Genomic DNA, 57,671 nt, shown 5'->3' on the forward strand with positions numbered 1-57,671 from the left:
GCGCGTCGTCGCCGTCAGCGTGGCTGCGCACGAGCGCCTTGATGTGATCAGCAGACGCGCTCATCTGGGCCTCCGGGGGCGATTCTACGCAGCCGCCGGAAGGCGAGCTCGGCGATCGTCCCGAGCGCCGCCGGTGGAAATGCCCGGCTGCGAGCGCGCCGCTGCGGATCTGCCTTGCGATGTTGGCTGCCACGATGGCTGCCACCCACCCCGCTGCTGTAGCCGATCCACGCGCAGTGCAGGCCCGTGACCTGCATCTATCCAGCGCGCTCGGAGGGACTCGAACCCCCAACCTTCTGATCCGTAGCAGGAGGCACAGGGTCCACAGCGGTCCATCGAGGTCGCTCTGAGTAGGTGCCCTAAGAGTTTGGTGTCCGCCGAGGTCCACCGTTGTGTGCCACAGACCGGATGGTCAGGCTGCACCAATGGCTGCACCTCTTTGGTGGGCTCGGCGCTGGCAGCAGTCTGTGCTTCGTCGAAATATAGGGGACGCTCGTGATGGGATCAGCGGGCCTCAGGGGAGCTCGTAGCGAGCGCCTCGACGCTCGCCGAGCTGCTTCAGTGCGCCTCGCTCGACAAGGCGACGGAAGACCTTGAGCGCCTCTTGTCGATCGAGTCCGGTCCGTTCTCGTAGCGACGCGTTGGTGACTGGACCAGCGGCCGCGAGTTCTAGGGCAAGTTGGTCGAGCTCGTCATCAGTGTGTCGGATTCGAGCGGGAACGCCGAGGTCTGGGGCGATCCGGTACTCGGACCCACCGCGCTCGCCGTGTCTCACGACGAGGCCGTGCGTGACGAGTGATTGGAGAAGGTTGCGCGCCTCGACGCTGTCGACATCGAGGAGTTGGCGTACACTGCTGTTGGTGATTGAGCCGTCGCGGGCGACCGCAATGACGACCATCGCGGCGCGGCCGTCGAGGCGGCCTTCCTTGATGAGGTTGCGAATCCAGGCTCGTTCGCGGGTTGTGATCGTGCCGGTCAGGTGAAGCGTGACGGTGAAGAATGCGCCATCGTCAGAGAACTCCGGCCGGCGGAGCAGTTCGTCCGCCATGTCGTCTTCCATCCGATCGATGCCTTTGCCGAGATCCTCGGCGAGCCCGAGGCGTCTGAGCGCTCCCAGCAGCCGGTCATTTCGCGCTGATTGCTGGAATCGGAGGTTGTCGAGTGTGACCGGCTCGGGAAGGCCGCCGGGTGAGGTGATGGTCAGGTAGTTGGGGTGAAGCTCCACCCGTGTCGCGGTGCCGGCGCTTTCGTAGGAGCGGTGGGCGACCGCGTTCGCGATCGCTTCGCGAATGACGCGCGGTGGAATCCGGGGCATCTCGACGCGTTGGACCCCGACGATCGCGTTGACCGATCCCAGCTGGTCGAGGATCGTTCGAGTCGCCTGTTCCACCTGGGAGTCGGCGGGCCCGTCGATCTTCCAGGTCTTGTCCGGGTCGGGGTCATCGGCGGAGAACCGGCGGATGTCGATGTACGGGCGGCCTCCCATGATCCGTGGTTCGGGCAACAGGAGCAGTCCGCCGGCAATGGTCAGAACCAGTTTCCCGCCGTCGGTTGCCAAGAAGCCTTCGTCCTCGAGGCGCGACGGCAGGGCCGAGTCGACGGTCCAACCGAACGCTTCCGCCAGTCGCTCGATGAGGCCGGTGTCAGCGTCGGCGAACTCGACGGTCGCTGGGGTCAGCTCGAAGCGTTGGAACGTTCTTCGAGACAAGAAGCGCGAGAGGTCGTCACCGAGCAACGGCATGTTGCTCGCTCCACGGCGCATGAGGACTGCGCCGCTCGAAGTCTGAGCGAACCCCTCGTGGCGTCGGTCCACCGCAAGCACCAGTACGGTGCGGTCTCCGACAAGAAGCTGATGAACGTCGTATCGCCCCGGGTTGCGGGTATCACGCAGTGCCTGGTGGATGTCTTTCGTCTTCTCCCCAGGCTGGCTGACCCCGACGACCTGCCCGCTCGGTGACACGCCGATGAGGTAGACCCCGCCGTCGTTGTTCGAGAAGGCGACCGCGGCCTCTTGGACGCGATGGGCGGACACCCCTTGCTTCAACTCGAGATGCTCATCCTCCCCTGGGAACTCGCGCGTGAACTCCGCCTCGGTGAGCAAGGCGGGCAGATCCCCATGGCGGGCCGGATGAAACAGCGGATATGACAAACTTGAGTCCCTGTGCTGACAGTTCAGACAAGTATGTCATAACCACTGGTGGGAAGCGGGGAGTCGCCGCCGCCCGGCCTGCCGCCATCCGAACTGCACCAGGGGTGCACCTGACCGAAGTCGAACAGCCTTCTCGGGGCCTGTTGCTGTCGATGAAACGATATTTCTGCCGCGTCCCCTACCGGCACTTTTGGGATACGGGTTGGTGCCGAGAGGGGAGGCACCTGCCGAAGCCTTCCTCGTGGTGGCGCGCGGTAGGAACATCGGCCGCTTCGGCCGAGGCGAGCCCGGCGCCTCCGTCGTACGTTCCAGACGTTCTGCGATGCCCATCGTGGGCACCGAGTGGGAGAAGGACGCGTCGAGTGGACGAAGCACTGGTGCCCGAGCCACGCGACCCCGCCAGGGCTGCTGCGGCGTTCGTCGAGCGCAGCGGCCGGGTGGCATGGGGACTCGTCGGCCTGTGCCTCGCCGCCGCCATCGTGCTCACCGTGCTGGCGGTGGCCAGCGCAGTCGTGCTGCCGCTCTTCCTCGCAGTGGTGCTCGCGATGCTGTTCCGTCCGGCCACCCGTTGGCTGCAGGGCCACCGCGTCCCGAGACCGCTGGCGGCCGGCGTCGTCGTGGTCGTGCTGGTGGTGCTCTCGCTGGCGTTCGTGTGGATGGTGACGGTGGGCATCATCCGCGAGGTCGACGAGCTGAAGGCCCAGGTGGAGCGCGCCGTGGCCGAGCTCGACCTCGACGCGTCGGTGGGAGACACGGTCACGAGCTCGGCCGAGAGCGTCGAGCCCACTGTCACGACCGGTGTGGTCGGCGCGGTGGTCTCCGGCATCGACATGCTGGCCGAGCTCATCGCCGGGATCGTCCTCGGTCTCCTCATCCTCTACTACCTGCTGAAGGACGGGCGGTCGTTCCTCCGCTCGGTGGAGCGACGGATGCTGCCCGAACGGGCGGTCCAGCTCGATCTCCTCGTCGCCGACTCGACGGCGCTCATGCGGCGCTACTGGCTGGGCCGAACTGTCGTGTCCGCCGTCGTGGCCGGTGTCGTCGGCCTCGCTGCCGTCGCCATGGGGCTGCCGATGGTGCCGACCCTCATGGCAGTGACGTTCGTCGGCGGCTACATCCCGTACATCGGGGCGTTCATCGGCGGCCTGCTCGCCGTCATCGTGGCTGTCGCGGAGAACGGTCTCGGTGCAGGCGTGGTCATGCTCCTCGTCGTCCTGGTCGCCAACCTCCTCATCGAGAACATGGTCGACCCGCACGTGACCGGCCGGACGCTGCGGATCCACCCGCTCGTGGTGCTCCTGGTCACCACGGCCGGCGGCATCCTGGGTGGCCTGATCGGGCTGATGATGGCCGTCCCGATGACCCTCATCGCGGTGCGGGCGGCCCGGTCATTCCGGGTGGCGCTCGGGCCCGGAGCGGTCGTCGGCGTCCGACCTGCGGAGGGGGAGGATCGGCCGGGCGAACCATCACCGGCGACCGGCGCGTCCTGACCACCCGGACCCGGTGGCGGGGCCGGCGGACGGGCTATGTTCCGACCACGATGACGCAGGCCGATGGGAGCAGGGGGCCCGGTCCCGGTGCGTGGGCGCCGCCGCGCCCGGCCGGCGACCTGGTCGTGCGCGGAACGGTGCTCGATCGGCTCTCTGCCCCAGGAGTTCGGGTCGCCGTCATCACGGCGCCGGCCGGCTACGGGAAGACGTCTCACGCGGCCGCCTGGCTGGCGTCCGACGATCGGCCCGTCGCGTGGATCGACGTCGGGATCGGTCACGACGACGCGCCGGTGCTGGCCCGCGAGCTCGTCGATGCCCTGGCCACGGTCACCGACATCGACTTCTCGTCGCTCTCCGCCGGCCCTCTGACGCCCGACCAGTACTCCACGCAGTTCGCGGCCGCGCTGGGTCGCGCGGTCCGCAGTAGCACCGTGCCGTTCGTGCTCGTCGTCGACGACGTGCACCGTCTGAGCGACCTGACGGCGCTCGACCTGCTCTCGGCGGTCGTGGCCGACGTGCCCGCCGGGTCGGTCGTGGTGCTGGTCGGTCGCGCCTGCCCGCTCGAGCACCTCGGGCGGCTCAGGGTCGGTCGGGCGGTGGTGGAGATCGGGGCGAGCGAGCTCGGTCTCGATCCCGACGAGGTGGGGGCGGTCCTCGCCGGCATGGGCGTCCCGGTCAGCGCCACGCTGCTCGACGACGTGGTCTCCCGGACCGAGGGCTGGCCGGTCGGGGTGCGTCTGGCCGGCCTTGCCTCGATCGCCCCGCCGGGGGAGGAGGCGGACGGAGGCCCGATCAGCGGCCGGGAGATCTCGGTGGCCGAGTACCTGGAGTCGGAGTGGCTGTGGGGGTTGACCGCCGACGAGCGTGAGGTGCTGACCTACGTGAGTCCGCTCGAGTGGCTGTCGGGGCCGCTGTGCAACCAGGTGCTCGACCGCAACGACGCGGGGGAGGTGCTCCATGGCGTCTTCCGTGACCGGCTGCTCCTGATCCCGCTCGACCGTCGCGGCGAGGCCTACCGGATGCACGGTTTGCTCCGCGACGCTCTGCAGGCGCAGTTCGAGCGCACCGACGCGGCGGGGAGCCGCCGGGTGCACCTGCGGGCGAGCGCGTGGTTCGAGGCGGCCGGCGACGTCGACCGGGCCGTGCACCACGCGGTGGCGGCTGGGGACGTCGATCTCGCCGAGCGGCTGGTCGTGGCGTGGTCGCCGGCCGCGTACGCGAACGGGCACTACACGACGGTCCGGCGGTGGATCGACTCGATCCCCCGTGAGAGGGTCGTGGAGAGCGCGGCGCTGTGCCTCTGCGCGGCGCTGACCGCGATGGGTCGCACGGACGCCGCCGAGCTCGGCGTGTGGCTCCGCCTCGGGGAGCATGCCGACCATTCCGACGAGATGTCCCGGCTCGGCCTCCGCTATCTGCGCTCGACGACGAACATCGGTCCTGTCCGGCCTGCGCTCGAAGACGCCGCGGTGGCCTATGCCGGTCTACCGCCGGGGATCTGGCACGCCGGCTCCTGCCTCGCCTACGGCGTCTGGTCGTGGACGCTCGACACCGGCGACCCTGTCGCCATCCTCGCCGAGGGCGCCGAGGAGGCCTCGGTGCTGGGGGCGCCGGTGGCGGAGGCGTACTGCACGGCGATGTCCGCGCTGATCGCCCACGCCGAGGGCGACCCCGAACGCGCCTGGGCCCTCGGCGCCCGGGCCCACAGCATCGCCGCCGATCACGGGCTCCTCGACGCCCCGGGGATGGCGATCGTCAGCTCCGTCCAGGCGCTGCACTGCGCCAGCACGGGCGACCAGGCGGCGGCCCGCGAGGCCTGGCAACGCTCCCGCACCCAGCTGGCGCAGCTCAAGGACCTCTCCGGATGGGCCAACGTGCAGGCCCGGGTGGCGCTGGCCCGTGCCAGCCTGCTTCTCGGCGACCGCGCGGGTGCCGAGACGGTGCTGGTGGAGGCGCGGGGCTTCCTGGTGCGCCAGCCCGACGCGGTGCGGGCGATCAGCCAGGTCGACGAGGTCAGCGAGCTCGTGGCTCAGATGAAGCACCAGGTGCCGGGAGGCTCGTCGTCGCTGACGACGGCCGAGCTGCGGGTGCTGCACTACCTGCCGACCAACCTCACCCTCGCCGCCATCGGATCCCGTCTCTTCATCTCCCGCTACACCGTCAAGACCCACTGCGAGGCGATCTACCGGAAGCTCGATGCCTCGTCGAGGGCCGAGGCGGTCGACACGGCGCGCCGCCTCGGGCTCCTCACCGGTCAGCCAGCAGACGACTGACCGGGCTCACCGGCGACCGCGTCGACGCGCCCGCCGTTGGAGCGCCAGGGTGGCCGAGCCAGCGACGAGGAGCACCGCGACGTTGGAGAGAAGCACCATCAGAGCCCCCCACATCGGGTCGTCCCGACCCATCCCGAGCGCCGCCCCGACGTAGGCCGCGGCGGGGATGGTCGTGACCGAGATCGCCACGCCGACCGCAGCACCGCCGGGGCGCTCGAAGGCCAGCATCCCGGCCACACCGGCGGCGGCAGCCACCATCAGGCTCCCTGGGCCGATGTGGGTGAGCGCCTCGCCCATCGTGGTCTCGGCCAGGATCAGGTCGTCGGAGACCTGCCCGAACAGCCTCAGGAGGACCGTCGCCACGTAGGCCGCCAGCGCCGCGGTGCCGAGCCCGACCATCAGCACGCGCAGGGAGCGGAGGGCGAGGCCGGGGCGCCGCTCGACCATGCCGATGGCCGTGGCCGAGATCGGCAGCAGGTCGGGGCTGATCGCCATGGCCCCCACGAGGAGCACGGCCGACGCGGTGAGCACGCCGATCCCGGCGATGACCCCGGCGGCGGACATGAAGACGAGGTAGCTCATGGCGAGCTGGGCGTGCTCGTCGGCCCGCCCCACGATCTCGGCCCACACCTGGGCCCCCGAGTCGGTCGACCGGACACGCCGCACCCAGCCGAGCGGCTGGATGCCCGGCACCCGCCACAGCGTGAGGTCCTCCGACGCGATGCCGAGCTCGGCCAGGTGCTCGATGGCGGCGTCGGCCGCCGACACCTCGATCTCGGCCGACAGCAGGACCAGCCCGCCGGTCGTGGAGGAGCCGACCCACACGTGGCGGACGCCCTCGATCGTCCCGAGTCGGGACTGGCTGGCTCCGACGAGCTCGGGAGGCACGAAGCAGTCGAGACGCAGCACCTGAGGCTCCTACGCCTGCTCGGGGTTCGACAGGGATCGACGTCTGACGAGGATGAGCACCGCTGAGCCCGCGACCCACGCCGGGAAGAGGAGCGACACCATCGGCACTGAGTCGTACACGAAGAGCAGCGCCGCGGTCACGAGGAAGCTCACGACCCCGAACGCCCGGGGGAACAGCCCGCTGCGGACCGCCCGCGAGGCGCTCACCCCCACGAACACCGCCGCCGAGCGGAGGGCCATGATGTCGGACGAGGCCTGGCCCAGGGCGAGCAGCGACCGGGCGCCGTCGACGTCGAACGGGTTGCCCCTCTCCGCCAGCCAGGCCACGGCGAGCTCGACGGCGGCGAGGGTGAAGAGCGACACCACGACCAGCGCGCCTGACACCACGTGGGCGGTGGAGAGGATCACGTGCTCGCGGCGGGCGGTGCGGACGTACCGGTCACGCAGGGCGGCCATGAACCAGATGAACGCGATCCCCGCCAACGGGATGACGTAGAGACCCGCGATCGTCACCGACCGTCGCCGGTCGGGGTCGCTGTAGTAGTCGATCAGCTGCGCGTCGGTCGCGTCGAACGACGGAGAGTCCCGCACGAGCAACCAGCCGACGAGGAACAGCGCCGAGAAGAGGAGCCCCGCGTACGCGACCCTCGATCCCCGCACGACGAGGTCGTCGGGTGGCGGGCTCGGGGTGGCGCCTTGCTGGGGGCCGGTCATGGTCTCTGCTCCGTCGGGATCACCCCTTCAGCGTCCGCCCGGATCCGCCGGCGCACCTCCGCCACTTCAGCCGATTCGGTCCATCCACGGCGCCTCGCGCCATCTCCGCCCATGTGGCCGATGCTCGGGCCGGCGGTGGCGTCGTACGTTCGACCCCGGACGGGCCCGCCGGGGCCGGAGCGTCGAAGGAACGGAGCGAGCGATGGCGAGCGAGATCAACGAGCTCACGCAGCTGGCCCACGAGGGGAGTGCGCTCCCGCTCACCACCACCCCGGTGGTCGGGAAGCCGTCGCGCGCCTATCCGGACCTCCTGGTGCCCGGGGCCGAGCCGGTGGGGTCCGAGGAGATCAGGGTGACCGTGCTGGGCAGCGGTGATCCGTTCGTGAAGAAGAGCCAGGCATCGGCCTCGCTGCTGATCGAGGTGGGCAACCCCGAGCAGGACTTCTTCTTCTTCGACCTCGGGTCGGGGGCACTCGCCAACTTCGACGGCCTGGGCCTGCCGGTCACCGCGACCACCAAGGTCTTCCTGTCCCACCTCCACGCCGACCACGTCGGCGACATGCCCACGTTGCTGTGGAGCCTGTCCAAGGGCGGGCGGCGCGACCCCGTGGAGGTGTGGGGACCGGCCGGCGAGGAGGAGCACCTCGGCACCCACGCCTACGCCCACCACCTCGAGGCCGCGCACGCCTGGGACATGAAGTCGCTGTCCGGCCACCCCGGCCAGTCGGGGGCCCGTGCCATCACCACCGAAGTGCCCTACGACCGACCCGAGGTCGTCTACCAGCGCAACGGCGTGACCGTGACCTCGTTCCCGGTGATCCACATCCACAATGGCGCGGTCGGCTACCGGCTCGACTACGCCGGGCGCAGCGTCGTGTTCTCCGGCGACACCCGGCCGTGCCGGTACCTGGTCGAGGCCTGCGACGGCGTTGACCTCCTGATCCACGAGACCTTTCCGACCGCGGAGGTCTTCTCCCAGAAGTCGGGAGCGCCGCTCGCGCTGGCCGAGCTGATCGTCAACGGCGCCCACACCAGCCCGGCCATGGCCGGCATGGTCTTCGAGAAGGCAGGCGCCCGGATGTCGGCGATGTGGCACCTCGCAGTCGACCACCAGACCGTCGGGCCGGTGTTCTCCGAGGTGCGCGCCGGCTACGACGGGCCGGTGGTGATCAGCCAGGACCTCACCGTGTTCGACATCAGCGCCGACGCGGTCGTCGCCCGCCAGCGCACCACCGACCCCTTCGCCTGGCCGATCGTGGGGCCGACCGTCGTGCAGGGCCCGCCGATGTCGGCACCCCTCGACCCGCCCGCGTGGTGGACGAACGCCCTGCTCACCGACTGACGAGGGGAGCCGACGGTCATGGACCCAGGTCGAGTGCTGCGGTCGATGGCGAGCTCAATGCCCCGACCGGGCGCGGTGGTCCTCCCCGGTCCCCGCGCCCGCATCGTCACGCAGGTCTTCGCCGGGGTGACCCTCGCCGCCCTCGCCCTCCCGCTCAACATCGGGTACGCCGAGGCGGCCGGCCTGCCGGCGATCGTCGGCATCAACGCCGCGCTGCTCCCGATCCTCGCGTTCGCCCTCTTCTCCGGATCCCGCCAGCTGGTGCTCGGGCCGGATGCCACCGTCGCCGCCCTCCTCGCCGGCCTGCTCCCTGCTGTCGCGGCCGAGAGCGGGGCGATGCCGGTCGAGCTCGCACTCGGCGTAGCGATGCTGACCGGCATCATCCTCATCGTGCTGTGGCTGGTGAAGGCCGGCACCCTGGTGCGGTTCATCTCGAAGTCGGTGCTGGTCGGGTTCCTCGCCGGCCTGGGCATCGAGATCCTCACGTCGCAGGTCGAGAAGATCCTCAACGTCAGCGTCGACACCGGCGGGTGGTTCACCGACGTCGTCGAGATCGTGAAGAGCATTCCGGAGGCCTCCGTCACCAGCGTCGTGGTGGGCGTGACGACGATCGCCGTCATCCGCCTCTGCCAGCGGTTCATCCCGAAGCTCCCGGGGCCGCTGATCGCGCTGGTCCTCGTCGGGGGCGCGGTCTACCTGCTCGACCCGGGTGGGGTGAAGCTCCTGGGTGAGATCCCGTCGGGCCTGCCGTCGCTCTCGTTCCCGTCGCTCGACCCCTCGACATGGGCCCAACTGTTCGGCACCGCGCTCGCCATCGCCGTGCTCACCGTCGCCGAGGGACTGCTCGTCGCCAGCACCGCGGCCCGGCGTCACCACGACGAGCTCGAGGTCAACGGTGAGCTGGTGGCCATGGGCGTCGCCAACATCGCCGCGGCGGTGAGCTCGGGCATGCCGATCGGCGCCAGCTCCTCTCGAACCGCATCGACCGAGGCGGCCGGGGGTCGCTCGCAGCTGCCTGCCATCGTCAGCGTGCTCATCGTCGGCGCCATCGCCTTGTGGTTCACCGACGTGGTCGCCGAGATCCCGACCGCGGCCCTGGCCGGGCTCGTCGCCAACGCCGTCCTCTCGGTCATCGACGTCCGTGCGTTCCGCACCTTCGCCCACGTCCGCCGCAGCGAGCTGCTCATCGCGGTGGGGTGCACCCTCGCGGTGCTCGTCCTCGGCCCGATCGGCGGACTCGTGCTGGCGACGGTTGCCACCATGGTCGACATGGTGCGCCGCACGGCCGGCTCCCCGTGGGTGACGCTCGAGCCGCCCGAGGGGGACTGGGAGATGGAGCGGTTCGCCGCCGTGGCGGACCCTGACTCCGTCCCCGACGACCTGGTCGGAGTCACCTTCGTGCGGCTCACCGGTCCGCTCTTCTTCGCCAACGCCGACACGTTCAGGGACCGCGTGGCCGAGGGGGCCACCGGTGACGTGCGATGGGTGCTGCTCGACTTCGAGTCCGTGACCGACGTCGACCCCACGGCCTCGGAAGCGCTCGCCGACTCGGTCGAGGCGGTCCGCGACCGCGGCAAGGTCATCGGCATCGCCCGCGCGTCTGCACCCGTCCGCCGCCTGCTCGATCTCTACGGGATCACCGAGACGATCGGCACCGATCACCTCTACACCACCAACCGGGAAGCGTTGGCCGCCTATCTCGCCGACGATCGGGCGCAGCCGTAGCCGTCCGATCGTGATCCGGCGAGTTCGAGTCACGGAAGGCCATCTCGTTCTTGTCGCGCTTTCCGGTCACCGGCGACAGGAAAGCGCGACAAGAACGGGTGGCAGGGGCGTACCGTCACCTCGCGAGATCGGGCCGCCCGAGGGCAGCCCGATCTTCGCTACGTGATGTGCCGCACGTTCGCTACGCACCCTTGGTCGGTTGGTGGAGCTGGGGGGAATCGCGTACTCCGGCGTCTCATAGCGCCGGGACCGGGGTGCCAACGCCAAGCTCAAGCACTTCGGTAGCTTGAGCGGATGTGGGAGTGGCGGGTGAACGACCCCGCGGCGGCGGGTCCAAGCCCGGTGGGGCGTGGCCTTGCTGCGTGGCGACGGGCCGGCCGGCCGATGAAGATGATTGGCGCCGCTGTGCCGATCATCATCGGTCTCCTGATCGGCTCCTGCGCTATCTGGTTGGCCGCAGCCGCCGTGGCTCTCGAATCCCCTGGGGGCGTTGCGGATGCCAGCGGCCCGGTGGTGAGTCAGTCCACCAGTTGGTTCCCGCCGGGAGGGCGGTACACGGTCGTCTCGAATGGAGTGGAGCTTTCGGTGCTGCAGCCGTGGCACGAGGCTCCCTTGGGTACCGTCGTCATCGGCCTTGGCACAGGCCTCGTCGCAGCAGGACTCATCGCTCTGCCAACGCTGATCATCTACGGGGCCGTGGCGAGATCGTCCTCGACCGTGTCCGAGCAGGACGAGTCCGGAGCGCGGACCACCGTCCCAGAACGCCGGCTGTATGGGTGACGCGGCATGTCGAGGGCCTCGGACGCCACGATCAGCAAGACTTACCCGATGATCATCGCGGCGGTGTTGATTCTCATCCCGGTCCTCCTGCTGGTGTGGCTCGTCCTGACCATCGACAAGGGCGTCCTGCAGCTACGTCGGATCGCCGACGAGCTCCAACGGCAGCGGGAGTCCAAGCCCTCCGTGTGACACCGTCACCTAACGCCGGGACTGGGTGCCCCCCCACCGGCGGACGTGAACCTTGGACACGCCGCCTGGCTGAGTGGGAACTACGGGGTGGTGGTGCTGGCAGAGAGGTTGAAGGCCTGCCAGTCGCTCTGGTTCGCGAGTCGTAGCTCGCTCATCTGTCGGCTGAGGTCGGCGATGCGCGCAGAGCACGGTCGATCCGTGCCTCGTGTTTCCAACAACACAGCGATCCGGGCGTCTCCGGCCCAGATCGCTGCGGCCGACGAGTCCACACCCTCGACGCACCTGAAAAGCACCGTGCCGAACGGCGGGATCGTCTCTGTTGTCGTGGCTGGGGTCGTGAAGGACTCGACGAGGGTGCGGTACTGCTCATCGGTCTGGCCCATCAGGTCTCGGTCGTAGGTGAACAGCTCGAACCGAGTGCCTTGCGGATCGTCGTAGTAGACGGCGGACCCACCGGCAGCGGGGTCCCCGCCGTACTCGAGGGCGCTGGACCCAGCCGGGGGTATGGCGTAGGCGGCGTCGCTGGATGCCGCGCCTGTGGCGGTGCCGTCCCCGGCGGTGGAACGAATCGCGACTCCCGCGAGCCCGGCGACGAACAAGACGAGGGCTGCCACGAGCGCCAGGCGACCCCAAGGGCGCCCGCCCGGCGACTCACTGCTCTGAGGCCCAGGGAGCGAGCCCAGTCCAGTTCCGTCGGTTCAGACGCCAGACGCACTCGGCCCCAACTTCGGCCGGAGCTGATGGCGCGTCGTCTCTCTCCTCGATGAACGTGAAGCCAAGGTGCTGTGGGACCCGCCCACTCGCCACGTTCGCTCGATCGTGATGAACCTCGACGAACTCGACCTGGGGCATCGAGAACGCCGCTTGGACGAGGCAGCCGGCCGCCTCGGTGGCGACCCCTCGACCGGTTCCGCCAGACCGGGTCCAGTAGCCGATCTCGAGTCCGTCCGGACCGACGCGTCGGTGGAGGCCGCATCCGCCAATGAGTGCGTTTGCCTCGAACACCCCGAAGTGGAACTCCTCACCAGCATCCCAGCGGTCGAGCCAGTCCGCGATGAGGTGCTCGCGGTCCGCCAGCTCGAGCGGCTCGGGCGCTACCCACGGCATCCACGGTCGAAGGTGATCGAGGCTGTCGATGATCGCCTCGTGCAAGCCGAGCGCATCGCTCAGGGAGTACCGACGCAGAACCCGCCGCGGTCCAGCAACCTCGACGGGAGGACGATCGGCGGGCATCTCGACATCATGTCGAGCGGCTGCGCCGTCTGCCACGGAGTTCACCGCAGCGCCCCAGAACGCCGGGTTGTGGCGCTATCCGCCGGTGACGAAGGCGGCGACGATGTAGGCGGCGTGGCGGTCGAGGTTCTGTCGGCGGTGGTCGTAGATCGTGGTGGTGCGTGGGTCGGCGTGGCGGGCGGCGATCTGCATGTCGCGCAGCGGGACTCCGGCGTCGAGGCCGGCCATGATGAACGCTGCTCGGAGCATGTGGGGGTGGACGTGTCCGAGCCCACCCTTGCGGCCGATGGAGTTGACCCAGCGGTGCGCGGTCCGCCGGTCGAGTCGCTGACCGTCGGCCCGGCGAAGGATCGGGCCCTCGGTTCGTTCGCCGATGGCGAGGTCGACTGTCCTACCCGTGCGGGGCACGAGCGGGATGAGCGCGGGTTTGGCGCCCTTGCCGAGGATCTTGAGCGTCCGGTGTCCGCGTTCGAAGCCGAGGTCTTCGATGTTGGTGCCGCAGGCTTCGCTGACCCGCAGACCGTTGAGGCCGAGCAGCACGGCGAGCGCGGCGTGGTCGTGGTCGATGCGTTCAGCGGTGAACAAGAACGTGCCGAGCGCGGCTCGGTCCATCCCCGGGGACTCGGTGGGGTGCACGGTCGGGCGGCGCACGTACTGGGCGGGGTTCGACGCGATGCGCCCGTCGATGTGCGCGAACCGGTAGAAGCCGCACACGGTCGAGAGACGACGGTCAACGGTGGACGGGGCGAGGCCTCGGTCTTCGAGGTGGACCCGGAACAGCTCGATGTGGGGCCGGGTGGCTCCCAGCACGTCGAGTCCGACGTCGCTGGCCCACTGGAAGAACGAGCGAAGGTCGTGACGGTAGGCCTCACGGGTGCGGCCGCTGTAGCGGGCTAGGAACGCGGCGACAGCGACATCGGCTTCATCGGGGGCGTCCCAACCGATGGCGGTGAGCAGCGTCGAGTGGTGGCTGGTGGGTTGCATGAGAGGCCTCCTGGGCGTGTGGCCCCCAACCCACACCCGTCCCGCCATCCGCCGCCACCCAGAGACCGGTGGGTGGTCTGACGGCGGCTGCTGGCTACATGCCCGGGATCGAGATCTGGTGGCGGGCCGCGAGTTCGGCGACCACGGCCGCGACCGGGACCCCTCGGCGCTCAGCGGCAGCGCGGGTCAGCGCCACGGCGGCGAGGAGCGCGTAGCGCCAGAAGTCATCGGTGCGCCACCACGAGACCTCATCCAAGAGGTCAGGCTCGAGGCCACCAGCGACCGCGGCGCTGCACAGCACCGCGTACTGGAACTTGCGGTTCTCCTTGCCGACGAGCTCGTACTCGGCGAGATGCCGCTCACGAAGCCCCGAGTAGCTGATCGGGCCGGCGCCAGCGGCCGTGGTGTCAGCCACGACCTCGGCAGCGAGGCGCATGAAGACCTCCCCCGGGAACGGGTCGTTCCTGGGGTGCAGCCCGGCCACCGCATCGACCAGGTCGCTCACGTCCTGGCCGGCAGCGAGACCCACGAGCAGAAGCCGGATCGCCTCAAGCCGGTCCCCCTCTGTTGCCTTCGGCGTCACCACGAGACGAACCTACGCCACCGGCCTCACCGACTCCACTGCCTCGCGCCCCATGCCCGTCAAGCTGCCCCACCGCGTCCGAGAGCCGGCGATAGGTGACGTTGCTGGGTCTGTTCGGCAGACTTGGCCGATGGCGGAGGAGCGGTTCAGCACGCACGATGATCCGGTCTGGCGTGACCGCTCGAACTTCATCATCAACGCAGAGCTTCCCGAGGCCGGCCGATTCGAGCAGCTCTGGGCCCGGAAGCGGTCTGACGACACCTTCGAGATCTGCTGCATCCCCTTCTTCCTCTACGACCTTGCACTCGGAGACGTCGTGCGGACGACGGCCAAAGGGGATCACAAGTACATCCTCAGCGAGGTCGTGTCGCCTAGCCAGCGGTACGTCTTCCGGGTCTGGTTCGGTGCAAGCGACATTCCGACCTCGGTAGTTGTGGACCGCCTCGAGTCGCTGGGCGCCCTCATGGAGTGGTCCTCCGCCAACCTCCTCGCAGTGGACGCCCGCGGCCAGCAGCACGCCCAGGAGATCGCCGACTATCTGGCAGGTGAAGAGTCTCGGGGCGAACTCGTCTTCGAGACAGGTCGAACCGGCTGACGCTGGCCCTCGCGAAGGTCACCGTCCCGGCGGTAGGGGGCAGTGAAGCCCTCGCTCGCGGTCGGTCGACGGCGGCCCGGGTCGGGCGGCGTCAGTCCCGTTCGACCCAGCGGTCGATCGCCCAGACGACGGCCAGCGCGAGGCCGGGGTCGATGCCGTCGATCACGTCCAGGGTGTAGGCGTCCCTGATGGTCACCCACTTCTGGCTGATCGCGATGATGGGCGCGCCGTCGGAACTGACCGAGTAGTCCTTCTCGATCAGGGATCCCTCGACGTGCCAGTGCCCGCCGTCGGCCAGCTCCATGTTCACCTTGGACTTGATGGGCGAGAACATCTTCGCCTTCATGGATGCGACCTGTGCGCCCGAGGCGTCCGAGATGGTCATCTGCTTGGGCACGCCCAGGAGGCGTCCGAGCACGGTGAAGGTGACGGATCCGTCGGGACCGAGGACGTCGGCCTTGGGGGTCGGCCCCATCTTGCCGTCGACGAAGTAGCGGCGTTCGCCGTCGTCGTCCAGCACCTCGAAGTCACGGCCCGCGCCGAACTTGCTCTTCATGATGAGGCGTTGCCATCCGTCGGGGGCCGGGTCCACGTCGGGCTCCTTCGTCGATCTGTCGGGGTGGTGAGAGGCTCAGGCCGATCGATCGGCGGGGGCCCCATCGAACGCTGCGAGCTGATCGCCACCCGGTTCGACGACGTCACCGGTCTTGAGGATCTTCACGAGGGCGAAGATGCCGATGATGACAGCGAGGTACATCGCGAAGCTGCCGAGCGACGCTGTCGGGTTGTCGAGCTTGTCGACGGAGTGCGCCTGGATGAACGTCGAGAAGTCCCATAGGGCGTGCAGGACCATGGTGACGATCAGAGTGCCGGCGATCCGGCGGGTCACGTAGTAGGTCAGGCCGACGGCGAACGCGAACACGACCTGCTGGAGCGTCGGGCCGACGTCCTGGCCGAAAAAGATGTTCGGGACGTGGATGAGCGCGAAGATGGCGCCGGAGAACGCCCACACCCACTTCTCGTGCATGGAGCCGCGTCCACCGACGATGGCGAGGCCACGGGTGAGGAGCTCTTCGGAGAACCCGACGAACAGCGTCCCGATGGCCAGCCAGAGCACGTAGGTGCCGACACCGTCGATCTCGCCCCACTTCGTGGCGGCGAAGTTCAGCGCGGCGCCGACCACCAGCATCGCCGGGACGATCCACATCCAGCCGCCGCCGACCTTGCGCGGCTCGTGGATGGCGGGCTTCCACCATCCGAGCACGGTCGTCATGACCGCCAGGTACACGGAGCCGAGGCCGACCGCCAGGACCACGCCCTTCTGGACGTTCTCGACCGTGTCAGCGACGTTGTCGTAGTCCAACCCGGTTGCGGCCCACACGGCGAACACCACCACGAGGTAGCCGAGGATCACGCCGATGGCGACGAGCGGAGAGGGTTTGATGCGCATGTGGGACACCTGCGGACTGAGATGGAGGGGTGGGTGTGGTGATAGGGGTGCGGAAGCACCGAGCGAGGGTCAGGCGTTGCGGACCCGGAGCACTTCGGACCGGGCGTACTGCACCCGCTCGGTGTCGGCGCCGCCGTCGCGGGCGATCTGCTTCGCCAGGTCGCCTGCGGCGTGCAGCACGTGCTTCGCGTGCACGTGGCTCTTGTGTCCCTTGTGGGCCTTCACGTACGCCTTGCGCTCCTTGCGGCTGCCGGCGAGTGCGTCGACGTCGGACTGCGTGAGCACTCCCTGCGCCACCTCGGGCTCCATGAGCTTGCGCATCCACCGGCGCTCGGTGACCACCGAGGTCTTGTAGATCCAGACGAACAGCGCGATGAGCGACACTGGCACGACGACGTAGACCACCGGGAAGAGGATCGGGCTGATGCCCGCCAGGCCACCGGTGGCGTCCCACAGTCCGTGCAGCGCCATCGCGGACAGCATGAGGAACAGGCCCCGTCCGATGCGTCGTGGTTCGTCGGGTCGCCCGATCAGGTAGATCAGCCCCGCGCAGAAGATGGCGCTGTAGGTCCAGTGCGAGGTGAGCCCGACCACGACCCGCATGACGCTGGTGGTGTAAGTGGAGGCGACGGCGTCGACGCCGAAGTCGCCGAACGCGGAGTTGACGCCGTAGATGATGTCCTCGAACACCTGGAAGCCGAGGCCGAGGAACGCGCCGACGATCAGGCCGTCGAACGCGGTGCGGATCAGCCGTGGGGCGAGCAGCACCAACAGCACCATGCCCGAGGCCTTCGCCAGTTCCTCGGTGATGGGGGCGGTGAGCGCAGCGGCCCAGTCCGCGGCGAACTGCTGGCCGTTCGCCTTGCCCCACAGCGAGATAACGGCGTTGTTGGCATAGGTCGCCATCGCGAACGTCGCTACGACGCCGCCATACAGGAACGCTGCGCCGGCGAGCTTCTCCGGGACGCTGTCGAACCGGTCGATGTGGCGCAGGAAGAGCCAGAACGGCACGGTGTACCCAGCGAACAGCAGCACGCTGAACACGAGCGAGCCCTGGAAGGCGACGAACGAGCTCTGGAGCTGTTGGAACATGGCCATCAGGCCGACCACGACCAGGAGCAGGTACACCCAGAACGCCATGTTGTGGGTCTGGACGAGTCGGAACTTCCGGCCGAACCCGGACGCCTCGAGCGCAGCGGTCCGGTCGGCGGTGGCCTGCTGGGGGACGGTCATGATCCGACCTCCTGGGAGTCGTCCTGCAGCGCCATTGAATCGAGCATCGTCGTGATCTCCTCGAAGCGATCGCTCATCGACTCGACCGAGCCCTTCACCACCACCTGGACACCCACCGAGGTGCCATCGACGTCGACGACGAATGCTCCGGTGACCCCGCGCTGGTCGAGGCCGGTGAAGGTCTCGGCCACCCCGGTGAGCCCGCCCGGGGTGGTGACCTCCTGGCGGGGGCCGGCCGAGCCGAGGCCGCGTGGGTCCTGCAGGGTGTCGTTCAGCTCGTTGATCTGGTCGAGCAGCTCGTCGGGGGTGCCGTCGAACTCGCCGGTGGTGACGGACAGGACGACATCCTCGATCACCACCGTGGACACCGAGCCGACCGACTCCGCAGGGCCCTCGCCCACGAGGGACCCGTCGACGCGGTTCCATCCCTCGGCAGGTACGAACGTGAGCGTGCCGCCCACCAGGTCCATCACGTCGCCGGCGACGATCGGGTCGTCGTACTCGACGGACTCGTCGATGTTCGGCAGGACGACCGCCATCAGCACCATGAACACCAGCACGGCGAGCGCCGGCGCGATCGTGCGCTTGTCGATGCCGAGGATCCGGTGCTCGACCGGCACCCAGTCCTCGGGGCGAGGAGATTCCTCGGGCCGCTGCTGCAGGTCCGTCACTTGCTTCATCCCCTCACCGGTCCTGCCGCTCTGAGACGAGCTGCCCTACAGGACCGTGGTCAGGGAAGAATGTACCGCATGGAAGCTACGTCGCCACTGCTCAGACGCGATGGTCGACGTGGGCGGGTCAGGCGATTGGTGCTCCGAGTCCCTGACGTTGCCCCGAGAGCGCGAGCGACAGCGAGATCATCGAGGGACGCAGCTCGCCGAGGTGCGCCGTGATCGCGGCGACGACCCCACGCAGGAGTGCTCGACCGACGTCGGTGATCTCGAGGACGACTCCACGCAGGTCACCGGGGACCGCGCCAGGGACCCGGGTGACGAATCCGGCGTCCTGCAGGTTCACGCAGAACCGGTGTGCGGAGTTGCGGGATCGGTCGATCAGGCCGGGAACCGCGCCGATCCGCAGCGGACCTCGTAGATCGAGCTCGGACAGGATCAACAGTCCTCGCGGGTCGGCAGGATGCAGCGGGCCCAGCGCACCGACGGTGGACAGGATCGGCTTGTCGATCTCGACCACGAAGCGGAGGAACTCGGCGAGACCCGCGCCCGTGCTCGGCGGCCGCTCGCCCGGCACCTCCCCGTCCCACTGTGCCCGTTGTTCAGCCGACGTCGCCCTGAACTCGATGGATGCGATCGCGGCCATCAGATCGATGCTCAGCTCGGCGAGGACCTCGTCACAGGTGTCGATCGCCCGGCGGCCGCGGTCGGAGATCTCCACGGAGACCGCACGTCGGTCCTCCGGGCTGCTCCCCAGATGCCGCTCCAGGAACCCCGCGCGTTCCATGCGGCCCAGCACCTTCGTGGCCATCGAGGTGGTGCCGCCCAGCAACTCCGCGATGGTCGTCGGTCGCATCTCGCCGAAGAGGTCCAGCGACACCAGGACCGCAAGCTCGGGCATGTCCAGGCTCAGCACCCCGCCGGAGCCATCCGGCGCCTCTCCGATCGAGCGCTCGAAGGCCACCATCAGGTGACACAGACGGTTCAGGAGGGTGTCGACATCGTTCATCGTGGTCCAGCGGGTTGAAGAAGGGTCACCCGAGCGTAGCGATCACCACACTTGCTCTCAGGTCCGCCTCCTCCGGAGCTCTCATCAGCAGATGCAGCGATCCGCGACCCCTATGTGCCGGTAGGGGACGCGGCCCGGATATCGGATCCGGCTATGAGTTGCGCTACTAGGAGTCGGGTTCAGGGCCAATCGACTGGCCGGCGCTGTGCATCCCTTGTGGCCTTTCTCGGAATGTGTCACTCGAGCGCTGCACCGATCCGTTCCGCGGCCTCCCGCTTCGCCTTGAGTCCGATGTCGGTGTAGATGTCGGCAGTGATGGCAAGGCTCGAGTGCCCGAGGAGTGCGGAGATCACCTCGAGCGGAACACCTTGCTCGTGGAGGAGTGTCGCGGTGGTGTGGCGCGAGGCGTGGAAACGGCGTGGGCCGATGCCGGCCTTCTCGGTCAGGCGGCGCCACCACCGATAGGCGTTCCATTCGTTGATGGGAGTTCCGTTTCGCGTCGTGAAGACGAAGCCGTGCTCCTGCCAATCCGCCCCTGCTCGCTCGCGCTCGGCGACTTGGATGTGCGCGCGCTCTGTGAGCGCGCGTCGGACGCGATCGACCAAGGGCAGGACTCGCTCGGATTTCTTGGTCTTCGGGAGGTCGACGTACCAGCCGCCGCCCTTGCGGCTCTTCATCGTCCCGCTGACCGTGATGGTGCTGTGCTCGAAGTCCACGTCCTGCCAGCGCAGCGCTAGGACCTCGCCCTTTCGGAGCCCGAGTGCGAGAACGATCTCGGCTAACGCGGCGAACCGGTCATCTTGAACCGTGTCGAGCACGGCCTTGGCCTGCTCGAGGGTGAGCGAGTCATCGAGTTTCGTTGATCCGACCTTGGGCGGCTCGGTGAGCGATGCCACGTTCCGGGTCACGTGACCGAATCGCTCGGCCGTGGTGAGCGCGCGACGGAGAATCGTGCGGGTCAGGCGGCGCGTACGCGGCGAGAGCCCCCGCTGCTCCATGTCTCGCAGCATGGCGTGGACATGGTCCGGAGTTAGCTTGACCAGCCGGTGCCCTCCGATCGCAGGGATGACGTACTTCTCGAGCACCCACACATAGTCCTGGGCGGTGCTGTCTTTGACTGAGCCTGGCAAGACCTCGCGGTACCACCACCGCAGGTAGTCAGTGGTGGTGCGACGCTCGTCCCGGAGCGGCTGGCCCTTCGCCAGATCGGTCTTGATCGCAGTGACTTTGGCGACGACGTCCTGCTTCCGCTTCGCACGCACGTACTTGCGGCGCCGTCGTCCGGTTCCATCGGGTGGAAGGTCGACGACTCCGACCCAAAGTTCCTTCGTGTTGTCGAAGTAGAAGCTGCCCTCCCCACGGCCTCGGCGGCGGCTCATGACAGCGACCCGAGGTGGGGACGGCCCCCGATGTCGTCATGCTGCGTCTGGTCGTTCCCGGCACTTCTCGACGAACTCGTCGAGCGCGCGTGTCGAGATTCGTCGGCTTGTGCCGATCCGCACCGACTCGATCTCCCCGCGGGCGATGAGCTCATAGAGCTTTGAGCGACTGATCGACAGCGCTTTCGCTGCTTCCTCCGGAGTGAGCAGCAGCTTGTGCATGGTTGCCTCCCGTGTCGGGTGGAGCGCAGCTCGGCGAACCGATTGCGGACGTATTGCCGGGACTGATGTGCGGTCATCGCTCCACCTCGACGATTGCGCTGTCGCGGATCTGCCAGTGCTTTGGTACGAGCGGCGCGAGGTGGGCTTGAAGGGCGTGGACAACCTGTTGGGCATCTGGACCGCCGACGGTGACCGTCACATAGCGGTTGGGTACACCGGTGAGGCGATGCCAGTGATCGTCGAGCGCGTCGAGGATCGTGCAGACGACGTCGTCGAGGGCTTGTGCCTCGGCTTCCTCGGTGACCTCGCCGTACACGATGCTGAGGTGACGGCGACCCCAGGCGAGCTCCTGGGCTTCCTCGGTCAGAAGCTCGTCGAGTCGCCGATCGCGTTCGCCGACTGGCCAGCGGCGCCGGCCTGCGTCGTGCGCCCGTATTTCGTTCAGGCGGAAGGTGAAGGGGTCGTGGTCCTGCACAGCGGTGCTCCGATCGCACCGTCGCTCCACGAGACGGCGCTTCGGAGATATGCAGGTGGAGCCCTGCGCTGAACAATACCGGTCGTTGTGCTGCCTCGATAGGGGTCTTGTGGACTCGAGGATCATTGGAGCCCCAGATCGATAGGCGCCACGCCGAGGGGGTCCGAGGGCAGGCCGACCGCCGCCGAAGGGGCGTCGAGGCTGCTCCACCATGCGGGCTCGGCGAGTGCCCACGCGTTGAGGTCGAGTCCGTTCGGCGGTTCCACGACGGCGAGTGTCGTGTCGCGTTCGGCGAGTAGATCCTGGAGTCGTGCGCCCCAGGCTCGACCGGCATCGTCGTTGTCTATGACCGCGACGAGCTGGAGTCCCTGGCCGGCGCAGTGCTCGACGAGGGTGTCGGCAACTCGGGCGTCAGGCGCCTGGGCTCCGAGGACTGCCACGGAGCGGAGATCCTGTTGGGCGGCGGTGAGCGCGTCAGGAATCCCTTCGCACACGAGGAGCCGCTTGCTCCCGCTTGACTGCGCTGGAGTTGTCCAGGCGAGGCGCGGGTTCGTGCCGAGTCTGCTCGCGGGGTTCTCGTACTTCGGTCCTCCGGCCGGCTCGAGGTAGCGGGTCTGGACGTACGCGACAGCCCCGGTGGGTGTCAGTGCGGGGAAGGTCGCGGCGGGTGAACGACCGACGGGAAGGCCGCCGGGGCGTTGCATCAGCCTTCGTCCAGGATCGGCGCCGACTCTGTTCGCCCGCAGTGTCTCGTCGTTGAGACCGCGCTCGTGCAGCCATGCCCGTACGGGTTGTCCGGAGCGTGACCACAGCACGTTCTCGCATGCCGCGACGTAGCGATGAACTGACTCGTGCAGCGGGACCGGACCTACTGGGCGGGTAGGCACGGGGCGCGGTCGGGGCGCGGGAAGGGGCTCATCGAGGCATATGCCGGCCCGTTGGGCGAGGTGCTCGATCGCTGCGGCGCGGTCGGTGCGCTGAGTGATCATGACGAGATCGATGGCGTCACCGCGGTGGGTGTCGTCCCCAGACCAGCACCGCCAGCGCTCATGGCCATGGGCGTCGGTCGCCATGGTGACTGACGCGTGGTGGTCATGGTGGTCGGGGACCGGGCAGTGCCAGCGCCGTCGGTGGCCTTGCCCTTCCGCTGGGCTGTAGTCGTCGAGCAAGCCCGCGAGGTCGGTGCGGTCGAGGACGTCGGTGATGGTCCAGCGTGTCCGGGTGCGTGCGTGCATGGAGCCCGGCCTCAGGTGGCCATGGCGGCGTCGGTGTCGAACAGGCGTCGTTCGCTGGTGGACATCACGTTGTGCACGACTGCGCCGCGTTGCTGTAGCCGCCAGAGCGCACGACCCCGTACGAGTTGGCCCAAGAGGCTGGTCTCGCGTTCGTTCAGTCCGAACAGGTCTGCGGCCATGTGGAGTTGGTCGCTCGGTTGGCGAAGCAGGATCCGGGTCTGGATGTCTGCGAGGAGCCCGGCGGCGATCTTGGCGTCCGCGGTGCCGTCGTCGGCTTGGGCGGTGAGGTCGGAGGGTCGGTGGCAGATGAGCCACGTCGAGACCCCGTAGGTGCGCGCGAGCTTGAGCGAGGACTGGAAGTGTCGGGCACCGTGGAGCACGGCGGCCCACGCCTCGTCGATGACCTGGATGACACGTCGTTCGCTTCGCCGCTGCAACACGGCGGTGAGCCAGTGGGTGGCGGCCATCATCACCAGCGGAAGCGCGTCTCGGTCGGAGTACACCGCCGAGAGATCGATCACGATCCCGGGGCCGTCGGCCCAGTCGACCGAGACCGTGGTCGACCCGTCGAACATGCCGCGCAGGGATCGGTGGATGAGCTTGTCGAGCGCGAACACCACGGGGGCCGCGGCCTGAGAAAGCTCGAGGGGAGTGGATCTGGCGAGCTCGATGAGATCGTCGGCGGGGCTGCGGATCGCTTCGATGGCATCGGCGAGGGTGAACCCTCGGCCGGTCTGGCCGAGGGAGTGGATGGCCCAGCCGAGGAGGGCATCCTCGGTGGGGTCAAGGGTTCGGCCGAGCACTGCGGTCACGAGCCCGGCGGCGAGGGACTGACGGGCCAGCACATCGGCGGGATCAGCGCCGGGCCGCGGGTCCATCGGGTTCAGTCGGGCCGATCCCCCGGGGTGGAGCTTGACCACCGGGATCCCGAGAGCGTGGGCCAGGGGCCGGTACTCGCCCTTGGGGTCGATCACGGCCAGGAACCGCCGATGGCCGTACACCGCGATCGAACGGGCCAAGAACGCCTTGACCGTCGAGCTCTTCCCTGAGCCGACCTCACCCACCACGATCACGTTGGGGTTGGTGAGAACGGTTCCGTAGAGCTCGAACGGGTCGAAATGAAATGCGCTCATTCCTCCGGTGACCGAGACCCCCATGTAGGGCCCGCGGTGACCGAACCCTGCGTCGGTGTGAAACGGGTACAGCGATCGCAGGTTGGCCATCGTCGATCGGTGCCAGTCGACGCGAAGGCCACCAAGGTCAGTGCTCCAACCCGGACCCTGGTCCCGTGGACTCGCGGGGGGAGGGTTGTCGCGTCCTTCACGAAGCGATCGCGTGGGGCTCATGTCAGGCTCCTCTCTGAGGTCACGCTGCGCCCGAGCGGGAGGCTGGCGACCCAGCCGAGCTGATGGCGTGCTTCCAGCGGCCGAAGATCGATCAGCGACTGCGCAGCGTCCTGCTCAATCGCGGCGCACGCGTCATCCAGGCAATCGAGATCGACGGCGCAGACATCGACCAGGCCCACGAAACGGAACTCCGGATGCCCTTGGGTCAGCTCGGTCTCGCGGCGCCGGACGTCCTCGATGCGCTTGCGGTCCCGCTCCGAAACCCGAAAGCCCCGTCGTTCCTTCATCTCCGCGTCGGCCTCTCGGCTCATGACCTCCCGATCGGCCAGCCGAGCCGCCCGCGAGGTGGCGACCGGTTCGAACACCACCGTGACGGTCCTCGTCCCCCCGGAGCTGGCGACAAGCGGTGCGAGCCAGTCCGCGCCCACCGGGAGCATCGGCCACGACGCCACCCGGAAAGACCGGTGGAACGAACCGTCGACCCGGACATGTCCCCACGACTGCTCTGTCGCCATGGGCCCCCACTCCACGCTGCGCCTGCCCGCGGCCGCGGCCAGCGACGACGAGACCGTCGCAACCGCGGCTGCCCTGGTCGGATCCGACCGGGTTCGAACCGTCGCGGCGAGCTCACCCGAACCGAGCGGCGTCGCGACGGTGATCCCCGCGGCGCCGAGGCGTTCGGCGAACAGCCGCAGCTCGTCGACCAGCACCTCGACCGCGGCGTCGAGCGTTGAGACGGCCCGGCGGCGACGGACCCGGCGCAGAGCGACAGTGACGCTCAACAACGTCTGATGCACAACGCTCGTGGCCGCCTGGGCTTCGACATGGGCGACGTAGTCGGCCACGACTGGTTCGCTGATGCGGCCGGGCACGTCGTGTTCGTCCAGGAATCCTCGGTGAGCGTCGACGCCGATCGGATGCGCCCACTCCTGCCAGCTCACCCGCGCCACCGGTGTGCGTTCCCGTGCGAACGGCGCCAACGCTGCACCCCACCCCGCCAGCACCGTGTCCTGCTCGTCAAGGCCTGAGAGGCAGAACCCTTCAGCCTGGGCGCCGGCAACCGCGGTTACCGTCCCGGTCCGAACGTCGTGAATGACACCGAGCGTGAATGGCAGTGATCCCCAGGTCGAGGGCACGTCAAGCAGTTCGAGTCCTTCGAGCTCGCGAGGAACCTCACCGGATCTGCTGTGTCGGCCCCCGGCGGCCACGAGGGACCTCCGAACCCACGGGGTACTCCCTCGGCGTCGGGCCCACCACAACCCGGCGCCGGGGGCGGCGATCTCACCAAGTGGGGCACCACGGAATCGACCGAACGCCACCACGACACCGACCGCCGGGCCCACGACCGCGACGAGCGGCGGGGTGGTGGTCTGCAGGATGAGGGCCATCGACACCACGCCGAGAATCAGGGGCACGGATTGGCGTCCCGAGAGTCCGAGCAGCAACCCAGGTCGGGACGAGTCCGCGAACCGGTAGGAGCGGGCCATCACCGATCCTCCAGGTCTGCGATCGGTTCCGACGCCAGCGAGTCACCCGAACCCGACCCCGCCTCGGATTGGCCGGCCGGCATCGAAGCTGTGCGGGCCGACGGGTGGCGCTGCGCCGCAGCATCGAGCGTGGCATCCGTGGCATGGCCGACCTGCTCACCGGTGCTCTTGATGGTGTCCGCGACCTCCTTGGTCACCATCACCGGCGCTGCGATCGCGCCGCCGCCAGCGGTTCCGCCTCCCGCGGCTGCGGCCCCAGCGCCGCCAGCCGCGCTCTGCGCCGAGGTCGTGTCGGCGCCGGCGACCGGGGCGGCCCCTGCGTTCACACCAGCCGTGTCGCCCGCATCGGAGTTCGAGCTGGGTACCGGGTTGGAGGCGAGCTTGGCGAGGCCGCCTCCCAGGTTCTTGGCGCTGGACGCGGCGTACATGCCCGTCATCGCGCTGCGACCCCAACCGGAGGCGACACCGGCTCCGATCATGGCCCCTTCGACGGTTGGCATGAGCTTGTAGAGCACGACCGGGGTGAACGACGCGACCGCGAAGCACACGATGCCGGCGAACAGCACACCGAGCGACGCGACCCCGTTCTGGAGCGAGTCGCCGCTGGAGGTGAGGTTGGTGGCGTTGGCCATCATCTTCACCGCCAGGGCGAGGGTGGCGACGATCGCCAGCTTCGACACCACCAACGCGACGCCGAGGTGCACGATCTTGCGCGCCGAGTCGCGAAACAACGGCAGGACCGACGACGCGAACACCAGCGGAGCGAGCAGCGCAGTCACGTAGATCAGGGCGTTGCGCATGGCCAACGCCGTGGCAAGACCGATCAACGCCAGGTAGAGCAGGAGCATCATCAGGACCGCGAGGAACCCCATGTCGAGAACGGACGACGCGCCCACGATCGAGATGACGTCTTCGAGGAGTCGCTGGAGATCCGGCCGCACCGTCGCCCAGATCCCGCCAGCGGCCTGATCGACGACGCCGAGCATCAGATCGATCACCGTGATCGACAGCGCGGTGGCGACGAGACTCCACGCCGCCTGCTTGAACGCGTCGAAGATCTGTTCTGGGCGCCCGGCGAGCGCAGCGTGGATTCCTGACGCGAGCATCAGCGCGACGACGACGCCGAGTGCGAGCTGCGAGATCGGACCCATCAGCTCAGTCGTGAACCACGCCTCGGTGAGTCTCGGGGTCGTGGCGGTGTCGAGCGTGGTCCAGATCCACTCGATCAGCACGGCGAGACCCCGGGCCATCCACGACACGATCCCGTCGAAGATCGACGACGACGCGGAATCGATCACCCAGCCGAATAAATCGCTGACCCCGGGAAGGTGGGGGATCACGACCCGGCTCCGACAGTCGCCCAGGAGGTGACGTCGCCCAGGTCAGTGACCGACGCGATATCGGTGTCGTTGAGAGCGACGGGGGACGGACCGGTCGCGTCGACCCAGTCAGCAACCTTCCAGTCACCGTGCTCGACCTCGAGAGTGAGAGTCGAGGTGCGCCACACCTGGCGGGCCACGGACCCGCCCTTGATGCCAACGATCAGAACTGACCACACCCGCACGTCGGCGCGCGTGGTCGAGGTCATGGTCGAGGTGACCGTCAGCGGGTACTCGCTCCACACGAGCTCGCCGGGAGCGACCGAGCGGCCTTCGGTGCCGACGGTGAGACCGTCGAGCTCCTGGTTCACCGCGGCCACCATCTCGGGCCCGTACGACGAGGTCGCCATCGTCAGGACCGCGTCGCGGCGACTCAACGGGCCCGACCGGGCGATCAGCGCCGTCGAGCGCACATAGGCCGCTGCGGCTGCTTCTGCGCCGACCTGGTCCAAGGACCAGCCAACCGGCACACCATGCTCGACCCGGCCCCCACCGGCCGGAACCGACGGTGCGGTCCCAGCGGCACTGATCGAAGAGTCACCCGACCCGTCATCGGTCTGGACGCTGGCGAGGTCGGACGATCGGGGATGGTCGGAGGTCCGGCTCAGGCATCCTGCGGCGGCGATCGAAACGAACGCCGCAAGCACCACCGCGGCGAGCTTCTTGGCGGACCGGTCCGTCATGTCGCGTTGTAGACCTGGGTCGCGAACGTGTGCGCCAAGCCCGCCAACGCGGCCGCACCAACCCCACCGAGAACCCACTTACGGCCAGCGGAGGCCGCCCCGTAGTTGTTCCCGAAGTGACCGACGCCGACCGCGATGCCCCCGCCGAGGATCCCACCGACCGCAGCCGCCAGGGCACCCCACTTGAGCCACCCGAGCAGCGAGCCCACCAGCGCCGCACCGGGCATCGAACCATCCGGGGCCGGATCCGGAACCTGGGCGAACGCCGTCGACGCGGTCACGACCACCGTCACCGTCATCGTCGCGATGGCAACAACCCACCGCTTCACACCGTCTGTCATGGCGCCTCCCTCGGAACCCAGGCCCACCCCGCTGGTGTGCGCTGTTGCCCCTACCACCCACCCCGCGGAGGCGCCCGCGTCGCGCCCTGGCGAGGAACTTCTCCGCGACGCTCGCCGTCGATAGCGGTGGAGAAGGAGGTATGCGCCTTCGCACCTACGCCCTTGGTGGCGCCGTCCTGGCCGGCATGCTCGGTCTCGCGGTCCTACCGGCAGTCCTCGCAACAAGCCGCTCTGCCAGCGCGTGTGGGGTCGTGGGCGCCCAGGTCGAACCGATCGCCGCCACGATCCGCGAGCTCGAATCTGGCGGCGACTACACCGCACGAGCTCCGGGCTCGAGCGCGTCGGGGGCCTATCAGTTCCTCGACTCCAGCTGGGCCGGCTACGACGGTTACCCACGTGCTTGGCTCGCCCCGCCCGAGGTGCAGGACGTCAAGGCTGCCGAGCTGATCGCCACGATTCTCGCCGCCAACGCTGGGGACGTCACCGCGGTGCCCGTCGCCTGGTATCTGGGTCACGTCCCCGCACCGGGCTCCCCAGAATGGGACACCGTCCCCGCCCCGGGAGCAGGGAATCGGCTCACGCCCCGCCAGTATCAAATCCGGTGGATGGCGACCTACCAGACCCTCATCGGACCGGACCCACACGGCGCCACCGCGCCCGACCGATCCACGCCGTCAGAGTGCATTGGCGTGGTCGGCGCAGTCCTGCCCGGCGGGTGGTCGCTGCCCGGACCCCGGGACCTGCTCGAGCAAACGGCCGATCAGTTCGACAACCCCCATCACGACTACCCCGCCTGGGATTGGGCCATCCCCACCGGCACACCGATCTTCGCGATGCGCGCCGGCACCGTTACCGCCCTCTCTACAAACCCCCACAACTGCTACAGCCAAACGGGCTGTGTCGCGTGCGGTCTCGGCGTCACCATCAGCGACAGCGACGGCGTCACCTGGACCTACTGCCATGGCAGCGCGCTCAACGTCGGTGTCGGCGATCGGGTCGAGCCCGGTCAGCAGATCCTCACCAGCGGCAACAGCGGCAACAGCACCGGACCCCACCTCCATCTGGGCATCAGCGCGTCCGGTCGCGCCCGCTGCCCCCAGGCGTTGATCGGCTCACTTGTCCTGCGAGGCGCAGGAATCGACCTGGCCTCGTTGGCGAGCACCGGGTGCACCTACTGAGCCGCGTCGATGAACGCCATCGACGGAGCCGAATCTCGGGGTGCCCGGCTGTTGGGTCCGGCGGTCAACTCGGCCAGCAGCTCCAATGTTGCCGGGGAGGGACCGAGGCCGAACGCCTCGAGGTGCGCGTCGAGCTCGTCGAAGGCTCGTCGCACCCCTGCAGGGTTCCCGGCTGCGTCTTCGACCTTCATCCGCAACCGGTAGAGGGACTCATCGCCCGGGATCGCGCGCAGGCCCTGAACGATCGCCCATCGGGCGCGGTTGAGGTCGCCTCCGTCCACGGCGAGCTCAGCGGCCATGACCGCCGCGTGCTCGATGAGATGCTCCGCTTCGCTCACGATCTGATCGGTGATGGCCCAGTCGTAGCCGGCCGCGTCGAACGGCGGACCCTCGACAAGTTCCAAGGCGTCAACGAGCAGGCGCATCGCCTCGGTAGACGCCGAGAGCTCTGCGCGGTGAACCAGGGCTCGCAGCAGCCGGAGATCGGTGCCGACATCGCGGTGCAGCGCGATCGAGTTGTCCGGTCTGGTAGCCGAACTCAACACCGGTTCCCCATCCCACGACCCGAGAGCGGATCGGGATGATCCGATGAGGTTGAACACCGTCTTCTGGGTGACCGGACTCGACCCCCAGATGGCGTCTTGGACCTGCTCGTGGGTCACCGGCCGCGCAGAGCACGCCACAAGAGCGATCACGGCGAGCTCGCGGCGACCAACCGCAGGGCCACCGACGAGACGCGGATGACCGAGCACCTTGACCATCATCCGGAACGCCGGGATCTCCGGGAGTGGCAGCTCCGCGACCTCGCCCATTAGGCCTGAGCCGCTGTCGATCCGGTTGAGAGCGCCCATCGGGCTGTCATGGAGGTTGGTTACGTCGTGTGGCCCCACAGCGGACGCGGCGGCGTCGGTGTCGAGCCACCACGGGTGCAGCGCCCCGCCGTGTCCATCGTTGGACGGGCGCCCTTCCTTGGTCTCGTGGGTGCTGGGGGTGAGCAGGGCGGTCAGTGCGGCGCCGGTGTCGGCGCTGAGGCCCGTCGGCGTGAAGGCGATCCCGAGCGGTTCGAGCCTCGCCGTCCCGTCTTGGACGAGGACGATGCGGTTCTCGATGCTGTTGGCTCGGCCGAGCAGCACCATCGCGGCCGCCCGGTGGGCAGGCAGGGTGAGCGCGCAGTCAACCAGGTCGGCGACGTCGGATCGGCCGGCTATGACGGTGACCTCTAGGGGCAGCACCGGGGAAGCGAACGTGCGATAGCCAAACGTCGTGGAGCATCCGACCCGATCCAACAGCCTGTCGGCTTCGGTGACTGCTGCAGCGAGATGATCGAGTGCCTCGTCGATGGGGAGAGCGGCGATGCCGAGATCATCGTCGAGGCGCAGATCGGAACTCGGGTCGACAGGAATCACCCGTGCCTGAGCGATCTCGTGGCTCGTGGCCAGCTCGAGCAGCATCGCCCGATGCAGGTCCCTTGTTGCCTCAGGATCGCCGACCAGAGCTACGGCGCCGAGTGCTTCGAGGTTGACCATCAGCTGTCGGCCCTCGCGCCGTCCGATCGTGACCAGACCAGGCAGTACCGATGGGTACTCGGCGACCGGGACCGGGGCACCAGGGTGATAGGGGAGTTGCCAGGACCATCCTCCGGGTTCGCCCGTCCACGGGGGCGGGGGATCCTCGGCGGGCTGGTCCCACAGGAGCTCGATCCCGGTGGACTCGCTGAACTCGACCGCGACCGGTACGCCGCAAGGGCCATGTCCGGCGAGCAGTTCGCCGAGGGCGGCCAGTTCCTGACCGACCCAGCGGACCAGTGGGAGATCGGAGGCAGCGACCAGTTCCCGCTCGAGGTCGGTCGCGTCGGAGAAGGGGAGGGGCCCTGGACGTCGTTGTCGGCGCTGGCGCCGCAGGGCAGCGAGGAGCCCGGTGGCGAGGACGGTGGCTCCGGCCAACCCTGCGATGTTGAACGCAAGGCTTGTGGCAGAAGAGCTCTCGCCGGTTGGGTCTGACAGTGGTGCGGGGTCGGTGACCGGGGCGGCGGCGGGTGAGGAGCTACTGGTGGTCGGGGCCGGGCCGACAGAGGCCGGCGGGGCGGACGGCGCGTCGCCGGGAGCTGGTGGTTCGAGCGGTGCGACCGGAGCCTGCTCTTCGGGGGTGGGGAGGTTGGCGTCGTGGGGGAGGGTGAGTTGCCATCCGGTGCAGATGAGGCTCGGGTTCACGATGAGCTGAGGGTTGAGATCTCTGATCTCGTGCCAGCGGAATGGGTCGCCGAGGTGTCGTTCGGCGATGTCCCACAGCGTGTCGCCGCGCTGTACGACGTATACCGGGTCACCAACGGCGGTGTCTTCAGATCGGGGGATCGCCGTCGGTGTGATCGCCTCGCCGATGGGTGTGTCCGCCGGGATCGTCTTGGGCGGCGGCTGGTCGTCGAGAGTGAGGCTGGCGCCTGCTGGTGGGGTCGGGAGCGCTGCGACGGTGACGGGCCGGGTGAGCGCGGCAAGCAGCAGCACCGACGCGACGATCTTCCCTGCGACGGCCGCGAGCGGGCTGATGCGATGGTGGCGTCGCGGGATGCCTCGGATGGTGTCGATGAGCCCGAGGACGGTGTAGGCGGTGAGGATGATCCACGTCACCCACGCAACACACACGAATGCGTTGACGATGACCGTGGGATCCACGAACCGCAGGGGAGTGGAACTGATCTGGCTCCACGAGGGGACCTGTGCGGGAAGCGGCCATCCGAAGCCGGCGGCGAGGATCACCGGCAGTCCGGCGATGAGCGCAACGCCCCAGATGAGTTGGGCGACAGCAGAGGCCACCGCTCGGGGATGGACGGGGCGGGGCATGGTCAGCTCCTGGCGAGGTCGTGGTGGGGTTGGGCGGTGGCGGTCCCGGTGATGGTTCTGTCGCTGACGCCGAGACTGTGAAGGAACGCCAGTGTCTGGTGTTGGGTGACGGTCACGTTCACCGACGACGTGGTCGCGGTGGCGGTCCCGGTCAAGCCGTTCGCCGCGAGGAACGCTTCGGCGCGCCCCACCGCAGCGGTGGGGTCGAGCTGAACGGTGCCGGTCGCCATCAGCGTGTTGGTGTCGATGGCCTGGGCGCCGGCGCGGGCGGCCTCCTCCGCGTTGTTGATCGCCTGTCGCTTGGCGGCGATGAGGCCGCCACCGTCGTACACGAGCCCGGCAACGGCGAGGACGATCACGGTCCCGAACACCATCCACACCGTCGCCGAGCCTCGCTCCCGCCAGCGGCTTCGAACCAGGGGCCGAGGGATCATCGGGTCGCCCGGTAAGTGTCGAGAACGGAGCTCGCGGCGGCGGTGACACGACGACTGCCCGGTAGTGCGAGCAGACCGAGGTCGCGGAGGCTCACCTCGCAGGCAACGTGTGCGGTGACCTGCCCTCCGGGTGCGAACCGGTCGGTGTCGAGCTCGATGCTCGTGGACGCGCAGCGGAGCCCGGACTGTGTGATCGTCGACGTGGCGCTGTCGAGCGCTGCTAGCCGGGCCGAGGTGGGGTCGCGTTGCTGGCTGGCGGCACGGGAGGCGTCGCGGGCGGCCCCATCGAGGATCTGGCGGGTAGTGGTGGTTCGCCCTACGAACGCCACGAGACACAGCAACGCGATGGCGATGGGGACGACAAGCACCATCTCGGTGGTCACCGACCCCCGATCTCGTTGGACGGGTCGGCTCATGGGGTGAATTCCTCGATCGGGGAGCGGCTGGTGGCGGACACGTCAAGCACGAGCCCTGGGATCACTACGGGGGAATGACCAGTGACCGTCGCAGTGACGATCCCTCCGCCACGGGTGACGGCCACGGTGGGGCTCGTGACCGACCGGGTGCCGAGCCCGGTGAGGATCTGCTCGGCTCGCGCGTAGCCATCAGAGTCGGCCGCGTCATAGGCGCGAGCGGAGCGGGCGGCTTCTTGTGCTGCTGCGGTCACGATCTGCCGGGCATGGAACCACAGCGCAAGGTGCACCGAGACAAGCACCAGCACCAACAGCATCGGCATCGCGATGGCCACCTCGGTGGCGGCCGCTCCTCGGTCGCCGTTGCACCGATCGCCCGGGAGGTGGTCGCAATCGCGGCTCATGGTGTGGTTCAGCTGGTGGGGATGGAGTTGGCCTTGGCGGTCACCTTGGCGACGATGATGGCCACCACCGCGAGAGCGAGGGCGGCGAGCCCGGCGATCACGATCACCGCCTCGGTCGTCATTGCCCCTCTCTCCCCGGACCCCCGCGGCGAGCGTGGCGCGTGGAGCCGGCGGGTGAGGCGGTCGACGTGGCAGAGCAGGTACTGGATCTCGAACGACATTGACGTGTCCTTTCGGGTGGTGCAGCCCACGATGGGGCTGCGGGTATCGGTGGGCGCTCAGAGGCCGCCGAGCACGGTGGTCACGGCGGGAAAGCCGATGAGCAGCACGAACCCGAACAGCAACATGGCGGTTGGGATGGCCATGCGTTCGGTCGCGGCGTGGGCTCGGGACTCGGCTTCGGCGAGTTCGGCGGCTCGGAGTCCGTCGGCTTTCACGGCGATGGTGTGGCGGACTTTGGCGCCCTCGGTGCCGGCGAGGGCGACGCTGGCGGCGAGCTCGACGACAGCCGGGACCTGAAGCTCGTCACCGAGGCGTCCCAGGCCCGTCCAGATCGTGGTGCCGTCGATCTGGGCGACATCAATGGTGCGGCGCAGCGTGTGGAACACCCACGAGTCCCCGATCCGGGCTGCTTCGGTCAGCGCGGCCTCGGTTCCCATGCCCCCGGCGAGACTGATCGCCACCAGATCGAGGTACGCGCCAAACGCGAGTGTGAACTCCCGGCGCCGTTCGAGGGCGCGACGTCGCAGCCCAAGATCGGGAGCAACGAACCCTGCGATCGCGCCTCCGACGGCGGCGACGGCGAGCACCGGCCCCGGTACGGCGATCCCTCCCAACCCGCAGAGCGCGGCCGCCGCCGCTGCGAACAGCGGCGGCATGACTGCGCAGAGAACCTTCGAGGTGGCGTGAAGATTGAGGTCCACCTGTGCCATCCGGGCATCCGCGCTCCGACGGTCGTCGCGCAGACCCCATGCAGCGAACGTGGAACGCGCTCGACGCCCGAGGCGCTGCTTCCAGCCGGTGGCCTCGAGCCGGTCCGCTACGACGGCGGGCTGGTCGATCCGCTCGAGAAGGGACCCCAACGGTGGAGCGACTCCAACGACCGAGCGCCACGCCACTGTCGCGAACAGTCCGACCGCTCCACCCAGAGCCACTGTGAGCCACAGCCCGTTCATCGGACCGTCTCCCCGGTACGGGCCCCGGTGGTGAGGAACCGGCCGTGGATGGGCTCGCGAGAGGTGTGGGCGAGCCACCAGTAGGCCCCGACGAAGAACGCGGCGACGGCCCCCAGGACGACCTGGCCGACGAACCCCTGGTACGCGTCGACGTAGGCCGGGTTGAACACGACGATCCCAACCGAGAACGCCACAGTGATCGAGGTGACGAGCTTCACCGAGCTGCGGGTTCGGGCCCGCCCGGTTTCGACCCGTAGCCGCATCCGCACGGTGTCACGGCTGCTCGACGCCAGCCGACCCAGCAGATCAGCCAGCTGACGCGGCGAACCCTCGGCCGCCAGGATCAGCGCGGCGACGACCAGGTCACCCGCCGGATCATTCACGAGGTCGGCAAAGCGACGCAGAGCGGTTCGTGGTGAGGTCCCGGCCTTCAGTGACGCGGCCAGTCCGTCGACCTCGTCACGGATCGCGGCTGGTGCGAAGGTGGCGGTGGCGATGACCGCCTGCTCCAGACCTGCGGCGGCGGCTACGACGTCGCGCAGCTGCTCGGTCCAGGTCGCGATCGCTTCGAGCCGGGCCTGTGCGACCCCGCGTCGGGCCCGGGCGTCGATTGCTGAGGGTGCCCAGAGGCCCCCTGCGGCGGCGAGCGCCACGCCGACGGGCCAGCCAGTCACGATCGCAGCGGCACTACCGGCGACAAGCGCCAACCCGAACCGCAGCCCGACACGATCCACGCGTCCGCCCCGACCGGCGGCCCCAGACCGATGCCGGCCGACGTGGGCCGCAACTTCGGGGCCGGCACCGCGGATGGCTCGTAGGAACGCGAACGCTCCGAGACCGAAGATCGCGCCGCACAGCGCGGCTAACCACACCATCACGACATCGGTCCGCTCGTGGCGGGAACCCACGCGTAGCCGACGGCGCGAAGCCGTTGCGCGGTGTCGGGCCGCAATGGGACTCCCGTCGGAACTGCCGCCTGCTCACGAGAGTCAAGGCGGAAGATCTCGTTGGTCACCACAAGGTGGTCATCCGCGCCGACGACCTCGCGCACCGATGTCACCCGCCGCACGGGACCGTCTGAGGTCAGGGCCTGGGCCACGAAGACGACCAGGTCGACAGCGTTCGCCGCGAGGAGGTTGGCTGCGATGCGATCGAGCCGTTCAGGGGCCTGGATGCAGTACGCGGCGATCCGGTCGAAGACCCCGTCGCTCGAGGAGGCGTGGATCGTGCACATCGATCCGTCGTTGCCCTGGGACATCGCGTTGAGCATCGGGATCACCTCGGCCCCTCGGACCTCCCCGACGATCACCCTTGATGGGTTCATGCGCAGGCCCATGCGCACCAGGTCCGCCATGGTCACCGCGCCCTCCCCCTCGGTGTTGGGCTCCCGGGCTTCCATCTCGACGAGATCGAGATGCCCGGGGGCGCATGCCGGGAGGTTGAGCTCGCGGTTGTCCTCGATGGTGATGAGCCGCTCGGCAGGGTCGGTCTGGGCTAACAGGGCCCGCAACAGCGTGGTCTTGCCCGCGTTGGTTCCCCCGGCTACAAGGACGTTCAACCGGGCCCGGACCGCCGCGATCAGAAACTCCTCAAGCCGCCGATCGAAGGTGCCGCCGCCGCGCAGCTCGTCGAGCGACGCCGTGGCCTTGCGGTGGCGACGGACCGACACACACGGTCGTTCAGTCACGGCCATCACCGCGAACAGCCGAGCTCCCGACGCAAGCTGCAGGTTCAAGTCGACCGACGCGTGGTCGAAGCGCCGTTCGCTCTGCCCGGTGCGGGCACCGAGACGGCGGAGGTGCTCGATCATCTCGGCGTCGGTGCGCCACAGCTGCGGGCCGAGCTCCTTGCGACCGTCGGCATAGGAGACCCACACCCGATCACAGCCGACAGCGTCGATGTTCTCCACCATCGGATCAGCCAGCAGGCGATCCAACATGCCGGCGCCGAACATGTCATCGAGCACCGCCTGGGCGATCTCGTCGTCCTCCGCGGCTGTGAACGCGCCGACGCCGTTGGCGATGTCTCGCTCGGCGACGCGGCGCAGTCGCCGGTGGATCACCGACAGGGCGAATTGTCGCTGGTCATCCCCGGTCACCGTCTGGCCGGCAGCCAGAGCGTTTTCCCGCCAACCGGCAACTTCGTCGCCGACGCCGCTCGTTCGCAGCTCGTCCACTGCGGAACGAACCCGCGCAGTCCGGCCCTGAGTCACCTCCGACACCGTCACCGCGCTGCCCCGGAGAACTCGACTGGCGACGGCACGGCCAGAGTCGTGAGCGCTGGGCCCGCTGACTCCTCCGGTGGGCGTTGGTCGACGGTCAGCCGGTCAGCCACCGCAGCGGCGCTGCGCACGAGACGGCTTCGAGCCCAGACTTTGGGGGTTCTGGCGGTCCCGTCGAGCGCGGCAGCACCAGCGGGGTCGTCGGCCAGCACACCGATCACCGCAAGCCCGCCGACGGCGTGGCCCACCTCGGCCGGGGAGTAGGGCGAGTCCCCGACGATCAGCAGTGACACCCGTACGCCGAGTTGGCGCAGCGAGGCCGCCAAATCCCGGGTATGCACGACGCTGGTCACCAGTGGGCGTGTCACCAACACCACCTCGCCCACAGCGCGAACCAGCTCCGTCCCGACCGAGTCAACGTCGAGACGGCCGACATCGACCAACACATCCAGACCGCTCAGCCCGCTCAGGCACTCAGCGAGTCCGCCAGCGACGAGCGAACTGAGCGCGGTCGCTGCCGCATACGCGGAACTCGGGGCCACGAGAGCGCGAACCTCGCCCGATCCGGGCAGACGCTGGAGGTGCTCGAGCAACAGACGCTCCGACAAGCCGCCACGGGCCCCGGCCGCGAGCTGCACAGTCGATGGTTCAGCGCGCACCCCGGCGTTGTCGTTCCCGAGACTCGCGAAGCGGGCGACGAGATCACCGCCGGCGCGATCGGCCTCGACAAGCAGCGCTTCGCGATGCGGCGGCCACGAGCCTGCCAGTGCAATCGCAGCCGTGGTCACACCGGGCGAGCCCTTCGCTGATCCCAGCGCGAGAACGCTCACGGCACCACCACCACAGCGATACGACCTCCGGCCGACGCCGCTGCGATCGACGGCGCCGCCGCCGCCGGTACCGCGACAGCAAGCGGCACCGCTCCCGAGCTCGACGTGGTCGATGTTCCTCCGAGGTCGGTGATCCGACCGTCGGCCAACACAGCACGGCCAGACCCTGCTGCGGCGCCTGTGGATCCTGGCGCGGCGGTTTCCACCAACTGGACCCGGTCGCCGACCGCCATCGACCCGGTTGGTGCGGACGTCGCTGTCACGGCAATCCCGACGATCGCCTCGCCAGCATCGAGCACCCGAGCCTGACCCATCGCCGCATCCACCAGCAGGGTTCCCGGGGTCAGATCAACTGCCGCGGTGCGCCCAAGCACCGAGCTCCTGGCCGACAGCGGGATGGGATTCAACGCTGGATCCGCAGACACCTGGGCAACGGTCAAGTCCTCGTCAGCGATCGCCGTGCCCGCCGCCACCGGCCGGGCGACAACGAGGACCGGGGAGCGATCCGACGACGACAACTGAAGGCCCACGAACGCAACGATCGACACCGCCATACAACCGACGGCGACCAGCGCCAACGGGAGGCTGCGTTGGCGATGGCGGCCCGGGTCGATTCCCACCGGCCGACGCCCGAGACCCTGACCTTCCTCGGTCCTTCGCAGAAGTGTGGATGCCACCGGCGTTCCTTCCCCTTCTCAGTTCGAACCGGGCGCGACCAGCGCCTGGGACTCCTCGACACGCACCGCGAACGCGGACGCCGGGCTGGTGATCTCTCCCAGGTCCCCGACCTGGCCGTCGGTCGCCGACCACCGCAGATGCCACACCACCGCCACCCGCACCTCGAAGCGGCCGCCGGGCTCAGCCCCCGAGCTATGACCGAACGTGTACGAACACGACGATCCCGCAGGATCGACGCCGGGGCTCCACACCGTTCCGGCGTCGCCGCACACGAGCGTGTCGCCGTCCACGGTCCAAATCGAGCGCGCAGGCACAGCCTCAACCGTCGCTGTCAGTCCGCCCGCCGACGCCGACGCGTCGTGTCGATCCCAGTTGTCGACCCGCAGCCACACCGGAAGGTTCACCAAACCCACCCCGCCCGCGGGCCAGGTCCGCACGTCTGGCGCGGGCACGCTCAACGACTTCGCGGCGATCTCCGCGAGCGCAATTGCGGTCGGTCCCGTCGCAACAGCGGTCGCGGGGTCCCAGGCCTGCAGCAGCGAGTACACGATCGCCCCGGTCGAGACATCCCGGCACTGCAACACCACCGGCGTACCCGGCACGAGCACGCTCGTATCAACGATGCGTTTCCCCACATAAGCCGGTTCTCCACCGACCGCCTCGAAATAGGCACACTCGCGGTTCGAAGCTCCGCTCGACCCGCCGGTGCCGCCAGGTGTACCGCCATCGCCGGGCGCTTCGACTCTGACCCCGCCTCCGTGTCCGTCGGTGTACCCGCCGGCAGAGGCGCCCGACGCCCCGGCCCGACCGCCGGCCCCGACGACCACGCCGACGGCTGCCACCGCGATGAGAAGTCTCAACGGCCGGCGCACGACGTCACCCCTCCCGTGCGCTCCAGCTGCGAACGCTCGGCCACCATCCACCTGTCAGCGGCTCGACGGAGGATCGCTGACTCCAACACGGTGGCGACCTCGTTGCTGAGCACGTTCCCGGTCGCCACATCGACCACCTGACCGTCGTCGACGAAGCACGCGGTAGCCGTGGCGGTGTCACCTGCGACCGACACCGACAACACATCGAGCGACCGTTGAGAACCGTCCGGGTAGCGAAGCGCCTGTCCGAATCCCGCCCACGTGTTGACCTCGCTACGAACCGCAGCGAGAGCGGGACCACTCCACCAGGCCTCCAGCCCGCCCGACGCTACCGATGGATCAACGAGGGCCGCCTCGAACGCTTCGATCGCTGACCGGTACGCCGTCTCCACAACAGCCCGGTCATCGGTTGGCACCGTCACCTCTGGCGCCGCTGACGCGGCAGAGGTCCCGGCGCCAGATGCGCACCCGCTCAGAGCCAGTCCGGCGACCACGACGCACAGGGCGGCGAGTGGTCCCCACCCGGCGCTGTTTGAAGATCTGTCCCTCGCCGCCATGGAGCCCAGCAAACGCGACCGCTGACGCGAACTCAACGACAACCTGATCACCTCGAGGTGACCTCGGTGAAGTGGTGGTTAGTCAGCTCACCTCGAGCTCATCGTCGACCAAGCTCCTGCTCGCCACCATCGTCGGGTAGTGCCGTTGCGTCCACTCGTCGAGGACAGCCAGCAGATCGACCACCTCGTAGCCGAACGGGGTGAGGGCGTAGCCGAGCCCCGCAGGTCCACCGCCGTCATCGTGCACGACCCGCGTGACCAGGCCATCGCGGACAAGGCGCCGAAGCGAATCCGACAGCGCCTTGGCGCTGATAGGGCGCGTCGCATGTCGAAGCTGAAAGTTCCGCTTCGGGCCACCCGCCAGCTCACAGAGCAACGCAGGGATCCACTTGCCTGACACGACGCCGAGCACATCGGAGAGCTCGAGCAGCGCCCGATCATCGCCACGCAACGTGGGTGAGTGCTGCTGAGCCGAGATCGTCATGCGCTGGTCACCTCCACCGACGTGCCATCGAATCGCCCTGCCCCGCAGCAGGGTCACCGTGTTCCACCAGCAACCTAGGCACGCGCGCAGAGTGAGATTCGGTCAGGGCGATCGAATTGTGCCGATCGGCCCATGACTTGACAGCACCGCGGTGTGCCGTGACCGGCCCTTCGGTCCGGGTGACGTGAAGCCCGGCTGGCGTGTCGCCGTCAACCCGCCTCCGCAAGCTCCGGCGGGCGGTGGCCCTTCGGGCTTGACCGCGCCCCACCCGCCGGGCCGGGCCCAGAGGGCCGAGCCCAATCCGGGCTCGCCGGCCTCGTAGCCGGTCGAGATGCGGCCTGACGCCGCCAGTCCTGGAGCGACACCCATGACCACCGCCAACCACCCCGCAGCACACCCCGACCTGCGCCACCGATCCGACTCTCATGAACCCACGACCGTCGTCGTCGAGGCGTGGCCCGACCCGCTCATCGAAAACGATCCGCGCTCCCACCCGACGGCCAGCGGCGAGACGTTGCTGTGGTGGACACCGGTACTCGGGCCGACCGCCACGCTCATGGCACACCGCTTCGCCACCGTCCTCGCGCACCAGCCCCGCCTCCAGATCACCACCGACGACCTGGCCCGCACCTTCGGGATGGGCAACTCCAACGGCCGAGTGCGCGCCACCCTCGCCCGCCTCGAACGCTTCGACGTCGTGACCACTCACGCCCAGTCGGTCTACCTGCGCATGGCGCTTCCCGCCCTCACCAGCCGCCACCTCGAACAGCTCCCCGGCTACCTGCGCGACCTCTACCAGCAGCGCCATCGGTAATCGGCCCGCCGGTGCGGCCGCCGTGGTGGCGACCGCACCGCGGCTCGAGCCGCCGCCGGTGCCGTGGCCCGCCTGACGGCGGGGTGCCGTGGGAGCCCGCCGCCGGGACTGTGTCAACCCGCCCTCGCAAGCTCCGGCGGGCTCCGCCCCTTCGGGGTTGACACCGCCCCTCAGCCGGCGGGCCAAGCGCCCGGAGGGCGAAGCCCCGCACTCGACGGGGCCCACACCAACGGAGCGACCATGCGACCCGACGACCTGTACGCCACCATCACCAACCAGCTCATCGCCGACATAGAAGCCGGAGCCGGCGACTGGCACATGCCATGGCACACCCTCGCCGGCGGATCCCCTCGAAGCATCGACGGCCACCACTACCGCGGCATCAACGCTCTCTGGCTGGCCATGACCGCCGACAACCGCGGCTGGACCTCCGGAGTGTGGGCGACCTACAAAGCCTGGCAGCGTCACGGCGCCCAGGTCCGACGCGGCGAACGGGGCACCGCCGTCGTGCTGTGGAAGACCCTCGACCCCGCGACCGACACAGAACCCACCGCCGCCGACACCGCCGCCGGCCAGCGTCGACGCCTCGTCGCCCGCACCTTCACCGTGTTCGCGGCCGAACAAGTCGACGGCCTCGACCCGGACCCGGCTGCCGTACCCGACACCGTCGATGACGAGACACGGATCGACCACGCGGAGACCTACTTCGCCGCCATCGGCGCCCAGGTCCACCTCGGCGGCAACCGGGCGTACTACCGGCCCAGCGCCGACACCATCCACCTCCCGGACCTCGCCCAGTTCGACAACCCCGCGCACTTCTGGGCCACCGCCGCTCACGAACACATCCACTGGACCGGCCACGCCAACCGGCTCGCCCGCGACCTCACCGGCCGGTTCGGCTCCGACGCCTACGCCGGCGAAGAACTCGTCGCCGAGCTCGGCGCCGCCCTGTGGAGCGCCGAAGCCGAGCTCGCACCAGTCACCCGACCCGACCACGCCGCCTACCTCGCCGGTTGGCTGCGCATCTTGCGTGCCGATCCCCGTCACCTGCTCACCGTCACCAGCAAGGCCCAAGCCGCCCTCGACCACCTCACCACCACCGCCGGGCGCCCACCCGCCCCGGCACCCGCCGGCGCGCTCCGCTGAGCGCCCCGGTCCTCGACCCGCAACGGGTCGAGGACCGTCACCGCGCGTGGTGCCGCGGCCGACCCTCCGGGCCGGGTGCCGTGCAACACCACACCGACGGCACTTCCCCTGCTCGCCGGTCATGATCGAGTTCCTGAGTCACTCGCAACCGCAGCCCCACGCCGGCTGACACGCCGAGCCGACAGGGCAGCCACGTCGACACCGAGGAACGCCGCCGCCTGATCCCGGCCGACACCAGTCGTCGCCAGCTCGTCCAACGCCACGCTCAGCGACTCGACCGCCGCCTCTCGCTGCTCATCTAGAACCTCGATGCGACGGTAGGCCCTCGCGGCGGCCCGCAACGCCTGCTCCTGCGCGCCCGCCGCCTCCCGCTGCCACACCCTCAGGTCCCGAACCGCGTCTCGACCCATCCTCTTGACCCTCCCGACGTGGACACCGACCCAGGTGATGGACCGACGATCGACCAGACCCGCGAGCGCGAACCCTCGACCCTGATCACCTACGCCCGCGCATGCCTCCCGTCGCGCCCACCCCCCCCGTCCGCCCTCGCAGTCACCAGCTCCACCGAACCTGCCCCACTACCCGCGAGTACCCAGCCCACCACGATCACCGCAGAACAGCCCCGCCCGCTGTCAGAGCCCTCCACCACTCGCCCCGCGTACCAGCCACCACCAATCTCGAGACACAGAACATCACCGGCTCCGCCGGTGTGCACGCGACACCTCACCCACCCAGGGGTGGGAGTGAGAGTCGTGTTGTCGATCGCAAAGCTCCGCGTCGGAGCGGAGGCCTACCAGCTCACCGGTGTCGCCCAGTCCCTGGACGACTACTACTCCGGCGCGGGCGAGGCCGCCGGATGGTGGGCCGGTACCGGCGCGATCGTCCTCGGCCTCGACGGCGAAGTTGCCGGCGATGACCTCCGAGCTGTGCTCGCCGGGATGCAACCCGGCACCGGCGGGCTGTCCCCGAACAACGAGACGATCCGGCCCCATCCCCGTCGTGTCCCAGGGTTCGATCTCACCTTCAAGGCCCCGAAGTCGGCGTCGGTGCTCTACGCGATCAGCGACGACCCAAGGGTCCAAGGGGCCATCATCGACGCCAGCGAAGCCGCGTTGCGTGGCACCCTCGGCTGGTTGGAACGAGAGGTGATGGCAGTCCGGCGAGGCAGCGACGACCGTCGCTACCTCGCCAACCTCGACCCCGGGACCGCGGCGGTGAAAGCCATCCGTGTGGAACCCGGTGCGGACCTCGTCGCCGCAGTGTTCCGGCACCGCACCTCACGCGCCGGCGATCCGCTGCTGCATTGGCACGTCCTGATCCCGAACATGGTCCGCGGCGCCGACGGCCGCTGGTCAGCGTTCGTGCACCCCGACCTCTACCGCCTCCAGCGCGCCGCCGGGGAGGTCTTCCAAGCTGCGCTACGAGACGAGCTCACCCAGCGGCTCGGAGTCCAGTGGCGACCCGGCCGTCACGTCGCCGAGATCGCCGGGATCCCCCAAGCCGTGCTGGATTCGTTCTCGAAGCGTTCCGCCGAGATCGACGCCTGGCTCGACGACCACGACCGCGGCCACGACCCCGCATCGCGCCAACAAGCAGTGCTCGCCACCCGCCGAGGCAAAGCCGAGATGGAAGACGAGCGCCTCGATCTCGGCTGGAAACTCGAAGGCGCCACCCTCGGCTTCGGCCCCGAGCACGCCGAAGCCCTCATCGCCGAATGCCATCCCATCCAGACCCGGCACCCGCAGACGTGGGCTCTTCCCGAGCTCTCCGTCGGCGCTGACGGCGCCCCCTCAACCCAAGCCCAGACCACCTCGGTCGAGGGGTGGATCGCCGATCTGCTCTGCACCGACCTGGTGACCCGCGATGCCACCTTCACTGTCGCCGACCTCTACCAAGCGGTCGCCCGCCGCCTCGGGGCCGGTGCCACCGTGGCCACCGTCGACCGTGTCGCCGCCACCGTGCTCGCCTCAGAGCAGGTCCTCGCCCTCGCCCCGAGACTGCGGGGCGACACCACCGCCCGGTGGACATCGCGACCGATGGCCGCCACCGAACGCCGACTCCTCGACACCTTCGAACGCCGCGACACCCACCACCCGATCCCCACCAAGCACCTCGAACAGGCACTGACCACAGCCAGGACCCTGGGCGCCGACCAAGTCGCGGCGGTGAGAGCGATCTGCGCGACCACCGACCCCGTCGCGGTCCTCATCGGACCCGCCGGAACCGGAAAGACTCACACCCTCGCCACCGTTGGCGCTGCGATGCGCGGCGCCGGCATGGCCCCCGTAGGCGCGACTCCCTCTGCGCGTGCCGCGGCCGAGCTCGAAGCCGGCACCGGCATCGACGCCTCCACCCTCCACTCCCTCGCCCGTCGCTGGGCCCTCCCCGGCCACGGACCAAGTCCTGCCACGGTGTTGATCATCGACGAAGCTGCCATGGCCTCCACCGTCGACCTCGAACCACTCATCACCCGAGCCGTCGCCGCTGGCGGTCGGGTGGTCCTCGTCGGCGATCACCACCAGCTCCCCGAGATCGGACCCGGCGGCGGCCTCGCCGCCGCGGTCGACCGCTGCCGTAGCGTCGCCGAACTGACCGTGAACCGACGCCAGATCGAACCCTGGGAACACCACGCCCTCGCCCAGCTGCGCGCAGGATCGATCCCCGCCGCGGTCACCGCCTACCGGACCCACAACCGGGTGCACGTCACCCCCGACCTCGAGTCGATGCTCACCGTCGCCGTGGACCGCTACCTCGACGCCCTGCACGTCGGCCAACGACCCGTGCTCATGGCCGGCACCAACGACACCGTCAACCGGCTCAACCACCACGTCCGCCGACGACTCGCCGACCACCAGATCCTCGACCTCGACACCCCCATCGCCACCTCGCACGGGCGGTCGCTGGTGGTCGGAGACCGAGTCGTACTGCGCCGCAACGCCCGACTCACCCAACCCGCCGCTGATGCCGTCCAGGTCCGCAACAGCGACATCGCCACCATCGTCGCCGCCGCCCCCGGCGGGGCCATCCGGGTCCGGCGAGACAACGACGACGCGACCTTCACCGTCCCCGCCGACTACCTCCGCGAAGGCTTCGTCAACCACGCGTACGCCGTCACCGCGCATCGCGCCCAAGGCGGCACCTGGGACACCGCCATCGCCGTCGGGGTCGATGGTCTCTACCGAGAAGCCGCCTACGTACAACTTTCCCGCGGCCGCCACTCGAACACCCTCGTCATCCCCCAAGCCCAGATCGACGAGATCGACGCCGAGCTCACACGCCACACCCACGGCATCCCCCTCCAGGGCGAGGAACCCAACGAACCGCTCGAGAACCTCATCGACAAACTCCAGACCTCGCGAGCCAAGCTGTTCGCCCTCACCCGGGACCCCGACGCAGACCGCGTCGCCGTCCTCGCCGACACCCACACCGTCGCCGAGCTCGAAGCCCGGGCAGCCCGCGCCCGCAGCATCGAACTCGCCGCCACAGCTGCGGTCGGTATCGACCCTGAGGTGCTGGAGCGTGCCGTCGACCGGGCGGCCCACACCGCCCGCCACGTCACCATCGGCACCCAGATCAAGGCGTTCGATCGCCACAACATCGGCACCGTCACCGCCATCGCCGACACCACCGCCACCCTCACCGTCCGGTTCACCTCCCACACGGGCGCGACCGCCGAACGCACCCTCCCATGGACCGAGACCCGCCTCGTTGACCGGAACCTCCCACCGGCGCGGATCCTCCCGGCGGTCGCGCAACACCACCTCGAGACCCTCGCCCAAGCACGCGACGAGACGCTCGGGCGGTGGGACAGCCATCTCGGCGCGCACGGTGTTACCGCTGGCGATGCCACTCGATGCGAACGCGCCGCCCAGCTCCTCGTCACCCGCGAAGCCCGCCGACTCGGTGCCATCCAACCCGCGTGGCTGACCGACCAGATCGGGACACGCCCCGCCACCGCCCACGCCGCGACCCTGTGGGACGACACCGTCGAGACCATCGCCCACCACCGGCTCCGCCACGCCATCCCCACCCGCACACCCGGGCTCGGAACCGAGCCCACCCCCGCTCACCCCGAATGGGAGCGCATCCGCAGCCAGATCACCGCCGCCGGCGAACACCTCGAACAGCTGGGCCGCGTCGAGCCCCAGCACCTGGCCCGCACCACCGAACAACTCCTCGAGCGTCGAGACGACCTCGACGCCATCCTCGCCACCGCGCCCCCCGACACCCGCACCCTCATCGACACCCTCACCAGCAACAGCCGCCAGCCCACCCTTCTCGACGTCGACGCCGAGCTCCAAGCCGCACTCGACACCCGAGACACCCGCCGGACCTGGATCCTCGAACACTGGCCCCACGTCATCGAACGCAGCGAGATCGACGCCGCTCTGGCCCCGCTCCAGCCAGACGACCCGGCCCACGAGCAGACCCTGACAGTCACCCACGACCTCTCCGTGAACCTCGGCTCCGTCCCCGATCAGGGCGACACCCTCGGAATGGACCTCTGGTGATGCCGGGCCCCGCGGCGATGCGCCGCCGGGTGCCCATCTCGAGGTGGTGTTCCGCTCATCGGCCTGCCGGAGGCCTCGAGAGGCTGTCGGTCGACAATGTCGGGCTGGGCCTCGGGACCCATTTCCGTCGGGCTGACGATTCCACGACGCGCATGTGGGTCTACCGTCACGGGCATCGATCGATCCGCCGTCGATCGACATGTCGGTCTCAGCGATGGGCCTGACACGCGTGTGGGCGCCCCGGACCCGCCTCCGGGGCGCCCAACGCATTCGACGCCTGCGGCGCAAGCTCAGGCGATGAGGTCCGGCGGCTCGCCTGTGGCCGTGGCGGCCCGGGGGACCAGACGCAGCGGCACCGGGTACTGGTGACGCGGCGCCGGCGCAGGCCACGGCTGGCCATCGTTGTGACGGTCGGCCATAGCGATGCTCCAGTGCCGGAGCGCTTCCTGGAGCGCGTGGCTGACGTGAACAGGCTCGTCCTGACCGGCAGTGGCCACGAGCCGGACCAGCGTCGAGCGCAAGGTCTCGCGCTCATCGAAGCGCGGGCTGTCCAGGGCGGCATCGGCGTAGCCGTCGAGCAGAGCGGTTCGCTCCGCGACCCACCACTGCAGGGCCTCTTCGATCGCAGCCCACAGTGTGAACCCGCGCCGGTCCCCGCGGCGCAGGAAGTCCACCGCCGCGATCACCTCGAGCATCCGGTCAGTGGCCTCGGCGGGATCCTCGACGAACCGCTCGGTCAGATCCCACACGGCGTCGCTGTCGTCGCCCTCGACCAGTTCCACCTCCTGCGGGCGTTGTTCGCCCGGCGGAGCGGCCGATGCAGGGGCAGGGCGGTCGTCGGGCTGGTCGAACAGAAGCTGGGGGTCCATCGGTTGTGCTCCGTGGGTTAGAGGGACAGGTCCGGTGCGGGAAGGGCGTCGAGGAGCGACTGTCCGGTGACAGCGAATGGTTCGGGCAGGTCGAGGAGGAGCCCGTGTCGGTCATCGGGGCGGTGCTCGTCAGGCTCGGGGAGCGCCTCCAGCAGCCGCCGCGCTTCGCTCTTCTCGACCCGCCGAGGCGGGGTGGTCGCAGAGGGCTGGTGCGCCGCGATCAGCGCGGTCCGGTCGTTGCTAAGCGGCGCCACGGCACGGAGCCGGTCTCGGAGGTGGATCTGCTCCTCGGGTGGGAGCTCACGGGTCAGCGCCTCGAGGACGGTGTCGGTTCGCAGCCCGAGCTGAGAACGGGCGATCTGGGTGGTGAGGACCGGGTCTTCGTCACAACGAAGGTGCAGCGCAGCGACCGCGACATGTGAAGGGACCGAGCCGGCGGCGAGCGCAGCGGCGGTGTCGGCGGGGGAGAGGCCGTAGCGCTCCGAGGTGGCGGCGATGGCCTCGGCCGGCATGCCTCGCCGGCCGGCCAGATCAAGTCCGGTGGCTGGTTCGTCGACGGCGGCGGCAAGCCCTGCGGCGAAGCAGTCGGGGTTCGGGGCGTGGCTGGCCAAGAACCCTGCGACCTCCTCGGGGGAGTGGTCGGCCGCGAGGGTGCCGCCGGCGAGGTCCCACAGACCGGGATCGGCCGGGAGTGCGCTCAGGACATCGCGAGGTCGACACGCCAGGATCTCGGCGGGTTCACAGCCAGCGACGCGCATCTCCGCCGCCGTGGCATCGACGAGTTCCGCGGCCTCGACCCGTGAGGTCCCCCATCGATGGTGAAGCTCTCCGATGGCGTCGGCCGGTGCGATACCAAGGATCGGGAGCAGCGGCCCGACCGCGGCTGGGGGTGCGCCTTCGGCGTGCAGGACCGCAACCGTGGTGACCGCGGTGACCCCCGCGGCGCCGAGCAGCTCGGCCAGCTGCGCGGGGTCGGGGCTAGCCGCGAGAGCGGACTGCTCCGCAGCGGCGAGCCGGGGACTGACACGCTCGATCAGCCCTTCTCGGGCGTAGTCGGGCGACGCCGCGTAGGTAGCGAGATCGGCGTCGAAATCGACGCGCACCTCGAGCACGACCTCGCGAAGGGCCCGCCGCCCCGCGGCCGTGGCAGCCTCCATCGCCTCATCGCAGCTCGGTCTCAGGGAGCCGACGACCTCGGGGGCCCGGCTCGGGCCTCGCTGCACGAGCGCGCGCCATTGCCCCTCATCGGGGACCACATAGGAGGTGACACGCCCGTGATGGACCTGCCGCCAAGCGCCGGCCTGTCCCTCCACCGCCTCCCACCCAACCCGCCCGACAGACTCAGTCCGACGGGGCACCCCGGCGGCGAGCTGCGGGTAACGCTCGACCAACGTGGCGATCGCGCTGGCCTGCGCAGCAGCCAGGTCGCGGTCCTCGCCACCGTCGAGGCGGCCAGCACCGACCTTCGAGCGGGTGTCCTCCAGGCGCCAGCTGGCATGATCACCCTGTTCGACGACGACCAGGTACGCGGTCGCGTTGAGACGCCGGTAGAGGCCCTTGCCGTTGGCGTCCTCTCCTCGGGTGGCCCACTCGTCGCGGGTGTAGGGGCCCACCTCGACCCAACGACCGAGGGGGAGCTGCTCGACCGAGGCTCGGGGAAGGCGATTGCGGCGGCGGGCCGGCACGGCGCGGTCGTCGTCGATGGCCATGCGGGGCAGCGGCGACGCGAGCAGTTCCAGCCCGAGATGGCGTCCCATCACGGCAGTGACTCGTCGGTCGGCGTCGAGCACATCGAGCAGCGACTCCCACCGCTCGCGCACCTCGAGCGGCCCGGGATCGAACTGCGGCATTTCACCGGCCTCGCCGACCCTGCTCAGCACCAGCTGGGCTGCTTGGATCGAGAGGATCCCGCTCGGAGCTTCACGCTTCGAGTTGCGAGGCATGCGCTCCACCGCTGCGGTGAGCACGGCGAGCGGATCGCCGGCCTCAGCCACCCGGCCTCGCATCGTCCGCCGTGCCGCTGCCACTGCCGCAGACTCGATCGCCGCGTCCGAGAGCGCCGGTACTGGCCGTGCAAGCGCGGTCGGGTCGGGACGTCGGACAAGCTGCTCGACGCAGAACACGCCCCGCCACTCCCACCCGGCCACCGCAGCCGCAGTGGGACGAACCCCACCGAGATGCGGGTCAGGTTCGCCAGCCGTGGCGGTGACCGGGACCCGAACCGGTAGGGCGTGCTCCCGGGCCCGGACGGCGCAGGTGGCGCCATCCCTCGAGGGCACCAGTTGCCATGTCTCGATCCCGGCCACTGGACCGGTGGCCCGATAGGACGCGAGCAGGAGCTGGTTGCGGGGCGAGTAGTCCGACCAGTCCCTCGTCAGATCGAGTGCCTGTTGCCAGTCGTCCGGGTCGCGGAGGTGGTCACCGGCCCACCGGTCCAGCCAAGCGTTGACCGCCCGGCCGCTGTCGAAGCTGATCGGGTTCGGGTTGACCACCATGGCCGTGACCGTGACCCTCGCCGGTCCCGGTTTCGGTCCCGGAACCAGTCCCGACCAGGAGATTCCACTGCCTGGCTCGCTCCCGGAAGTGGTCCCGGTTTCGGTCCCGGCCCCTGGTCAGACCGCCTCTCCGACGTGCGGTGCGTCGAAGCAGGTGAGACAGGCCACGGTGTCGCGTCCCCCAGGGCGAATGGCCGCGCCTTGCCCGACCATCACCCACTGCCCGCAGTTGTCGCAGTGGTTGGCGAACCGGTTCGGGACGACCGCTCGGTCCGCGTCCGAGCCGTCAGGGCTCATGGCCGATGCCTCCACCCCTGGTGGGCTTGACGGTGGAGCAGCTGCCGGGCCCGACGGCCGCGGTGGCGACGCCGCTGGGCCGGTGGCTGCGGGCGGCGGCGGGGCGACCGGGGGGAGGTTGCGGCTCGAGTCCACATGGACCGCGCGACCGAGGCCGGCCCCACCGGGCTCTGGTGCCTGATCGGTGACCGGGCAGGTCCCACCCGTCGGGGCGATCGGACGGCCCTCATCGTCAACCGGGACCAGCGCCCGGAGAGTCTTGTGCTCCCACCAACGAAGCGACCGAAGATGAATCGGCGGCAACGTCCCATGGATCAGCACCGCCTCACCCGGAAGCATCTGTCGCACCACATGAGGAGCGACCAGGTCCTCGCGCTGAGAGCTCTCCGAGACCGTGCGCCGACCCCCTGTGGTGTCGGCCGACCAGGAGCGGCGAGCGACATGCTCGGTGCCCCCGACCGTTCGCAGCCACATGAGTGTCGCCGGATCATCGACACCGGTGAACACGATCTTCGAGCGGTGCCCGCCGAGCACGGCGTCAGCGAGTGTCCCGTAGCGGTGGTCGATCTGGGCCTTCGACTGCCAGCAGGTGACGAACATCCCACCCAGCCCGGCGATGGTGGACACCTCCTCGGGAAGCCACGCCAGCTCGAGCTGCGCAGCCTCATCGATCACGACCAGCAACGGCTTCGCCAGCCGTCGCCCCTCGATATCCCAACCGTGGAGCTGCTCACGGAAGTCGCCCAGCAGCCCACCGAGCACCGGCGCCAGCCGCTTGAACTCCGTATCAGGGGCTACCAGGTACAACGTGTTCGCCGACCCAGCCGGCCCGCCGGTGAGCCAGTCGAGATCCACGAACCGAGGCCGACGGTCCCCGATGGGGTCGCTGTTGTAGAAGTCACGGGCGTCGATGGACGCCGAGTGCGCCACTGACGGTTCACCCCACGCCTCGAACGCCATCCGGCCAGTGGCGTAGATCGAGGCGCGGATACGCGGATCCTCGTTGTGCAACGCGGTCAGCTTCAACGCCGCAGCCTCCGCCAGCCGCTGCGTCTCCAGATCGCCGCACTGGAGGCCTGAGCTCACCAGCTCGTGGATCGTCGGATCGGTGATCCCCGCGCTACGAAACGCCCACCCCGTAAGCGTCTGGATCGTCAACCGCTCCCGCGGCGCTCCATCCGCAGGCGTAGGGAGCCTGACCGAGAGCCCGGCAAGAGCCATGTAGGCGGACACGAACATCTCACCCTGCTGAGCCCAGTAGTCACCACCCTGTACCCCGCTCGTCGGGATCGCCGCCGCCAGCGCCCGTCCTGCACGCAGCGCGCCCGACGCGGTAGCCACCCCCCGCAGAGGCGTCCAGCGCGCAGTCGGCAACCCCGTCGACGCGCCCGGGTCGAACACGGCCACCTCGCCTCGGGTCGAGCGGGCCGACGCGGTGACGTCATACAGGTCCCGCTTCACCGACAACGCAACCACCGGACCGTCCCAACCGATCATCCCCGACGACAACAACGCCGTCTTGCCTGCCTGTGTCGGCCCGATCAACGCCACCGACCCCCTCGACCCCTGCCGCCGCCCTCGCCGCCCCGACATCGGATGGCGATCCCGATCCTCGGTTGCCAGCACTGGACCTCGGGGGGCCATCGCCCCCAGCAAGAACCGGCCCGACGGAGGCATCGCCGAACCAACCGACAGGGTGCGCACATCAGCCGGTCGGGCCTGACGGGCATCGGTGTCCACACCGAATCGCTCCCGATTGGCCGGCGACATCCGCTGCCAGAGACGCCAGAGCCCCCAGCCCGCGCCCACCGCAGCAGCCGCAGCGATGCCGGTGCACAGCCAGTAGACCGCCGGTCCCGGCACGCCCGTCGCCTTCGAACCCCACACCGCTGAGGGAGCAGAAGGGTCGGAGCCCAGCGCGACCACGGCGTTGAGCCACCCGCTGGGGTCCGTATCCACGGACCCTCCGGTGACGCGAGTGGACACCCACGCCCCGAGGAACACGACCGCGGCCGCACCGAGCACGGCCGCACAGAGCGCGATCACAACCCTCTCAAAGCCGGACCCGCCTGTCGCTTGACCTGCTCCAGGCCTCATCGACTCGCTCCTGCTAGAGGCGGCCGTGACCAGGACCTGGGACTGGATCCGGGACCACATCCGGGACAGCCCGGCGGCGGCAACCGCAGACGAATCCGCACATCGGGACCACGACCGGGACCGAAACCGGGACCAGCAATCCGCACCGTGGACCGCACATCACCGTCGACGGAAGGAACACCGTGCCCACCCTCCAACAGCAGCTCCGCGCCGAGTACCGGCATCTCGACAATCGCCCACTCCCCGCCCGCTGGATCCGCCAGCACCCCGAGCTCGCCCGCTACCCGAACGGCGCTGCACTCGTAGTGACCATCCGGGACCGCGAACGGCTCACCGACGCAGATCAGATCGTTCGAGCCCTCGCCGCGATCAGCAGCCACGACTCCAACGCAGGAACGGTCCTCCTCGAGGCGCTCTCGTGGGGACTCGGCTCCGGAATGAACCGTCGCCTCAGCGCCAACTACCGCGATGACCTCCTCGTCGAACTCTCCCTCGTGATCCTCGAAGCCGACGATCTCGAACAGGTCGACAACCTCGCCACGCGTCTCGTACGACGAGCCCAGGCGCGTACCCGCCGCCGTCACCGCACCTCGGCAGCGACCCGCGAACGCGAAGTACAGGTCGCCCCCACCGACCTTCGGGCGCCATCGACGATGGACGTCGCCCAGCTCGCCACCGACCGCGCCCACCTCACAGCAACCATGCGCATCATCCGCAACCACCTCGAGAACGGTCGACTCTCCGACCGGGCCTGGGAGGACTGCAGAGACGGCTGCCTCGCCCCAGCGATCGGCGGGCCGCGGCTGCAACGCGATCGCAGCCGCACCTACCGCGGCCGCCAAGCAGTGAAGGACGTTCTCGTTCATGCCTCCTAACCAGACGGCAAGAACCCAGGTCGTCGCGACGATCGATGGCCGAGGGCTCCCAGCGACGGAACGCTGAGCTCCGAGAACGTCCCACTCCCGGAAGGCAGACGACGACACGACGAGTAGCCGCCTACGCTCCCTTCGGAGACGGGCGGCGGACGCTCGCGACGGCGACCAAGGCGGCACGAACCATGCTCAGCGGCAAGCCCTACGACACCCCCGAACTGCGCGAGCTTCGGGAACGGCAGCGTCGGCTACTCGCCGGCTCCGGCCTCAACCCCAAGGCCATTGAGGGACTCCCCGAGACCATCGACCCCGTGAAGGCCGCCGCCAGCGAGATCGCCCTTCGGCGCACCGCCGAAGCGATCCTCGCGGATACCGACGGTCTCGCCGAGCACATTGAGGCCCGCGCGCGAGGAACAGAACTCGAGCTCGCCCTCGCAGTGATCCGCGAGCGCGACGGGTGGGACCAACGGATCGTCACCCGCATCGAGAACGAGCAAGAGAATCCGCGTCCCCAGTACAGCCAGCCCCCGAAGCTCGAGGACCTACTCAAGGACTGGGCGCTCCTCGTGCACCTAGCGGATGCTCTCGCAGCCCACGCCGAGTTCTAGCCAGCCGACCGACTGAGGTGGCTATCGACGCCCGCTGTGGCGCTCAATCAGCTTCTGCAGGTTCTTCGCCCCCTTGGCGCTGACACCCGCGCCAACTGCTGCTGCCGGCAACGCTGACAGCTGATCGGCCGTCCATCCCGACAGGCCAGCAACGATCCGATCAGCTTGCCGCTTCCCGTAGCTGTCACCGAACCCGTTGTTGCCGTAGAACGCGAGGCGCTCAACCGTCTCAGTCAGCTCCGCCGGGTACTCGGCCGGCTCGCCTGTGGCCAGGTCCTCGGCACCGACTACCGCCGCCCAGCCTGACAGCGGCACGCTGAAGCCTTCCACGGCCACCAGAGACGATCGTCGGCCCAGGTTCTGGGCGTACTCGAGGTCCTCGAGCTGGACGCAGTAGGCCAGCACCGGCCGTCCGGGCCGAGCACCACGGGAGCGTCTGGTGGTGTGGTCGTGCGCTCGGGCGAACTGCTCCAACGCCCCGTGCCCGATCGAATCGATGGTGTTCGTGACGACGACGGCTCGGGCTCCGCCCTCGTCTCTGCACCGGTCCTCGACCCAGTCGATCGCAAGAGCCGCCGCCTGGTCCCAGTCCATGTCGTCGCGCTCGGGAACCCACGCCGCCTGATCGATAGCCACCTTCACCGGGTTCATCCTCGGACGCTCCTCCCGGGAGTCGGCCGGGTCGGGGCGGCCCAGCGCTGCGCCGAGCGTACGCCGAGAGTGCGACAGCCCCGGTCCCTGCTGACGTCCGAGAAGCGAGCCTTCCCGGCATGGTGCCGTCCGGCTAGTCCTGGTCGGTCGGACAGACCCGGTGTTCTGGATCCCACCACACGACGTGAAACACGTCGGCCACAACGAAGCCCCAGAGCCGGCCAAGGCCCCCATCCCGAAACCGGAAGATCTCCGACTCAAACACCTCGTCTAGTCGGAGCTGACCGAGGCGCTTCTGGGCCTCATCGCACAGCGAGTCCACCGGCTGGAAGTGGTGCTTCTTGTGCCTACGCCTCGACCCGGTTTGGTCGGACCAGATCTCGTTCCACTTCCGGCGCCCGTGATGACAGAACAAACCCATGACCTGATGGGATGCCTCTCCGTCCGTGTGGAAACCCCAGGGACCCTCGTACGTTGTGTCTGCGTACTCGAACGAGAAGCGCGCGTACATCTGCCCGGCCGACGGACCACTCGATCGGCCCTTGGGCGTTCGGCTTGGCTTCCCTACCTCGGCCGTAGACGACGGTCGTCGATCCCGCTTCGCCATTCCGTCGACTCAGTCGTCCCAGGTGATCTCGTCGATCGGCCGAGCCTCATCGTCACGATCGAGAGCCGAGTAGTACTCCTGCATGAGATCGGTGTCGATCGGCCGGTTGCTCCGCGCCGTTGCCGACAGGTCACCGCGTGCGTTCACCCACGGGGCTTCCGCATGCGTGAGGGCACTCAGGCGACGGCCATCAAGATGTCCGTAGCTTCCGAGCACCGCATCGATCGTCTCACGTTCATCCTTCGACAGGCCTGGACCCCGCTTGGGCCACGGGGGGACCACCCGAAACGATCCGCGATGTACATCGAACAGCTCGTACACCACGGGGCCGTTCGCCCACGCCTGGATCTCCTCTTCGAAGAGCAGCTTCTCGTCCCACACGAGGTGCCAAGCCTGCGAGTAGTAGACGAGCTTCTGCAGCTTCATCGTCGACATGGGCCCGGCCTGCTCGAGGATGTAAGCCGCTACGTCGTGAACACTCGCCATCTCGCCACCTCGTCCCCCTGGTCCTCGGGCCGACTAGGTCCCCCCGAGTAGGCCCCACCCGCTGCTCAGGCCTGATCACAACGGTACACGGGCCCGCGCGAGCAGCCCGCCATGACTTTCGACACCCGGGAGTGCTCAGTTCTCGGCGCTCAGCCACGGTGCTGCCGCCGTCGTCACCCGCTGCAACTGCTTCGCCCGAGCGATCGCTCAGCCGGATGGCAGCCCACCACTGGTAGTACCACTGGCACGGCGGTTCAGATCTGCGCAGATGTCGGAGGCCCTGCCCGCTGTCGAATCCGATCCCTAGCTCGGGTCCGATCGTGCATGCCAACTGTCGATCACAAATACGGCACCGCAACGGCGGAGTCGTACAGCGCAGACACCTGCGCACCATCGAAGTCGCGGACGGCTTCTCGCACCCCTGGCTCGAGCAGGTCGAGCACGCGCAAGCTCCCGTCGCTCCCCTTCGCGACCGACACGACGCGGATGTACCGGTTGCCATGGGCCTCGGCGAAGTCGGCCAGCGCTCGGAGCTTGCACTTCGCATCGGCGAGGTGGTCACCATGGGGGTCGACGATCGACGCGGCGAGCGAGCCGTCATCACGGCGCGACACGATCACGAAGTCGACCTGGAGGCTGCTCCATGCCCCGGCGTCGTTCCGGTACGCGATCCGTAGGGCGTTCGGGGTGGCTCGTGATGGGTTGCGGTACCAGGCAACGAACGAAGGCCGGTTGGTCTCCGTGGTGACGACCTTGGTCTCCCAATCGTTGAGGTCGGCGGGGTACTGGCCATCAGCGTCGGAGTAGAGATGGCCGCCGAAGGTGGGGAGGTCGGCGCCGTTCCCGTTCTTGGTGGCGGCCTTGTCGTTGGCCCGGAGCTCGATGGTCACGGCTTCGGGTGCGCCGGTCTGCTCCTGGACCTTCCGGTACGCGTCCCGGGTGGCGCCGGTGGTGTTGCTGATCTCGACGGAGAACGTGGCCAGGTGCTCCTGGACGAACTCGGTGGCAGCAACCTCAACACTGGCGATCACTCCGTCGACCCGCAGGAGTGCTGCGACGTGGACCCGGATGTTGAGGCGGCTCTCCTCAGGATCGGCCTTGGCCACTCGGTGGGCGTAGTAGCCCTTGCCGACTCCCTCTCGAACGGAGTTGAGGATCTTGCGGGTGTCGCGGTCGAGGTCCTTGATGTGGGTTTCGAGCAGCCGGGAGGTGACCTCTGCGGTCTGGCCCACGGGGTCGACACCTTCTCGGCGAACGATCGCGGTGCGGAGGTCCTCGATCTGGGCGTCGACCGCGTCGGCGTATTCGGCGGCCAGCCCGTCGAGGCGGGCGTTGAGGCGCTTGGTCAGCAGAGCGTCGGCGTCGGGTACCAGGGCGGGGCCAGTGCCGTCGTCGGCGAGGAGCCGCACCAGGTTCTTGGCGCGACGCAGGGGGCTGGCTGATGGGTCGGGGGTGGGGATGCTGGGCAGAGTCTCGAGGAACTCGAAAACCTCGGGATCGAGGTTCGGGTTGCGGTCGAACACCATCGGGGCCCTCACCACCAGCGGGCCGACCTCGTGCTGTGCATCGGCACCGTTGCCTTCGAGTTCGTCCTTGATGGCAGCGAGCTTCTTGGAGTCGAACAGCGGCAGGTAGCACGTCACCGAGTTGAGGACGTCGTCAGTGGCGATGCGGTGCGCGAGCGGCTGGCGGACCATGCGCCCGATCACCTGGGCGATGTGGGTGGCATCACTCGCCGGGCGCTCCGAGTAGAGGACCTCGGCTCGCGGGCAGTCCCACCCAGTGGAGATCGCCTCCTTGGCGAGCACGACCCTGATGTCGGTGTCTCCCTGGATCGATTCGGCCGGAACCCAATCGATGGTGCGGGACCCCAGCACGATGGGCTCATGCTCACCAAACACATGGGCGATGGCGTCGGAATCGAGATCGGGCCACTCCGACTCGATGACCGACACCATCTCGGTGAGCTTCGCCTCATTGGCTTTGTCCGGCACCTGCACGACCAGCGCCGGCAGCACCTCCGGCTCCCCCTCGGCAACCGAGTACGCCGCCCAGCGCTGCTCAAAGGTGCGGGTGGCCTTCACCGCATCACGCAACAACGTGGTGGAGAAGGTCCCCTTCTCATCGGGCTGCTCAAGGCCGATCTCGTCCTTCACCAGGCCCGAAGCGCGCACCTGATCGATGGCGACTTCGACGTCGGGATAGCGGGTGCGATCCGTCGTCTGGCCCATGGCCTTGGTGAAGCGATCGATGGTGGCG

Annotated in this window: 54 protein-coding genes (1 of these 54 running past the window's edge); 13 read left to right on the top strand and 41 right to left on the bottom strand. The window is 69.1% G+C overall.

Going from position 1 to position 57,671, the window contains the following annotated elements; all coding sequences use genetic code 11:
• Together MUE36_06970 and MUE36_06975 are read right to left on the bottom strand one after the other, a co-directional pair.
• Positions 1–205 (bottom strand): hypothetical protein (locus tag MUE36_06970; GenBank protein MCU0310667.1); only part of this gene is annotated, 205 nt, incomplete at its 3' end.
• Positions 206–514: 309 nt separating this feature from the next.
• Entirely contained in the window at positions 515–2,149 is a 1,635-nt protein-coding gene (locus tag MUE36_06975; GenBank protein MCU0310668.1) for a putative DNA binding domain-containing protein, read from the bottom strand.
• 362 nt (positions 2,150–2,511) lie between these two features.
• Here MUE36_06975 and MUE36_06980 point away from each other — a divergent pair, with 362 nt between their 5' ends.
• Complete coding sequence (locus MUE36_06980; protein MCU0310669.1) at positions 2,512–3,639, top strand: AI-2E family transporter; 1,128 nt, start codon at positions 2,512–2,514, stop codon at positions 3,637–3,639.
• Between the two features lie 50 nt (positions 3,640–3,689).
• Complete coding sequence (locus MUE36_06985; protein ID MCU0310670.1) at positions 3,690–5,912, top strand: LuxR C-terminal-related transcriptional regulator; 2,223 nt, start codon at positions 3,690–3,692, stop codon at positions 5,910–5,912.
• Positions 5,913–5,918: 6 nt separating this feature from the next.
• Here MUE36_06985 and MUE36_06990 read toward each other — a convergent pair whose 3' ends face one another.
• Positions 5,919–6,821, bottom strand: coding sequence for a DUF389 domain-containing protein (locus MUE36_06990; protein ID MCU0310671.1), 903 nt, complete (start codon positions 6,819–6,821; stop codon positions 5,919–5,921).
• Between the two features lie 9 nt (positions 6,822–6,830).
• Positions 6,831–7,535 (bottom strand): hypothetical protein, encoded by a 705-nt coding sequence (locus MUE36_06995; GenBank protein ID MCU0310672.1) that lies wholly within the window; start codon positions 7,533–7,535, stop codon positions 6,831–6,833.
• A 202-nt stretch (positions 7,536–7,737) separates the two neighbouring features.
• On the opposite strand from MUE36_06995, the gene MUE36_07000 reads away from it, so the two are divergent.
• From MUE36_07000 to MUE36_07015, 4 genes are all read left to right on the top strand, one after another.
• Positions 7,738–8,877: an MBL fold metallo-hydrolase gene (locus tag MUE36_07000; protein MCU0310673.1), complete on the top strand. Its 1,140-nt coding sequence runs from the start codon at positions 7,738–7,740 to the stop codon at positions 8,875–8,877.
• Between the two features lie 18 nt (positions 8,878–8,895).
• Positions 8,896–10,602, top strand: a complete 1,707-nt coding sequence (locus MUE36_07005; protein MCU0310674.1) for a SulP family inorganic anion transporter — start codon at positions 8,896–8,898, stop codon at positions 10,600–10,602.
• Between the two features lie 384 nt (positions 10,603–10,986).
• Positions 10,987–11,382: a hypothetical protein gene (locus MUE36_07010; GenBank protein ID MCU0310675.1), complete on the top strand. Its 396-nt coding sequence runs from the start codon at positions 10,987–10,989 to the stop codon at positions 11,380–11,382.
• A 6-nt stretch (positions 11,383–11,388) separates the two neighbouring features.
• Positions 11,389–11,571 (top strand): hypothetical protein, encoded by a 183-nt coding sequence (locus MUE36_07015; GenBank protein ID MCU0310676.1) that lies wholly within the window; start codon positions 11,389–11,391, stop codon positions 11,569–11,571.
• An 80-nt stretch (positions 11,572–11,651) separates the two neighbouring features.
• On the opposite strand, the gene MUE36_07020 is transcribed toward MUE36_07015, so the two are convergent.
• The 4 genes from MUE36_07020 to MUE36_07035 form a co-directional block, all read right to left on the bottom strand.
• Positions 11,652–12,185: a hypothetical protein gene (locus MUE36_07020; GenBank protein ID MCU0310677.1), complete on the bottom strand. Its 534-nt coding sequence runs from the start codon at positions 12,183–12,185 to the stop codon at positions 11,652–11,654.
• Positions 12,186–12,222: 37 nt separating this feature from the next.
• Positions 12,223–12,804: a GNAT family N-acetyltransferase gene (locus MUE36_07025; GenBank protein ID MCU0310678.1), complete on the bottom strand. Its 582-nt coding sequence runs from the start codon at positions 12,802–12,804 to the stop codon at positions 12,223–12,225.
• Positions 12,805–12,879: 75 nt separating this feature from the next.
• Positions 12,880–13,788: a tyrosine-type recombinase/integrase gene (locus MUE36_07030; protein ID MCU0310679.1), complete on the bottom strand. Its 909-nt coding sequence runs from the start codon at positions 13,786–13,788 to the stop codon at positions 12,880–12,882.
• 94 nt (positions 13,789–13,882) lie between these two features.
• Positions 13,883–14,374, bottom strand: coding sequence for a hypothetical protein (locus MUE36_07035; GenBank protein ID MCU0310680.1), 492 nt, complete (start codon positions 14,372–14,374; stop codon positions 13,883–13,885).
• 127 nt (positions 14,375–14,501) lie between these two features.
• Here MUE36_07035 and MUE36_07040 point away from each other — a divergent pair, with 127 nt between their 5' ends.
• Positions 14,502–14,966: a DUF4265 domain-containing protein gene (locus tag MUE36_07040; GenBank protein ID MCU0310681.1), complete on the top strand. Its 465-nt coding sequence runs from the start codon at positions 14,502–14,504 to the stop codon at positions 14,964–14,966.
• A 91-nt stretch (positions 14,967–15,057) separates the two neighbouring features.
• Here MUE36_07040 and MUE36_07045 read toward each other — a convergent pair whose 3' ends face one another.
• The 14 genes from MUE36_07045 to MUE36_07110 form a co-directional block, all read right to left on the bottom strand.
• Positions 15,058–15,558 carry an LURP-one-related family protein gene (locus MUE36_07045; protein ID MCU0310682.1) on the bottom strand — a complete coding sequence of 167 codons (501 nt, stop codon included), beginning with the start codon at positions 15,556–15,558 and terminating at the stop codon, positions 15,058–15,060.
• A gap of 39 nt (positions 15,559–15,597) precedes the next feature.
• Complete coding sequence (locus tag MUE36_07050; protein MCU0310683.1) at positions 15,598–16,416, bottom strand: CPBP family intramembrane metalloprotease; 819 nt, start codon at positions 16,414–16,416, stop codon at positions 15,598–15,600.
• A gap of 69 nt (positions 16,417–16,485) precedes the next feature.
• Positions 16,486–17,649 (bottom strand): PrsW family intramembrane metalloprotease, encoded by a 1,164-nt coding sequence (locus MUE36_07055; GenBank protein MCU0310684.1) that lies wholly within the window; start codon positions 17,647–17,649, stop codon positions 16,486–16,488.
• Positions 17,646–18,329: a hypothetical protein gene (locus tag MUE36_07060; GenBank protein ID MCU0310685.1), complete on the bottom strand. Its 684-nt coding sequence runs from the start codon at positions 18,327–18,329 to the stop codon at positions 17,646–17,648. The genes MUE36_07055 and MUE36_07060 overlap by 4 nt, the downstream gene beginning before the upstream one ends.
• A 118-nt stretch (positions 18,330–18,447) precedes the next feature.
• Positions 18,448–19,329, bottom strand: a complete 882-nt coding sequence (locus MUE36_07065; protein MCU0310686.1) for a MarR family transcriptional regulator — start codon at positions 19,327–19,329, stop codon at positions 18,448–18,450.
• Positions 19,330–19,565: 236 nt separating this feature from the next.
• Positions 19,566–20,708, bottom strand: coding sequence for a site-specific integrase (locus tag MUE36_07070; GenBank protein MCU0310687.1), 1,143 nt, complete (start codon positions 20,706–20,708; stop codon positions 19,566–19,568).
• Positions 20,709–20,744: 36 nt separating this feature from the next.
• Positions 20,745–20,930 (bottom strand): helix-turn-helix domain-containing protein, encoded by a 186-nt coding sequence (locus MUE36_07075; GenBank protein MCU0310688.1) that lies wholly within the window; start codon positions 20,928–20,930, stop codon positions 20,745–20,747.
• Between the two features lie 73 nt (positions 20,931–21,003).
• A complete protein-coding gene (locus MUE36_07080) occupies positions 21,004–21,405 on the bottom strand; it encodes a hypothetical protein (protein MCU0310689.1) in 402 nt (133 codons plus the stop codon).
• A 122-nt stretch (positions 21,406–21,527) separates the two neighbouring features.
• Positions 21,528–22,640, bottom strand: a complete 1,113-nt coding sequence (locus MUE36_07085) for a toprim domain-containing protein (protein ID MCU0310690.1) — start codon at positions 22,638–22,640, stop codon at positions 21,528–21,530.
• Between the two features lie 11 nt (positions 22,641–22,651).
• The gene (locus MUE36_07090; protein ID MCU0310691.1) at positions 22,652–23,863 is read right to left on the bottom strand and encodes a DUF87 domain-containing protein; all 1,212 of its coding nucleotides are present in this window, start codon (positions 23,861–23,863) and stop codon (positions 22,652–22,654) included.
• A 119-nt stretch (positions 23,864–23,982) separates the two neighbouring features.
• The gene (locus MUE36_07095; protein MCU0310692.1) at positions 23,983–25,473 is read right to left on the bottom strand and encodes a hypothetical protein; all 1,491 of its coding nucleotides are present in this window, start codon (positions 25,471–25,473) and stop codon (positions 23,983–23,985) included.
• Positions 25,473–26,624 carry a hypothetical protein gene (locus MUE36_07100; GenBank protein ID MCU0310693.1) on the bottom strand — a complete coding sequence of 384 codons (1,152 nt, stop codon included), beginning with the start codon at positions 26,622–26,624 and terminating at the stop codon, positions 25,473–25,475. The genes MUE36_07095 and MUE36_07100 overlap by 1 nt, the downstream gene beginning before the upstream one ends.
• A 185-nt stretch (positions 26,625–26,809) precedes the next feature.
• Complete coding sequence (locus MUE36_07105) at positions 26,810–27,535, bottom strand: hypothetical protein (protein MCU0310694.1); 726 nt, start codon at positions 27,533–27,535, stop codon at positions 26,810–26,812.
• Positions 27,532–27,876, bottom strand: a complete 345-nt coding sequence (locus tag MUE36_07110; GenBank protein MCU0310695.1) for a hypothetical protein — start codon at positions 27,874–27,876, stop codon at positions 27,532–27,534. The genes MUE36_07105 and MUE36_07110 overlap by 4 nt, the downstream gene beginning before the upstream one ends.
• Positions 27,877–28,127: 251 nt before the next feature.
• On the opposite strand from MUE36_07110, the gene MUE36_07115 reads away from it, so the two are divergent.
• On the top strand, positions 28,128–29,054 hold the full coding sequence (locus tag MUE36_07115; protein ID MCU0310696.1) for a peptidoglycan DD-metalloendopeptidase family protein: 927 nt from the start codon (positions 28,128–28,130) through the stop codon (positions 29,052–29,054).
• Here MUE36_07115 and MUE36_07120 read toward each other — a convergent pair.
• From MUE36_07120 to MUE36_07180, 13 genes are all read right to left on the bottom strand, one after another.
• Positions 29,048–31,891 (bottom strand): LysM peptidoglycan-binding domain-containing protein, encoded by a 2,844-nt coding sequence (locus MUE36_07120; protein MCU0310697.1) that lies wholly within the window; start codon positions 31,889–31,891, stop codon positions 29,048–29,050. The two genes, MUE36_07115 and MUE36_07120, sit on opposite strands and share 7 nt — an antisense overlap.
• Before the next feature lie 2 nt (positions 31,892–31,893).
• Positions 31,894–32,265, bottom strand: a complete 372-nt coding sequence (locus tag MUE36_07125; GenBank protein MCU0310698.1) for a pilus assembly protein TadG-related protein — start codon at positions 32,263–32,265, stop codon at positions 31,894–31,896.
• 56 nt (positions 32,266–32,321) lie between these two features.
• Entirely contained in the window at positions 32,322–32,741 is a 420-nt protein-coding gene (locus MUE36_07130; protein MCU0310699.1) for a pilus assembly protein, read from the bottom strand.
• Positions 32,738–33,073, bottom strand: a complete 336-nt coding sequence (locus tag MUE36_07135; GenBank protein ID MCU0310700.1) for a pilus assembly protein — start codon at positions 33,071–33,073, stop codon at positions 32,738–32,740. Before MUE36_07135 ends, MUE36_07130 begins: the two co-directional genes overlap by 4 nt.
• A 77-nt stretch (positions 33,074–33,150) precedes the next feature.
• On the bottom strand, positions 33,151–33,363 hold the full coding sequence (locus MUE36_07140; protein MCU0310701.1) for a hypothetical protein: 213 nt from the start codon (positions 33,361–33,363) through the stop codon (positions 33,151–33,153).
• 57 nt (positions 33,364–33,420) lie between these two features.
• Positions 33,421–34,074, bottom strand: a complete 654-nt coding sequence (locus MUE36_07145) for a hypothetical protein (protein MCU0310702.1) — start codon at positions 34,072–34,074, stop codon at positions 33,421–33,423.
• A gap of 239 nt (positions 34,075–34,313) precedes the next feature.
• Positions 34,314–34,991, bottom strand: a complete 678-nt coding sequence (locus MUE36_07150) for a type II secretion system F family protein (GenBank protein ID MCU0310703.1) — start codon at positions 34,989–34,991, stop codon at positions 34,314–34,316.
• 200 nt (positions 34,992–35,191) lie between these two features.
• Entirely contained in the window at positions 35,192–36,493 is a 1,302-nt protein-coding gene (gene tadA, locus MUE36_07155) for a Flp pilus assembly complex ATPase component TadA (protein ID MCU0310704.1), read from the bottom strand.
• Between the two features lie 47 nt (positions 36,494–36,540).
• A complete protein-coding gene (locus MUE36_07160; GenBank protein ID MCU0310705.1) occupies positions 36,541–37,368 on the bottom strand; it encodes a hypothetical protein in 828 nt (275 codons plus the stop codon).
• A complete protein-coding gene (locus MUE36_07165; GenBank protein ID MCU0310706.1) occupies positions 37,365–37,946 on the bottom strand; it encodes an SAF domain-containing protein in 582 nt (193 codons plus the stop codon). Before MUE36_07165 ends, MUE36_07160 begins: the two co-directional genes overlap by 4 nt.
• Before the next feature lie 117 nt (positions 37,947–38,063).
• A complete protein-coding gene (locus MUE36_07170; GenBank protein ID MCU0310707.1) occupies positions 38,064–38,681 on the bottom strand; it encodes a hypothetical protein in 618 nt (205 codons plus the stop codon).
• A gap of 221 nt (positions 38,682–38,902) precedes the next feature.
• Positions 38,903–39,334, bottom strand: coding sequence for a hypothetical protein (locus MUE36_07175; GenBank protein MCU0310708.1), 432 nt, complete (start codon positions 39,332–39,334; stop codon positions 38,903–38,905).
• 223 nt (positions 39,335–39,557) lie between these two features.
• Entirely contained in the window at positions 39,558–39,959 is a 402-nt protein-coding gene (locus MUE36_07180) for a helix-turn-helix transcriptional regulator (protein ID MCU0310709.1), read from the bottom strand.
• A gap of 367 nt (positions 39,960–40,326) precedes the next feature.
• Between MUE36_07180 and MUE36_07185 the strand changes: the two genes are divergently transcribed.
• The 3 genes from MUE36_07185 (at position 40,327) to MUE36_07195 (ending at position 46,430) form a co-directional block, all read left to right on the top strand.
• Positions 40,327–40,773, top strand: coding sequence for a hypothetical protein (locus MUE36_07185; GenBank protein ID MCU0310710.1), 447 nt, complete (start codon positions 40,327–40,329; stop codon positions 40,771–40,773).
• Between the two features lie 240 nt (positions 40,774–41,013).
• A complete protein-coding gene (locus MUE36_07190; GenBank protein MCU0310711.1) occupies positions 41,014–41,919 on the top strand; it encodes a zincin-like metallopeptidase domain-containing protein in 906 nt (301 codons plus the stop codon).
• Between the two features lie 752 nt (positions 41,920–42,671).
• Complete coding sequence (locus tag MUE36_07195) at positions 42,672–46,430, top strand: relaxase domain-containing protein (GenBank protein MCU0310712.1); 3,759 nt, start codon at positions 42,672–42,674, stop codon at positions 46,428–46,430.
• A gap of 290 nt (positions 46,431–46,720) precedes the next feature.
• On the opposite strand, the gene MUE36_07200 is transcribed toward MUE36_07195, so the two are convergent.
• From MUE36_07200 to MUE36_07210, 3 genes are all read right to left on the bottom strand, one after another.
• Entirely contained in the window at positions 46,721–47,299 is a 579-nt protein-coding gene (locus tag MUE36_07200) for a hypothetical protein (GenBank protein ID MCU0310713.1), read from the bottom strand.
• 17 nt (positions 47,300–47,316) lie between these two features.
• Positions 47,317–49,794: a hypothetical protein gene (locus MUE36_07205; GenBank protein MCU0310714.1), complete on the bottom strand. Its 2,478-nt coding sequence runs from the start codon at positions 49,792–49,794 to the stop codon at positions 47,317–47,319.
• Between the two features lie 117 nt (positions 49,795–49,911).
• Positions 49,912–51,642, bottom strand: a complete 1,731-nt coding sequence (locus tag MUE36_07210) for a type IV secretory system conjugative DNA transfer family protein (protein ID MCU0310715.1) — start codon at positions 51,640–51,642, stop codon at positions 49,912–49,914.
• Positions 51,643–52,370: 728 nt separating this feature from the next.
• On the opposite strand from MUE36_07210, the gene MUE36_07215 reads away from it, so the two are divergent.
• On the top strand, positions 52,371–53,063 hold the full coding sequence (locus tag MUE36_07215) for a hypothetical protein (protein MCU0310716.1): 693 nt from the start codon (positions 52,371–52,373) through the stop codon (positions 53,061–53,063).
• Between the two features lie 35 nt (positions 53,064–53,098).
• Positions 53,099–53,668: a hypothetical protein gene (locus MUE36_07220; GenBank protein ID MCU0310717.1), complete on the top strand. Its 570-nt coding sequence runs from the start codon at positions 53,099–53,101 to the stop codon at positions 53,666–53,668.
• A 21-nt stretch (positions 53,669–53,689) separates the two neighbouring features.
• On the opposite strand, the gene MUE36_07225 is transcribed toward MUE36_07220, so the two are convergent.
• The 3 genes from MUE36_07225 to MUE36_07235 all read right to left on the bottom strand — a co-directional run.
• Positions 53,690–54,319 (bottom strand): hypothetical protein, encoded by a 630-nt coding sequence (locus MUE36_07225; GenBank protein ID MCU0310718.1) that lies wholly within the window; start codon positions 54,317–54,319, stop codon positions 53,690–53,692.
• Positions 54,320–54,935: 616 nt separating this feature from the next.
• Complete coding sequence (locus tag MUE36_07230) at positions 54,936–55,352, bottom strand: DUF4065 domain-containing protein (protein ID MCU0310719.1); 417 nt, start codon at positions 55,350–55,352, stop codon at positions 54,936–54,938.
• A gap of 398 nt (positions 55,353–55,750) precedes the next feature.
• Positions 55,751–57,671: the 3' portion of a DEAD/DEAH box helicase family protein gene (locus MUE36_07235; protein MCU0310720.1), read on the bottom strand. 605 nt of this gene lie beyond the right edge of the window; the window shows 1,921 of its 2,526 coding nt (coding positions 606–2,526); its start codon lies beyond the right edge, outside the window; its stop codon occupies positions 55,751–55,753.

Source organism: Acidimicrobiales bacterium, assembly GCA_025455885.1.
Classification (GTDB): domain Bacteria; phylum Actinomycetota; class Acidimicrobiia; order Acidimicrobiales; family Acidimicrobilacustridaceae; genus Rhabdothermincola_A.

Excerpts from the sequence above, each read along its gene's own strand:
- MUE36_07065 (MCU0310686.1), bottom strand. The coding sequence starts at position 19,329 with ATGAACGATGTCGACACCCTCCTGAACCGTCTGTGTCACCTGATGGTG.
- MUE36_07110 (MCU0310695.1), bottom strand. The coding sequence starts at position 27,876 with ATGACAGACGGTGTGAAGCGGTGGGTTGTTGCCATCGCGACGATGACG.
- MUE36_07025 (MCU0310678.1), bottom strand. The coding sequence starts at position 12,804 with ATGCCCGCCGATCGTCCTCCCGTCGAGGTTGCTGGACCGCGGCGGGTT.
- MUE36_07085 (MCU0310690.1), bottom strand. The coding sequence starts at position 22,640 with ATGCACGCACGCACCCGGACACGCTGGACCATCACCGACGTCCTCGAC.
- MUE36_07140 (MCU0310701.1), bottom strand. The coding sequence starts at position 33,363 with ATGTCGTTCGAGATCCAGTACCTGCTCTGCCACGTCGACCGCCTCACC.
- MUE36_07225 (MCU0310718.1), bottom strand. The coding sequence starts at position 54,319 with ATGAACCCGGTGAAGGTGGCTATCGATCAGGCGGCGTGGGTTCCCGAG.
- MUE36_07185 (MCU0310710.1), top strand. The coding sequence starts at position 40,327 with ATGACCACCGCCAACCACCCCGCAGCACACCCCGACCTGCGCCACCGA.
- MUE36_07010 (MCU0310675.1), top strand. The coding sequence starts at position 10,987 with ATGAAGATGATTGGCGCCGCTGTGCCGATCATCATCGGTCTCCTGATC.
- MUE36_07015 (MCU0310676.1), top strand. The coding sequence starts at position 11,389 with ATGTCGAGGGCCTCGGACGCCACGATCAGCAAGACTTACCCGATGATC.
- MUE36_07070 (MCU0310687.1), bottom strand. The coding sequence starts at position 20,708 with ATGAGCCGCCGCCGAGGCCGTGGGGAGGGCAGCTTCTACTTCGACAAC.
- MUE36_07030 (MCU0310679.1), bottom strand. The coding sequence starts at position 13,788 with ATGCAACCCACCAGCCACCACTCGACGCTGCTCACCGCCATCGGTTGG.
- MUE36_07090 (MCU0310691.1), bottom strand. The coding sequence starts at position 23,863 with ATGGCCAACCTGCGATCGCTGTACCCGTTTCACACCGACGCAGGGTTC.
- MUE36_07000 (MCU0310673.1), top strand. The coding sequence starts at position 7,738 with ATGGCGAGCGAGATCAACGAGCTCACGCAGCTGGCCCACGAGGGGAGT.
- MUE36_07100 (MCU0310693.1), bottom strand. The coding sequence starts at position 26,624 with ATGGGTCCGATCTCGCAGCTCGCACTCGGCGTCGTCGTCGCGCTGATG.
- MUE36_07145 (MCU0310702.1), bottom strand. The coding sequence starts at position 34,074 with ATGGCACAGGTGGACCTCAATCTTCACGCCACCTCGAAGGTTCTCTGC.
- MUE36_07040 (MCU0310681.1), top strand. The coding sequence starts at position 14,502 with ATGGCGGAGGAGCGGTTCAGCACGCACGATGATCCGGTCTGGCGTGAC.
- MUE36_07230 (MCU0310719.1), bottom strand. The coding sequence starts at position 55,352 with ATGAAGCTGCAGAAGCTCGTCTACTACTCGCAGGCTTGGCACCTCGTG.
- MUE36_07075 (MCU0310688.1), bottom strand. The coding sequence starts at position 20,930 with ATGCACAAGCTGCTGCTCACTCCGGAGGAAGCAGCGAAAGCGCTGTCG.
- MUE36_07180 (MCU0310709.1), bottom strand. The coding sequence starts at position 39,959 with ATGACGATCTCGGCTCAGCAGCACTCACCCACGTTGCGTGGCGATGAT.
- MUE36_07005 (MCU0310674.1), top strand. The coding sequence starts at position 8,896 with ATGGACCCAGGTCGAGTGCTGCGGTCGATGGCGAGCTCAATGCCCCGA.
- MUE36_07050 (MCU0310683.1), bottom strand. The coding sequence starts at position 16,416 with ATGCGCATCAAACCCTCTCCGCTCGTCGCCATCGGCGTGATCCTCGGC.
- MUE36_07190 (MCU0310711.1), top strand. The coding sequence starts at position 41,014 with ATGCGACCCGACGACCTGTACGCCACCATCACCAACCAGCTCATCGCC.
- MUE36_07095 (MCU0310692.1), bottom strand. The coding sequence starts at position 25,473 with ATGGCCCGCTCCTACCGGTTCGCGGACTCGTCCCGACCTGGGTTGCTG.
- MUE36_07105 (MCU0310694.1), bottom strand. The coding sequence starts at position 27,535 with ATGACGGACCGGTCCGCCAAGAAGCTCGCCGCGGTGGTGCTTGCGGCG.
- MUE36_07055 (MCU0310684.1), bottom strand. The coding sequence starts at position 17,649 with ATGACCGTCCCCCAGCAGGCCACCGCCGACCGGACCGCTGCGCTCGAG.
- MUE36_07120 (MCU0310697.1), bottom strand. The coding sequence starts at position 31,891 with ATGCCCCGCCCCGTCCATCCCCGAGCGGTGGCCTCTGCTGTCGCCCAA.
- MUE36_07200 (MCU0310713.1), bottom strand. The coding sequence starts at position 47,299 with ATGGACCCCCAGCTTCTGTTCGACCAGCCCGACGACCGCCCTGCCCCT.
- MUE36_07205 (MCU0310714.1), bottom strand. The coding sequence starts at position 49,794 with ATGGTGGTCAACCCGAACCCGATCAGCTTCGACAGCGGCCGGGCGGTC.
- MUE36_07125 (MCU0310698.1), bottom strand. The coding sequence starts at position 32,265 with ATGGTGTTCGGGACCGTGATCGTCCTCGCCGTTGCCGGGCTCGTGTAC.
- MUE36_07130 (MCU0310699.1), bottom strand. The coding sequence starts at position 32,741 with ATGAGCCGACCCGTCCAACGAGATCGGGGGTCGGTGACCACCGAGATG.
- MUE36_07060 (MCU0310685.1), bottom strand. The coding sequence starts at position 18,329 with ATGAAGCAAGTGACGGACCTGCAGCAGCGGCCCGAGGAATCTCCTCGC.
- MUE36_06995 (MCU0310672.1), bottom strand. The coding sequence starts at position 7,535 with ATGACCGGCCCCCAGCAAGGCGCCACCCCGAGCCCGCCACCCGACGAC.
- MUE36_06985 (MCU0310670.1), top strand. The coding sequence starts at position 3,690 with ATGACGCAGGCCGATGGGAGCAGGGGGCCCGGTCCCGGTGCGTGGGCG.
- MUE36_07220 (MCU0310717.1), top strand. The coding sequence starts at position 53,099 with ATGGCCGAGGGCTCCCAGCGACGGAACGCTGAGCTCCGAGAACGTCCC.